This window comes from Sedimenticola hydrogenitrophicus, assembly GCF_029017505.1.
GTDB classification, from domain to species: Bacteria; Pseudomonadota; Gammaproteobacteria; order Chromatiales; family Chromatiaceae; genus Sedimenticola; species Sedimenticola hydrogenitrophicus_A.
In genome coordinates, this window is the sequence record NZ_JAQGEI010000024.1 from 1 (window position 1) to 55,115 (window position 55,115).

At 62.2% G+C, this 55,115-nt stretch carries 62 protein-coding genes and 3 pseudogenes (1 of these 65 running past the window's edge); 57 read left to right on the forward strand and 8 right to left on the reverse strand.

All coding sequences use genetic code 11. From position 1 onward, the window contains the following. Positions 1 to 1,046 (reverse strand): hypothetical protein (locus O9K64_RS14970; protein WP_275098895.1); only part of this gene is annotated, 1,046 nt, incomplete at its 3' end. 410 nt (positions 1,047 to 1,456) lie between these two features. Between O9K64_RS14970 and O9K64_RS14975 the strand changes: the two are divergent. Then, a pseudogene (locus O9K64_RS14975) lies at positions 1,457 to 2,101 on the forward strand (radical SAM protein); the annotation flags it as partial. Positions 2,102 to 2,493: 392 nt separating this feature from the next. Here the strand turns inward: O9K64_RS14975 and O9K64_RS14980 are convergent. Further along, the gene (locus O9K64_RS14980; protein WP_275098896.1) at positions 2,494 to 3,093 is read right to left on the reverse strand and encodes a hypothetical protein; all 600 of its coding nucleotides are present in this window, start codon (positions 3,091 to 3,093) and stop codon (positions 2,494 to 2,496) included. 548 nt (positions 3,094 to 3,641) lie between these two features. Between O9K64_RS14980 and nifB the strand changes: the two genes are divergently transcribed. The 8 genes from nifB (at position 3,642) to draG (ending at position 8,905) form a co-directional block, all read left to right on the forward strand. After that, entirely contained in the window at positions 3,642 to 5,150 is a 1,509-nt protein-coding gene (gene nifB, locus O9K64_RS14985; protein WP_275098897.1) for a nitrogenase cofactor biosynthesis protein NifB, read from the forward strand. Positions 5,151 to 5,178: 28 nt separating this feature from the next. Beyond that, a complete protein-coding gene (locus O9K64_RS14990) occupies positions 5,179 to 5,457 on the forward strand; it encodes a ferredoxin (RefSeq protein WP_275098898.1) in 279 nt (92 codons plus the stop codon). An 18-nt stretch (positions 5,458 to 5,475) separates the two neighbouring features. Further along, positions 5,476 to 5,652 (forward strand): hypothetical protein, encoded by a 177-nt coding sequence (locus O9K64_RS14995; protein ID WP_275098899.1) that lies wholly within the window; start codon positions 5,476 to 5,478, stop codon positions 5,650 to 5,652. Further along, positions 5,649 to 6,071, forward strand: coding sequence for a nitrogenase-associated protein (locus O9K64_RS15000; RefSeq protein WP_275098900.1), 423 nt, complete (start codon positions 5,649 to 5,651; stop codon positions 6,069 to 6,071). Before O9K64_RS14995 ends, O9K64_RS15000 begins: the two co-directional genes overlap by 4 nt. A 373-nt stretch (positions 6,072 to 6,444) precedes the next feature. Further along, positions 6,445 to 6,729, forward strand: a complete 285-nt coding sequence (locus O9K64_RS15005) for a 2Fe-2S iron-sulfur cluster-binding protein (RefSeq protein ID WP_275098901.1) — start codon at positions 6,445 to 6,447, stop codon at positions 6,727 to 6,729. Positions 6,730 to 6,761: 32 nt separating this feature from the next. Next, a complete protein-coding gene (locus tag O9K64_RS15010; protein WP_275098902.1) occupies positions 6,762 to 7,271 on the forward strand; it encodes a hypothetical protein in 510 nt (169 codons plus the stop codon). Next, on the forward strand, positions 7,271 to 7,843 hold the full coding sequence (locus O9K64_RS15015) for a nitrogen fixation protein NifQ (protein WP_275098903.1): 573 nt from the start codon (positions 7,271 to 7,273) through the stop codon (positions 7,841 to 7,843). The genes O9K64_RS15010 and O9K64_RS15015 overlap by 1 nt, the downstream gene beginning before the upstream one ends. 90 nt (positions 7,844 to 7,933) lie before the next feature. Next, complete coding sequence (draG, locus tag O9K64_RS15020; protein ID WP_275098904.1) at positions 7,934 to 8,905, forward strand: ADP-ribosyl-[dinitrogen reductase] hydrolase; 972 nt, start codon at positions 7,934 to 7,936, stop codon at positions 8,903 to 8,905. Between the two features lie 445 nt (positions 8,906 to 9,350). Here the strand turns inward: draG and O9K64_RS15025 are convergent, their stop codons facing one another. The 3 genes from O9K64_RS15025 to O9K64_RS15035 form a co-directional block, all read right to left on the reverse strand. After that, on the reverse strand, positions 9,351 to 9,752 hold the full coding sequence (locus tag O9K64_RS15025) for a bacteriohemerythrin (protein ID WP_275098905.1): 402 nt from the start codon (positions 9,750 to 9,752) through the stop codon (positions 9,351 to 9,353). Between the two features lie 232 nt (positions 9,753 to 9,984). Next, a complete protein-coding gene (locus O9K64_RS15030; protein WP_275098906.1) occupies positions 9,985 to 10,887 on the reverse strand; it encodes an SIR2 family protein in 903 nt (300 codons plus the stop codon). Between the two features lie 349 nt (positions 10,888 to 11,236). Beyond that, positions 11,237 to 12,082 carry an NAD(+)--dinitrogen-reductase ADP-D-ribosyltransferase gene (locus tag O9K64_RS15035; protein ID WP_275098907.1) on the reverse strand — a complete coding sequence of 282 codons (846 nt, stop codon included), beginning with the start codon at positions 12,080 to 12,082 and terminating at the stop codon, positions 11,237 to 11,239. A 186-nt stretch (positions 12,083 to 12,268) separates the two neighbouring features. On the opposite strand from O9K64_RS15035, the gene nifH reads away from it, so the two are divergent. The 38 genes and pseudogenes from nifH (at position 12,269) to O9K64_RS15220 (ending at position 44,248) form a co-directional block, all read left to right on the forward strand. Further along, positions 12,269 to 13,144: a nitrogenase iron protein gene (nifH, locus tag O9K64_RS15040; protein ID WP_275098908.1), complete on the forward strand. Its 876-nt coding sequence runs from the start codon at positions 12,269 to 12,271 to the stop codon at positions 13,142 to 13,144. A 164-nt stretch (positions 13,145 to 13,308) separates the two neighbouring features. Next, entirely contained in the window at positions 13,309 to 14,790 is a 1,482-nt protein-coding gene (gene nifD / locus O9K64_RS15045; RefSeq protein ID WP_275098909.1) for a nitrogenase molybdenum-iron protein alpha chain, read from the forward strand. 141 nt (positions 14,791 to 14,931) lie between these two features. After that, on the forward strand, positions 14,932 to 16,503 hold the full coding sequence (gene nifK, locus O9K64_RS15050) for a nitrogenase molybdenum-iron protein subunit beta (RefSeq protein WP_275098910.1): 1,572 nt from the start codon (positions 14,932 to 14,934) through the stop codon (positions 16,501 to 16,503). Between the two features lie 296 nt (positions 16,504 to 16,799). Continuing rightward, positions 16,800 to 17,012: a putative nitrogen fixation protein NifT gene (gene nifT / locus O9K64_RS15055; RefSeq protein WP_260295662.1), complete on the forward strand. Its 213-nt coding sequence runs from the start codon at positions 16,800 to 16,802 to the stop codon at positions 17,010 to 17,012. A gap of 25 nt (positions 17,013 to 17,037) precedes the next feature. Next, positions 17,038 to 17,232 carry a 4Fe-4S binding protein gene (locus tag O9K64_RS15060; protein ID WP_260295663.1) on the forward strand — a complete coding sequence of 65 codons (195 nt, stop codon included), beginning with the start codon at positions 17,038 to 17,040 and terminating at the stop codon, positions 17,230 to 17,232. Between the two features lie 284 nt (positions 17,233 to 17,516). Next, entirely contained in the window at positions 17,517 to 18,245 is a 729-nt protein-coding gene (locus tag O9K64_RS15065) for a dinitrogenase iron-molybdenum cofactor biosynthesis protein (RefSeq protein ID WP_275098911.1), read from the forward strand. Next, on the forward strand, positions 18,242 to 18,508 hold the full coding sequence (locus tag O9K64_RS15070) for a DUF6129 family protein (RefSeq protein ID WP_275098912.1): 267 nt from the start codon (positions 18,242 to 18,244) through the stop codon (positions 18,506 to 18,508). The genes O9K64_RS15065 and O9K64_RS15070 overlap by 4 nt, the downstream gene beginning before the upstream one ends. A gap of 11 nt (positions 18,509 to 18,519) precedes the next feature. Next, positions 18,520 to 19,260, forward strand: coding sequence for a 4Fe4S-binding leucine-rich repeat protein (locus O9K64_RS15075; protein ID WP_275098913.1), 741 nt, complete (start codon positions 18,520 to 18,522; stop codon positions 19,258 to 19,260). After that, positions 19,214 to 20,323 carry a glycosyl transferase family protein gene (locus O9K64_RS15080; protein WP_275098914.1) on the forward strand — a complete coding sequence of 370 codons (1,110 nt, stop codon included), beginning with the start codon at positions 19,214 to 19,216 and terminating at the stop codon, positions 20,321 to 20,323. Before O9K64_RS15075 ends, O9K64_RS15080 begins: the two co-directional genes overlap by 47 nt. Positions 20,324 to 20,392: 69 nt before the next feature. Further along, positions 20,393 to 21,340 (forward strand): hypothetical protein, encoded by a 948-nt coding sequence (locus tag O9K64_RS15085; RefSeq protein ID WP_275098915.1) that lies wholly within the window; start codon positions 20,393 to 20,395, stop codon positions 21,338 to 21,340. A 943-nt stretch (positions 21,341 to 22,283) separates the two neighbouring features. Continuing rightward, positions 22,284 to 23,774, forward strand: a complete 1,491-nt coding sequence (gene nifE / locus O9K64_RS15090) for a nitrogenase iron-molybdenum cofactor biosynthesis protein NifE (protein ID WP_275098972.1) — start codon at positions 22,284 to 22,286, stop codon at positions 23,772 to 23,774. Positions 23,775 to 23,777: 3 nt separating this feature from the next. Beyond that, positions 23,778 to 25,070, forward strand: a pseudogene (gene nifN, locus O9K64_RS15095) (nitrogenase iron-molybdenum cofactor biosynthesis protein NifN); the annotation flags it as partial. Positions 25,071 to 25,239: 169 nt separating this feature from the next. Next, positions 25,240 to 25,461: pseudogene (locus tag O9K64_RS23670) on the forward strand (NifB/NifX family molybdenum-iron cluster-binding protein); the annotation flags it as partial. Between the two features lie 9 nt (positions 25,462 to 25,470). Beyond that, on the forward strand, positions 25,471 to 25,632 hold the full coding sequence (locus tag O9K64_RS23675) for a hypothetical protein (protein ID WP_335342306.1): 162 nt from the start codon (positions 25,471 to 25,473) through the stop codon (positions 25,630 to 25,632). Between the two features lie 23 nt (positions 25,633 to 25,655). Further along, positions 25,656 to 26,183, forward strand: a complete 528-nt coding sequence (locus tag O9K64_RS15105; protein WP_275098917.1) for a SoxR reducing system RseC family protein — start codon at positions 25,656 to 25,658, stop codon at positions 26,181 to 26,183. Positions 26,184 to 26,199: 16 nt separating this feature from the next. Continuing rightward, positions 26,200 to 26,673 carry a NifX-associated nitrogen fixation protein gene (locus tag O9K64_RS15110; RefSeq protein ID WP_275098918.1) on the forward strand — a complete coding sequence of 158 codons (474 nt, stop codon included), beginning with the start codon at positions 26,200 to 26,202 and terminating at the stop codon, positions 26,671 to 26,673. A 305-nt stretch (positions 26,674 to 26,978) separates the two neighbouring features. Then, positions 26,979 to 27,194 carry a CCE_0567 family metalloprotein gene (locus O9K64_RS15115; RefSeq protein ID WP_275098919.1) on the forward strand — a complete coding sequence of 72 codons (216 nt, stop codon included), beginning with the start codon at positions 26,979 to 26,981 and terminating at the stop codon, positions 27,192 to 27,194. 10 nt (positions 27,195 to 27,204) lie between these two features. Next, entirely contained in the window at positions 27,205 to 27,537 is a 333-nt protein-coding gene (fdxB, locus tag O9K64_RS15120; protein WP_260294439.1) for a ferredoxin III, nif-specific, read from the forward strand. 10 nt (positions 27,538 to 27,547) lie between these two features. Beyond that, positions 27,548 to 27,874: a (2Fe-2S) ferredoxin domain-containing protein gene (locus tag O9K64_RS15125; RefSeq protein ID WP_260294438.1), complete on the forward strand. Its 327-nt coding sequence runs from the start codon at positions 27,548 to 27,550 to the stop codon at positions 27,872 to 27,874. Positions 27,875 to 27,894: 20 nt separating this feature from the next. After that, the gene (locus O9K64_RS15130; RefSeq protein WP_275098920.1) at positions 27,895 to 28,272 is read left to right on the forward strand and encodes a hypothetical protein; all 378 of its coding nucleotides are present in this window, start codon (positions 27,895 to 27,897) and stop codon (positions 28,270 to 28,272) included. Between the two features lie 601 nt (positions 28,273 to 28,873). After that, on the forward strand, positions 28,874 to 29,197 hold the full coding sequence (locus O9K64_RS15135; RefSeq protein WP_260294435.1) for a HesB/IscA family protein: 324 nt from the start codon (positions 28,874 to 28,876) through the stop codon (positions 29,195 to 29,197). Between the two features lie 18 nt (positions 29,198 to 29,215). Beyond that, positions 29,216 to 30,106, forward strand: coding sequence for a Fe-S cluster assembly protein NifU (nifU, locus tag O9K64_RS15140; protein ID WP_275098921.1), 891 nt, complete (start codon positions 29,216 to 29,218; stop codon positions 30,104 to 30,106). 3 nt (positions 30,107 to 30,109) lie between these two features. Next, positions 30,110 to 31,321: a cysteine desulfurase NifS gene (gene nifS / locus O9K64_RS15145; protein WP_275098922.1), complete on the forward strand. Its 1,212-nt coding sequence runs from the start codon at positions 30,110 to 30,112 to the stop codon at positions 31,319 to 31,321. A 648-nt stretch (positions 31,322 to 31,969) separates the two neighbouring features. Further along, complete coding sequence (gene nifV, locus O9K64_RS15150) at positions 31,970 to 33,124, forward strand: homocitrate synthase (protein WP_275098923.1); 1,155 nt, start codon at positions 31,970 to 31,972, stop codon at positions 33,122 to 33,124. Beyond that, positions 33,121 to 33,903 carry a serine O-acetyltransferase gene (gene cysE, locus O9K64_RS15155; RefSeq protein ID WP_335342304.1) on the forward strand — a complete coding sequence of 261 codons (783 nt, stop codon included), beginning with the start codon at positions 33,121 to 33,123 and terminating at the stop codon, positions 33,901 to 33,903. The genes nifV and cysE overlap by 4 nt, the downstream gene beginning before the upstream one ends. Positions 33,904 to 33,905: 2 nt before the next feature. Next, positions 33,906 to 34,433, forward strand: a complete 528-nt coding sequence (locus O9K64_RS15160; protein WP_275098925.1) for a hypothetical protein — start codon at positions 33,906 to 33,908, stop codon at positions 34,431 to 34,433. A gap of 357 nt (positions 34,434 to 34,790) precedes the next feature. Then, positions 34,791 to 35,138, forward strand: coding sequence for a nitrogenase-stabilizing/protective protein NifW (nifW, locus tag O9K64_RS15165; RefSeq protein ID WP_275098926.1), 348 nt, complete (start codon positions 34,791 to 34,793; stop codon positions 35,136 to 35,138). Then, on the forward strand, positions 35,122 to 35,577 hold the full coding sequence (locus tag O9K64_RS15170; protein ID WP_275098927.1) for a nitrogen fixation protein NifZ: 456 nt from the start codon (positions 35,122 to 35,124) through the stop codon (positions 35,575 to 35,577). The genes nifW and O9K64_RS15170 overlap by 17 nt, the downstream gene beginning before the upstream one ends. After that, complete coding sequence (nifM, locus tag O9K64_RS15175; protein ID WP_275098928.1) at positions 35,577 to 36,503, forward strand: nitrogen fixation protein NifM; 927 nt, start codon at positions 35,577 to 35,579, stop codon at positions 36,501 to 36,503. Before O9K64_RS15170 ends, nifM begins: the two co-directional genes overlap by 1 nt. Before the next feature lie 149 nt (positions 36,504 to 36,652). Next, entirely contained in the window at positions 36,653 to 37,972 is a 1,320-nt protein-coding gene (clpX, locus tag O9K64_RS15180) for an ATP-dependent Clp protease ATP-binding subunit ClpX (RefSeq protein ID WP_275098929.1), read from the forward strand. Between the two features lie 135 nt (positions 37,973 to 38,107). Further along, positions 38,108 to 38,956, forward strand: a complete 849-nt coding sequence (locus O9K64_RS15185) for a PA4780 family RIO1-like protein kinase (RefSeq protein WP_275098930.1) — start codon at positions 38,108 to 38,110, stop codon at positions 38,954 to 38,956. 355 nt (positions 38,957 to 39,311) lie between these two features. Then, entirely contained in the window at positions 39,312 to 39,614 is a 303-nt protein-coding gene (locus O9K64_RS15190) for a hypothetical protein (protein WP_275098931.1), read from the forward strand. Further along, complete coding sequence (locus O9K64_RS15195) at positions 39,614 to 40,744, forward strand: ABC transporter permease (protein WP_305793159.1); 1,131 nt, start codon at positions 39,614 to 39,616, stop codon at positions 40,742 to 40,744. Before O9K64_RS15190 ends, O9K64_RS15195 begins: the two co-directional genes overlap by 1 nt. 4 nt (positions 40,745 to 40,748) lie before the next feature. Then, positions 40,749 to 41,426 (forward strand): ABC transporter ATP-binding protein, encoded by a 678-nt coding sequence (locus O9K64_RS15200; protein WP_275098933.1) that lies wholly within the window; start codon positions 40,749 to 40,751, stop codon positions 41,424 to 41,426. A gap of 2 nt (positions 41,427 to 41,428) precedes the next feature. After that, the gene (locus O9K64_RS15205; RefSeq protein ID WP_275098934.1) at positions 41,429 to 42,436 is read left to right on the forward strand and encodes a hypothetical protein; all 1,008 of its coding nucleotides are present in this window, start codon (positions 41,429 to 41,431) and stop codon (positions 42,434 to 42,436) included. Continuing rightward, positions 42,433 to 42,921 carry a TlpA family protein disulfide reductase gene (locus tag O9K64_RS15210; protein WP_275098935.1) on the forward strand — a complete coding sequence of 163 codons (489 nt, stop codon included), beginning with the start codon at positions 42,433 to 42,435 and terminating at the stop codon, positions 42,919 to 42,921. Before O9K64_RS15205 ends, O9K64_RS15210 begins: the two co-directional genes overlap by 4 nt. A gap of 87 nt (positions 42,922 to 43,008) precedes the next feature. Beyond that, positions 43,009 to 43,689, forward strand: a complete 681-nt coding sequence (locus tag O9K64_RS15215) for a nitrous oxide reductase accessory protein NosL (protein ID WP_275098936.1) — start codon at positions 43,009 to 43,011, stop codon at positions 43,687 to 43,689. Between the two features lie 64 nt (positions 43,690 to 43,753). Continuing rightward, entirely contained in the window at positions 43,754 to 44,248 is a 495-nt protein-coding gene (locus O9K64_RS15220) for a nitrous oxide reductase accessory protein NosL (protein WP_275098937.1), read from the forward strand. Between the two features lie 52 nt (positions 44,249 to 44,300). Here the strand turns inward: O9K64_RS15220 and O9K64_RS15225 are convergent, their stop codons facing one another. Continuing rightward, positions 44,301 to 45,086 carry a type IV pili methyl-accepting chemotaxis transducer N-terminal domain-containing protein gene (locus O9K64_RS15225; protein WP_275098938.1) on the reverse strand — a complete coding sequence of 262 codons (786 nt, stop codon included), beginning with the start codon at positions 45,084 to 45,086 and terminating at the stop codon, positions 44,301 to 44,303. Positions 45,087 to 45,449: 363 nt separating this feature from the next. Here O9K64_RS15225 and glyA point away from each other — a divergent pair, with 363 nt between their 5' ends. The 9 genes from glyA (at position 45,450) to O9K64_RS15270 (ending at position 53,538) form a co-directional block, all read left to right on the forward strand. Next, entirely contained in the window at positions 45,450 to 46,703 is a 1,254-nt protein-coding gene (gene glyA, locus O9K64_RS15230; RefSeq protein WP_275098939.1) for a serine hydroxymethyltransferase, read from the forward strand. A gap of 312 nt (positions 46,704 to 47,015) precedes the next feature. Beyond that, the gene (gene nrdR, locus O9K64_RS15235) at positions 47,016 to 47,531 is read left to right on the forward strand and encodes a transcriptional regulator NrdR (RefSeq protein WP_275098940.1); all 516 of its coding nucleotides are present in this window, start codon (positions 47,016 to 47,018) and stop codon (positions 47,529 to 47,531) included. Next, entirely contained in the window at positions 47,521 to 48,657 is a 1,137-nt protein-coding gene (gene ribD, locus O9K64_RS15240) for a bifunctional diaminohydroxyphosphoribosylaminopyrimidine deaminase/5-amino-6-(5-phosphoribosylamino)uracil reductase RibD (RefSeq protein WP_275098941.1), read from the forward strand. The genes nrdR and ribD overlap by 11 nt, the downstream gene beginning before the upstream one ends. Then, the gene (locus tag O9K64_RS15245; protein ID WP_275098942.1) at positions 48,657 to 49,322 is read left to right on the forward strand and encodes a riboflavin synthase; all 666 of its coding nucleotides are present in this window, start codon (positions 48,657 to 48,659) and stop codon (positions 49,320 to 49,322) included. Before ribD ends, O9K64_RS15245 begins: the two co-directional genes overlap by 1 nt. 316 nt (positions 49,323 to 49,638) lie before the next feature. After that, on the forward strand, positions 49,639 to 50,754 hold the full coding sequence (gene ribBA / locus O9K64_RS15250; RefSeq protein WP_275098943.1) for a bifunctional 3,4-dihydroxy-2-butanone-4-phosphate synthase/GTP cyclohydrolase II: 1,116 nt from the start codon (positions 49,639 to 49,641) through the stop codon (positions 50,752 to 50,754). Positions 50,755 to 50,823: 69 nt separating this feature from the next. Beyond that, positions 50,824 to 51,294 (forward strand): 6,7-dimethyl-8-ribityllumazine synthase, encoded by a 471-nt coding sequence (gene ribE / locus O9K64_RS15255; RefSeq protein WP_275098944.1) that lies wholly within the window; start codon positions 50,824 to 50,826, stop codon positions 51,292 to 51,294. A gap of 15 nt (positions 51,295 to 51,309) precedes the next feature. Further along, entirely contained in the window at positions 51,310 to 51,732 is a 423-nt protein-coding gene (gene nusB / locus O9K64_RS15260) for a transcription antitermination factor NusB (RefSeq protein WP_275098945.1), read from the forward strand. A gap of 368 nt (positions 51,733 to 52,100) precedes the next feature. After that, positions 52,101 to 53,072: a thiamine-phosphate kinase gene (thiL, locus tag O9K64_RS15265; protein ID WP_275098946.1), complete on the forward strand. Its 972-nt coding sequence runs from the start codon at positions 52,101 to 52,103 to the stop codon at positions 53,070 to 53,072. Further along, a complete protein-coding gene (locus O9K64_RS15270; protein WP_260294403.1) occupies positions 53,050 to 53,538 on the forward strand; it encodes a phosphatidylglycerophosphatase A in 489 nt (162 codons plus the stop codon). The genes thiL and O9K64_RS15270 overlap by 23 nt, the downstream gene beginning before the upstream one ends. Before the next feature lie 98 nt (positions 53,539 to 53,636). Here the strand turns inward: O9K64_RS15270 and O9K64_RS15275 are convergent, their stop codons facing one another. Then, on the reverse strand, positions 53,637 to 53,759 hold the full coding sequence (locus O9K64_RS15275; RefSeq protein ID WP_275098947.1) for a hypothetical protein: 123 nt from the start codon (positions 53,757 to 53,759) through the stop codon (positions 53,637 to 53,639). Between the two features lie 138 nt (positions 53,760 to 53,897). On the opposite strand from O9K64_RS15275, the gene O9K64_RS15280 reads away from it, so the two are divergent. Next, the gene (locus O9K64_RS15280) at positions 53,898 to 54,566 is read left to right on the forward strand and encodes a retropepsin-like aspartic protease family protein (protein ID WP_275098948.1); all 669 of its coding nucleotides are present in this window, start codon (positions 53,898 to 53,900) and stop codon (positions 54,564 to 54,566) included. On the opposite strand, the gene O9K64_RS15285 is transcribed toward O9K64_RS15280, so the two are convergent. Next, positions 54,567 to 55,115, reverse strand: the 3' portion of a protein-coding gene (locus O9K64_RS15285; RefSeq protein ID WP_275098949.1) for a hypothetical protein. 903 nt of this gene lie beyond the right edge of the window; 549 of the gene's 1,452 nt are visible here — the last part of the coding sequence; the start codon falls outside the window, past its right edge; the stop codon is at positions 54,567 to 54,569. It abuts the gene before it with no gap.

Sequence of the window (55,115 nt, forward strand, 5' to 3'; positions counted from 1 at the left end):
TTATTTATATAATTATCTAGCTTGGCAAAGCCTTTATCTTTTGCTGCCACTTCACATAGTAGCCTTAAAGACATTCTAATGACTGAAATAAATGTTGATGATAGTACATGTTGATTATTGTTGTAGTAATCGTATAAATCAGAGATATCTCTATAAATATTATTCACCTCACAAGATTTCAAATACAAAGGCCCGCCGAATATTTTATTCTTACTATTTGATCTAGGTGAGCGTTTCCTGTTTTTAATTAACTGGCCCCCGTGATTCTCTGATATAACTGCACACTTCTTATTTGCCTTACCTGTTTTATTGTCTTCAATTATCTTTCTTGTAGATCCTTCGAGAACACCCAAGACGTCCCCACGATTTTTACGGGTCGAGATCTCTGTTGCCTCAATCTTTTTAGCCAAATCTAATAGAATAATATTTGCTGTTTTTGCATCATATTTCGACTTTAGCTCACCAGAATCAGTAGAGAAACCTAATTTCTTAATGTTTTCAGCCCTAAATATTTCATTTTTAACAAAACCTTTGTTCATCGCTGGATTACTACCAATCAAGCCAGTGGCTTCTTCTATGATCAAATAATCACTTTTCTTATAGCCCATATGCCTGTGTAAGAATATATCTCGTTCCAGTGGATTCCATGAGCCCGAATCGCCATGCTTTCTCCATATATGCTTTAGTGCCACATCCTGCGTACACACATTACAGGGAATTGAATATGGGAAGTCTGGTATCAAAAAGCGTTTTTCTTCTGTGATTGTTACTAAATTGTGTTTTATTTTTGCGAGTATAATCCTTCTGTTGCCATCATAAACTATTGGTATTCGGTTATGATAAACAACGATTGGTAGTTCGCTATGATCAAAAATATCCCCCATATTCTTCGCGAGCTTGTCTAATGCCCAAATTTTGTTATTTTCTCCTAGCGCACGATCAACAATTTTCTGGTCATTATTATCTTCATAAATAGGATCTCTAGGATTCTCAGACCACAGAACTAGCTCACTTATAGGTATGTATTCTACTTTTTGTTTTTCCATCAACTGCTCCATGAGATCCACAGATATTGCTTTTAAATCTATCTTTAATTGATGTGGTAATTAAAAGGGATAGCGAAAAGAGGTCAAGGCCATTTAAGCGGCGACCCATTTCACTTGCCGCTAATGTATTGGGCTTGACCCTAACTTATTGAAGATTACCAGAGATTCAATCACTGAGGAACCCATTTCAGGTTGTTATGTCGGGTGAGGTGTGCGGCAGGCTGCGTAGCACTCCCGACAACACCCCCATTTGTCGTGTCCATTACCCTACATTACCCGACCTGGCTCATTAAAAAACACCCAATAAACAGCCTATTAGCTTCCTAGCAGCAACTGGGCACAGCCTTTGCATCAAGGGTCTCAAGCAATGTTAACAACCCTCGACAGGGCATTGATCAGGAGACCCAGTGATGGAGTTGACGGTAATAGGTCAAACGGCAGGTGAGGCGGCTGAGGGCGGCTGCAGTTCGTCCGGTTGCGGCGGCAGCAGCGATCAGTTGTCGCATCTGCCCGAGCATATCCGCGCGAAGGTGCACAACCACCCCTGCTATTCTGAGGAGGCGCATCACCACTATGCCCGCATGCATGTGGCGGTGGCGCCGGCCTGTAATATTCAGTGCCACTACTGTAATCGGAAGTACGACTGCGCCAACGAGTCGCGTCCCGGTGTGGTCTCGGAGGTGCTGACGCCGGATCAGGCGGTGAAGAAGGTGATGGCGGTGGCGGCGAATATCCCGCAGATGACGGTACTCGGCATCGCCGGTCCCGGCGATCCGCTGGCCAATCCGGAGCGCACCTTCGAGACCTTCCGCCAGCTGACCGAGAAGGCGCCAGATATCAAGCTCTGCGTCTCCACCAACGGTCTCTCCCTGCCGGATCAGGTGGAGGAGCTGTGCAAGCACAATATCGACCACGTCACCATCACCATCAACTGTGTCGATCCCGACGTGGGCGCCAAGATCTATCCCTGGATCTTCTGGAACAACCGCCGCATCAAGGGACGCAAGGGGGCGGAGATCCTGATCAAACAGCAGCAGAAGGGGCTGAAGATGCTCACCGTTGATCAATGGGGTCAGTGTCATTGATTTCCTCTCATCGGAGAAACATCAATGACTCCGACCCCATTGATCCGCAATCAATATTCCAACCGCAGCAGTTCGTACAGCAAATGAATAGCCCATAGTGAGTTCCCTCTTCATGACTTGACTAAGAAATATAAATCCCTGATCAATGGGGTCAGTGTCATTGATTTCCTCTCATCGGAGAAACATCAATGACTCCGACCCCATTGATCCATTCATTGATCCCATTGAACCAAAAAGTCCAATTGAAACAAAAATAGCGAGAAATATTCCTATGGTTTTTTTCATGCGTATGACCTTAGGTGCCTGATTTTTTGCCCTAACGCCTAAAGCAGCCGAGCGCGCTTTTCGCGCGTCGGTTGCCTTTACTGGTTATGTTCGTATTTGTTCGGGAGCAGAAAAACAACCCCGTTATCTGTGACCCTAAACTCGCCATTATAGAAATCACCTCGATTGGTTGATTGGCCACTTTTTAGCTTGGTAACATCTGCATCCGATATAGGCATTGTCATGTTTTGTTTCTTAAACCCGACATTGTCACTTACTAGCTTGCTCGCATAGTCGACTGCCTTAGATTTAGGGTAATCGACCTGTTTCACGGTAGGAATATTTTCCACGGTACTAATGATGTACGCTTCAGATTCTGTAACCCAAGCTTGGAACGTTGACGGCCTGTCTTGTTGGCCGTCATCTTCAAGCACGGAAATAGAAAGCATTCCTCCTCCATCGGGAATTTTCCTCTCGACCTCCCTGCCTTTATGAATAAAATATTCTCTGCCTTTTGTTTGCTTTGGATCTACGGGTAATACCTTAGCTGTTTGAGCACCACTCATGTCTGGTGATTTATTAGCCATTTTTTCAATCGCAGGTGGTATCACATAGGACATAGCAACTAGCCAAACAGCTACAAATGCTATTGCGGCCCCCGCTCCGAAAACGATTCCCTGTATAAACTTCTTCAACATTCATAGATCCTTTTCTTGTAGAACAGCGTTATTCACCGACATCAGACGTCTATCCCTCCGACGCCTATCCATTAGTTTTAAAGCCCAGAGTATTACTTGAATTCCCAATCGATACAAGAACTTACTTCGATTTAATTTGCGCCTGATGTTATCTGGATAGGCGGACGCGTTCGCATCATTACTGTCGTCTATCCAGTTTGCACACAACCTATATGTGTCCTGGTAAGCGATTGTATTTTGTCCGGTATTTGTATTCAGGTGCATTTGTGATTCAGGAGATATACGCCAGAGTCCGCTGAATTCCGCTCGTGATGAGGTCATCAACAGCCACATCCACCCAATTCATCCCCTTCGATGCGTAGCGTAGCACTCCCGACAACCCCGCCATTTGTCATGTCCATTACCCTACATAGTCCGGTTATCCGTATAAAAAAATAACCAATAAACAGTATGTTAACTTCCTGGCAGCAACTGGGCACACCCTTTGCATCAAGAGTTTCAAGCAATGTTAACAACCCTCGACAGGGCATTGATCAGGAGACCCAGTGATGGAGTTGACGGTAATAGGTCAAACGGCAGGTGAGGCGGCAGAGGGCGGCTGCAGTTCATCCGGTTGCGGCGGCAGCAGTGATCAGTTGTCGCATCTTCCCGAGCACATCCGCGCGAAGGTGCATAACCACCCCTGCTATTCCGAGGAGGCGCATCACCATTTTGCCCGCATGCACGTGGCGGTGGCGCCGGCCTGTAATATCCAGTGCCATTACTGTAACCGGAAATACGACTGTTCCAACGAGTCGCGGCCGGGGGTGGTGTCGGAGGTGCTGACGCCGGATCAGGCGGTGAAGAAGGTGATGGCGGTGGCGGCCAATATCCCGCAGATGACGGTGCTCGGCATCGCCGGTCCCGGCGATCCCCTGGCCAATCCGGAGCGCACCTTCGAGACCTTCCGCCAGCTCACCGAGAAGGCGCCGGACATCAAGCTCTGCGTCTCCACCAACGGCCTCACCCTGCCGGACCAGGTGGAGGAGCTGTGCAAGCACAATATCGATCACGTCACCATCACCATCAACTGTGTCGATCCCGACGTGGGCGCCAAGATCTATCCCTGGATCTTCTGGAACAACCGCCGCATCAAGGGACGCAAGGGGGCGGAGATCCTGATCAAGCAGCAGCAGAAGGGGCTGAAGATGCTCACCGAGCGCGGCATCCTGGTGAAGGTCAACTCGGTGATGATCCCGGGGGTGAATGACGCGCACCTGGAAGAGGTGAGCAAGGTGGTGAAGGCCAACGGCGCCTTTCTGCACAATGTGATGCCGCTGATCGCCGAGGCTGAACACGGCACCTTTTATGGCGTGATGGGCCAGCGCGGCCCGACCCACGGTGAGTTGCAGGCGCTGCAGGATCAGTGCGCCGGCGACATGAACATGATGCGCCACTGCCGCCAGTGCCGCGCCGATGCCGTCGGCATGCTGGGCGAGGACCGGGGCGATGAGTTCACCATGGACAAGGTCGAGAACATGGAGATCGACTATGAATCGGCCATGCAGCGGCGCGCCGAGTATCACGCCTCCATCGAGGCGAATCGCGAGGCGCAGAAGCAACAGAGCGGCCAGGCCTTCGTCGCGCTCTCGTCGCTGCAGTTGAAGAAGAAAGAGACCCGGCCGGTGTTGATGGCGGTGGCCACCAGCGGCGGGGGTGTGATCAACCAGCACTTCGGCCACGCCAAGGAGTTCCTGGTTTACGAAGCGTCGATGACCGATGTGCGCTTCATCGGCTACCGCAAGGTGGATCTCTACTGCAGCGGTGGTGACAGCTGCGGTGACGCGGAGACCACCCTGCAGAAGATCATCCGCGCCCTGGAAGGCTGCGAGGCGGTGCTCTGTTCCAAGATCGGTTACGAACCCTGGGAGCAGCTGGAGACGGCCGGCATCCAGCCCAACGGCGAGCACGCCATGGAGCCGATCGAAGAGGCGGTGGCCGCCGTCTATGCCGAGATGGCCGGGAACGGTCAGCTGGATGAAGCCCGGGAAACGGCTCAGTTGCAGATCGGTGCCTAACAGGAAACCTATGGCTGGAGATATCCGCATGGCTTATGAAATTATCGAGAGTTGCGTCAACTGCTGGGCTTGCGAGCCGCTCTGTCCCAGCCAGGCGATCTTTGATGCACGCCCCCACTTCCGCATCGATGCGAAAAAGTGCACCGAGTGCGAGGGCGATTTTGCCGATCCCCAGTGCGTCAGTATCTGTCCCATCGAGGGAGCCATCCTGAGCCCGTTCGGCGAGGCGGCCAATCCGCCCGGCTCCCTTACCGGAATCCGGCCGGAACGGATGGCCGAGGTGATGGCGGAGATCCAGGCGCGCTAACGACAAAGGAGCTAAACCGTGTCCACGAACCTGACATTGCCTGGCATCGAACGTTTCAGCGCGTGGCGCAAGCCGCGCCCGCAGCGGTCGGTCGGCACACAACCCGATTGGGCGCATCTGCCGGAGCGGCTTTGGCGGCGCAACTCAGCGTTGCTGAACTCCCTGCACGAAAAGCAGTTGCGCAACGACCCATGAACCAGTTGCTGTTTTACGAAAAACCGGGTTGCACCGGCAACCAATACCAGTTGGCGCTGTTGCGTGCCCGGGGCCATCGGCCGGAGGTGCGGGATCTGCTGAGTCACGCCTGGACGGCGGTAACCCTGCAGCCGTTTTTTGGCGACAAGCCGGTGCCCCAGTGGTTTAACCCGTCCGCCCCGGCGGTGAAGTCGGGGGCCATCGATATCACCGCTCTGAGTGCACGGCAGGCGCTGAATTTGATGCTGGCCGAGCCGTTGCTGATTTGTCGGCCGCTGCTGGAGTACGGCTTGCTGCAACAATCGGGGTTTGTCGACGGACCGGTATTGAAGGCACTGGGTATCGTGCTGGATCGCAAACGGGATCTGAACGCCTGCCCGATGGGCGGGGATGCGCTTGCATGTGAACCGCCGGCTTAGCGGGTTGAATAACCCCGGTCGTTGCAAAAATCGACCTGTAGGAGCGCCTCTGGCGCGAAGTTGTTCGCGGCGAAGCCGCTCCTACGGGTGCAATTCTGGACTTCACCAGCGGTGCATTCCAGGAAACGATGCAACATGTCTGTTTCATCCGGCAGTTGAATTCGTAGGGTGGATAAGCGTCAGCGCATCCACCGTGAGTCGGATGGCGGTGGATGCGCAAGCTTATCCACCCTAGATGTACATATGCCATCCTCGGGTCCGTGAACGGTACATCCATGTACCACTCCTCACCCTACAAGTACCGCGAGTTCAGCAGATTGAATTGAATAACGCTTCATCACGGCAACGTATTACACCCTACAGGTGAGCAAAGATGGCGAAAGCAAAGATTACATTTGAGGATATCGGAAAGAGCGTCAGCGTGCCGGCCGGCACGCGGGTGATTGAAGTCTCCGAGCAGATCGGTGCCGGGATCGTGTACGGCTGCCGCGAGGGCGACTGCGGCACCTGCATGATGCATGTGCAGGAGGGGTGGAACAATCTCAGCGAACCCTCGGTACTGGAAGAGAAGGTGCTGAAGGAGAACATGGCGAGCCGGCATGACCGGCTGGCCTGCCAGGCGCAGATTATCGGCGACTGTACCATCAAGCCCGCCTGATTGAACCTGCTTGACCGAAGAGGAGTAGACCGATGCCGCTGATCACCTTTTCCAGTCCCGATTTCAAGGACAAGACGGTCTATGCCGTGTTCGGCCACGCACCCGATACGCTGCTGGCCATCGCCCGGGCCAACCGGATACCGCTGCGATTCGAGTGTGGCGAGGGTAAGGGCTCGCGCAAAAATAAGGTTCGGTATTCGGTCGCAACTGGACCCCGCTGGAGGCGTTACGCTTTTTGGCAAGGGAACAGCCATTGCCTGCAAAGCGTGCCTTGCCAGCGTGACCCAGTTACGCCCTCGGTACTGCGAAATTATTCTTGCGCGAGCCCTAAGTGCGGCAACTGCGCCATCCGGGTTCAGCCTGCCGATGACCAGGTAGCCCGGGCGTATCCCCTGGATAGAAAGGAGCGACGGGTGCTGCAGGCGTTGGGCAAGCTCGATGTGTCGGCGCCGCCGGGACGACATCCGCCCGGTGAATGGCATCTGGCTTGCCGCTTCATCCCCCGGGATGAGGATATTGTCGTGGCGTATGAGGTGGCGTGATGGCGCATGCGGTCAGGGCGATTGATAGCTTGGAGACGGTGTATGCCGGATTGATGGCGGGGCGCCGGGGCGAGCCGGTGGAGAAGCCGCTGGCGCGCATGCTCGCCTCCTGGTCGGTGGGGCTGGGCGTCATGCCCGACTGGCTGGGCCTGGGTGAGATGCCGTTTCGCCGGATGATGGCGCGGCATTTTCCCGCGGCCGATCCAGACCGGGTGGTGCGGCTCGGCCGGCCGCTCGGTTTCAACCGTCACGATGAGCGGGAGGAGCTGAACCAGCTGCTGCTGGCGGGGCGCACGGGCGCCAGTGAATCGGAGGTGTGGATGGCCGGCATTGTGACCGTGGGTTGCCTGGGGAACGATCACCTGTGGCAGGACCTGGGCCTCTGGAGTCGCCCCGACCTGTCGCAACTGATGCTGGACAATTTCGCGCCGCTGGCGCTGCGCAACGACAAGAACATGAAGTGGAAACGCTTCCTCTACAAGCAGCTGTGCGAGGCGGAAGGCATCTATGTCTGTCGCTCGCCCAGTTGCGAGGTGTGTGTCGATTACGCGAAATGTTTTGTGCAATCGTAGGGGCAGGCCCCCGTGCCTGCCCGGATGGGATGGTGGCGGAATCGAACGGGCAACCACGGGGGGTTGCCCATACGTGGGGTGCGGGGGTCGGTGCAAACATCACTATCACTGGAGCAACGCGCCCTCGGCGCCTACCTGGGGCTGGCCGTCGGCGATGCCCTGGGGGCCACGACCGAGTTCCTTACCCCCCAGGAGATCCGGGAAAATCACGGGGTCCACAAGAAGATTGTCGGTGGCGGCTGGTTGCATTTGAAGCCCGGCCAGGTGACCGACGATACAGGCATGAGCCTGGCCCTCGGCGAATCGATCCTGGCGCAGGGCGGGGTGCGCGCGGTGCCGGTGGCACGGGCGTTCAGTGACTGGATGCGCACCAAGCCGGTGGATATCGGTCACACGGTGCGGCGCGGCATTGTCCACTTCCGCGACAGCGGCGTGCCGTGCGTGCCGGAGAATGAATTCGATGCCGGCAATGGCGCCTGCATGCGCTCGCTGCCGGTGGCCATCGCCTACTGGAATGCCCCCCATGAGCGGCTGGTCGAGGCCTCGCGTACCCAGTCCCATGTCACCCACAACAACCCCCAGGCCGATGCCGGGACGGAGGCCGTATTGCGCATGCTGGTAGCCGCCTTCCGGGGCGAACCGCCGGCGACCTTGCATAACATCGCTCTGGAGTTGGTGGCGCAACAGCGCGCCTACCGCTTTGACCGGCGCCCGGTGGAGAATCCCAGCGGCTGGATGGTGGAGACCCTGCAGGCGGTATTTCAGGCCTTCTTCGCCCATGACAGCCTGGAGGCGATCCTGATCGACGTGGTCAACCGGGGCGGGGACGCCGATACCACCGGGGCGATTGCCGGCATGCTGGCCGGTGCCTGCCATGGGGTGGAGGCCATCCCCCGGCGCTGGCTCCGGGCGCTGGACCGGGAGGTGCGGGTGGCCTGTGAAGACCAGGCGCTGGCGCTGCTTGAGTTGGCGCAGACGGCTGAGTGGGGTCGGGGTTGTTCTGTTGAGGGGAAATACAGCCACGCAGGATGTGCTGAGCCCGGCGACACGCATCACCGGTGATTGATGCGGTTCGTTTTACTCACCGCATCCTACGATTTCGGAATTCGTAGGGTGGATAAGCATCGGCGCATCCACCATGAATAGGAGGCGGTGGATGCGCAAGCTTATCCACCCTACAAATACTTCGGCGGTGGTCCGTAGAAGGTGTCGGAGTCGCGCGTCGAACTCCGTGATGAATTCCTCCGGAAGTGGATGCGCGACTCCGACACCTGTTGCCGCTCGGTATGCATTCCCACGCGGAGCGTGGGAACGAGGAACGGACTCGTAGGGGCAGGCCCCCGTGCCTGCCCGGACGGGGTGGGGGTTGTGTCGAGTGGGCAACCACGGGGGGTTGCCCCTACGTAGCGCATGAAGGTCGCGGCATGGCGTGTAGAGGTCTGTTCATCAGGGGGTAGACGGGCACGTTTTTTGTGCCCACGCGGAAGCCACCGACCAGACAACGTCATCAGCCATTGCCGTTCAGTTTGAGGTGCGCCGCCAGGGCGCTGTCCATGGTGCGGGCGTGCAGGTCGAACCAGCCGGGCAGGTGATTTTGTACATAGTCCTGGCCCATGGCGATTGAACCCCGCGCCACCTTTTCGCCGAACCGGTCGAGTTCCCCAAGCACCCGCTGGTGTTCATCGGTATGTTCGCGGATGGCCGAAAAGCGGTACTGCTCCATCAGGGCCGCCTCCGAATTGAAATGGGCATGGGTGTGCTTCACCAGCTGCGCAAACAGGGTGACAAAGTCATCCCGCTCCGAGACGGCGAGTTGATTGACCAACGCGATGAATTCGTGATGGGTCTGGTCCATGGTGGTTACGCCCAGCCGGTAACTGGGGTTGTCGGCATCGATCATCGGTTGCATAACTTGAACTCCGGTCATGCGGAATTGTTGGAAGGGATCGGCGTCGAATGGCACTTACTTAAGGCGAATTGCAGGATTTCCGTCATTCCGGCGCAGGCCGGAATCCAGGAATACCGCCACCATTAGGCAGTCTGGATCCCGGCCTTCGCCGGGATGACGGTGGTTCTTGGCTTAAGTAAGTGCCATTCGGGTCGGAGTCAAATTGGTTTAGGATTGTTTGCTTCCACCCGCATCATTGATCCAATTTGACTCCGACCCCATCGATTCCGATCCCGGTCTCATGTTTCGGCACGATGGCGGCCGCTGCCATCAGGTCGCTGACGTCGGCCTCGATGATCTCGATGTTCAGGCGTTGGCAGAAACGCCGCTCCTTGGCATTCGGCTTGGCAATCAGCGCCCAGCCGGCAGGGGTGGCAGCGTCATAGATCATGTCGGAGAGTACCATGCGTTCGGTGTCCCGGGTCATGCGCAGGCCGATGAACAGGTACTGTTTTTCCTTGCGGTAGCGCTTGACGAAATCGGGGATGGCGAAGCCGCCCATCAGCTCGGAGATGTAGTCGACGTAGTCGGCGTCCGAGGCGATATAGGTGGCGTCCGGCAGCGGGCTGCCCATCGGTTTGAACAGGATGGGCAGGGAGGTGTCCACCGCCTCCTGTTCGATCTCCCGCTCGGAATAGCGCATGCCGTCGTAGTGGTGAATGCGGAAGCGGTAGTCGGTGCCGGCAATCCGCGAGATGCCGCGGATCAGGGTGTGGGGCCGGTCGGCATAGCCCAGCTGCAGCTGGTTGTCGCGGTTGATGTCGATCACATAGGGTGTCCCGATCGCCGCGAGCCACGCATGCAGGGGCGAGCGGCTCCAGCGGGTTGCACCGTAGGTGCTGTCGAGAAAGCGGTTGACCGCACTGCGGCCGCGTTTCAGTTCGATATCCATGGCCGCCCGGGGAAACTCGTACATCAGCCGTGGGGACATGGGGTTGCCGTTGTTCATGGCGAGGATCAGGCTGTCACTGTCGGCGGGGATCGGTTCACCGGTCTCGATATTGATCACGCCGTCGAGTGCGCCGGCCCCCAGGTAGGGCACGATGTCGCCGCTACCGATGCCGTCGATCAGGTCCTGCATGCTTGTCTCTGCCATTTTCCGTGCTCCTTAATAATGGGGATTCACAAGGCAGCAGCAAGAGCCGGGCCAGATTGGCCGATCCGTATCGGAACAACGACTTAGCGATATCCGGGGTGGGCATTGTGAATACGATTGTCGGCTTTGCTACACAACGTCGTGGTCTTCCAATCTAATATTGCCGGGTAAATCTGTTTCAGTTTCGTAGGGTGGATAAGCCGGTAGGCGCATCCACCATTGCTTTGTCCAGTAATGGAATTATGCCGCGGAGATCATGGATGGCCGGGAGCGGTCGCGGTGGATGCGCTGTCGCTTATCCACCCTACGAACTATTGGGTAGTTTTGTGCGGCGGGCTACTACACAGGACTAAAATGGCTTCAGCGCGACTTCATACACCCCACCGATCACCAGGTACTCATCCTCGCCACTCAGCCGGCCCGGCAGTAGCCCCGGGAGATAGACCAGTTTGCTCAGCGGGATCTTGGCTTCAAGAATATAGTCACCGAACTCGTCGGCCCGTTCGCGGTTGCCGGTAAAGGAGTTGATGTTGTTCAGCACCAGGATATAGATATGCCGGGCCGGTTGATGCAGCACCTCATGTTCATCGATGCGGTTGATGCCACGGTACAGGGTGAGATGGGTCTGCGCGGGGAACTGGCGGCGCACCTCGTACTGGCAGTAGGTGTAGAGCAGGTCGAGCTGGGACTCCAGGGCATTGGTGTTGTACAGCCCCTGGGTGCGGGCCGCCAGATAGTGCTGGTAAGTCTTGGAGTTGATATCGCCCACCGGTCCCTGGTGGTTGCGCGGCAGCAGGCCGAAGCGCGATTCCACCCAGCCTTTCAACACGGCCGCCTCCTTGCCGTCGGCATCGAACAGCCAGCCGCGCAGGATGCGCAGGTAGTCCGCCCGGCGCCGGTTCTGTTTGCCGGGTTGGTCGGGCAGTCCGGCCTCGTCCGGATTATCCAGCAGAAAACCGGAACGCATATAGTCCTGAAAATTCTCCGCCCGCTCGGCGGCATCCGCTATCTGCTGCAGATTGCTGAACAGCGCGGCATGCAACTCCTGCACGCCGTCCAGGTGGAGCGGCGCCGGGTGGTGCTGGAAGGTCAGGCTGCCGAGGATCACCGGCGGCAGATTGCAGTGGTTGATGGAGAGCCGGGCGCTGGCCGGCAGCGAGGCGCTGTCAGGCGCGGTTTGTCTGTATTCATCCATACAATTGACCGGGGTTTGTAGCAAACCCGACTGTTGAATCCTGCCCTTGCTTAATAAAAATACCGTTTTATTACAGTCAGTTAAAATCAGTTCCTGCTTTTGGCACAGCCCTTGCTCAATACCCGTTGTCCAGGTGATTCAGCGTTTTCAATCACCACTGATTCAACAACGAGTAAGGAGATCGACATGGCACTGCGTCAATGTGCAATTTACGGTAAAGGTGGTATCGGCAAGTCTACCACGACCCAGAACCTGGTGGCCGGTCTGGCCGAACTGGGTAAGAAGGTCATGATCGTCGGTTGCGATCCCAAGGCGGACTCCACCCGTCTGATTCTGCACGCCAAGGCGCAGAACACCATCATGGAGATGGCGGCAGAGGCCGGTACGGTCGAGGATCTGGAGCTGGAAGATGTGCTCAAGGTCGGCTATGGCGATATCAAGTGCGTCGAGTCCGGTGGCCCGGAGCCCGGTGTCGGTTGCGCCGGCCGTGGTGTGATCACCGCCATCAACTTCCTGGAAGAGGAAGGCGCCTATGAAGAAGACCTCGACTTCGTCTTCTACGACGTGCTGGGTGACGTGGTGTGTGGCGGCTTCGCCATGCCCATCCGTGAAAACAAGGCGCAGGAGATCTACATCGTCTGCTCCGGCGAGATGATGGCCATGTACGCGGCCAACAACATCTCCAAGGGTATCGTGAAATACGCCAGCTCCGGTGGCGTGCGTCTGGCCGGTCTGATCTGCAACAGCCGCAACACCGCCCGCGAGGACGAGCTGATCATGGAGCTGGCCCGCCAGCTGGGCACCCACATGATCCACTTCGTGCCGCGTGACAACGTGGTGCAGCGCGCCGAGATCCGTCGCATGACCGTCATCGAGTACGACCCCGAGGCCAAGCAGGCCCAGGAGTACCGTGACCTGGCGCAGAAGATCATCGACAACAAGAACTTTGTCATCCCCACACCCATCACCATGGATGCCCTGGAAGACCTGCTGATGGACTTCGGCCTGATGGACGAGGAAGACGAGAGCGTCATCGGTCAGAAAGCCAGCGCCGAGGCGTAAGCGAAGGGGATGTCAGCTGTAGGTTGGGGTGAGCTTGCGAACCCCAACAATTGCAAGGCCGAACCATCCCGGTTTGTTGGGGTTCGTTCCTCACCCCAACCTACGGATTATTTCATGACCCCGCGTATCCATGGATTAGTGGTGCCGGGAGAAGGAGAAGATTTATGTCAACCATGACACGCGAAGAGACCGCCGCCCTGATCCAGGAGGTGCTTGAAGTCTACCCAGAGAGTGCACGTGAAGAGCGTGCCAAACATCTCACGGTGAATGACCAGGAGGTGGAGCAGTCGAAAAAGTGCATCACCTCCAACCGTAAATCCCTGCCGGGTGTAATGACCATCCGCGGTTGCGCCTACGCCGGCTCCAAGGGCGTGGTCTGGGGTCCGATCAAGGACATGATCCACATCTCCCACGGACCGGTCGGTTGCGGCCAGTACTCCCGTGCCGGGCGGCGTAACTATTATGTCGGCACCACCGGCATCAATACCTTCGGCACCATGAACTTCACCTCTGATTTCCAGGAGAAGGATATCGTCTTCGGCGGCGACAAGAAGCTGTCCAAGATCATGACCGAGATCGAGCAGCTGTTCCCGCTCAACAAGGGCATCACCATCCAGTCCGAGTGTCCCATCGGCCTGATCGGCGACGACATCGAGGCGGTGGCCAAGCAGGCCGCCAAGACGCTGGAAAAACCGGTCGTGCCGGTGCGTTGCGAGGGTTTTCGCGGTGTCTCCCAGTCCCTGGGTCACCACATCGCCAATGATGCGGTACGCGACTGGGTGCTGGGCAACCGCGACGAGGACACCAGCTTCGTGAGCACCCCCTATGACGTGACCATTCTCGGCGATTACAACATCGGTGGTGACGCCTGGGCCTCCCGTACCCTGCTGGAGGATATGGGCCTGCGGGTGATCGCCCAGTGGTCCGGCGACGGTACCCTGGCGGAGATGGAGAACACCCCCAAGGCCAAGCTCAACCTGCTGCACTGCTATCGCTCGATGAACTACATCTCGCGGCACATGGAAGAGAAGTACGGCGTGCCCTGGATGGAGTACAACTTCTTCGGTCCGACCAAGATCGCCGAATCACTGCGCCAGATCGCCGCGTTCTTCGATGAGACCATCCAGGCCAATGCCGAGAAGGTGATCGAGAAGTACCAGGCCGAGTACCAGGCGGTGATCAACAAGTACCGTCCGCGCCTGGAAGGCAAGCGGGTGATGCTCTACGTGGGCGGTCTGCGTCCGCGCCATATCATCGGCGCCTACGAGGACCTGGGCATGGAAGTGGTCGGCACCGGCTACGAGTTCGGCCACAACGACGACTACGATCGCACCATCAAGGAGATGGGCAACGCCACCCTGATCTACGACGACGTGACCGGCTACGAGTTCGAGGAGTTCGTCAAGCGGGTCAAGCCCGACCTGATCGGTTCCGGTATCAAGGAGAAGTACATCTTCCAGAAGATGGGCATCCCCTTCCGCCAGATGCACTCCTGGGATTACTCGGGTCCCTATCACGGCTATGACGGCTTCGCCATCTTCGCCCGCGATATGGACATGACCCTGAACAATCCCTGCTGGAGCAAGGTCCAGGCGCCCTGGCTGAAAAGCGAGGAGGCCGCGGAAGCCGCCGTGGCCGGCGCCTGATTCCATGGAGGTAGGTTGGGTTGACGGAGGAAACCCAACGTTGGGCTTCGCAAGCTCAGCCCAACCTACATTCGAGGCATAACAAGTTTATTTTTATCTGACCCGTCGTCCACGGATTAGTGGCGCGGGAGGAGAAAGATCATGAGTCAGCTAGTCGAAGACATCAAACCGAGTTATCCCCTGTTCCGGCAGGACGAGTACAAGGATACCCTGAAGAACAAACAGGAGTTGTTCGAGGAGAAGGTTCCCCAGGAGAAGATCGAAGAGGTGTTCCAGTGGTCCACCACGGTGGAGTACAAGGAGCTCAACTTCAATCGCGAGGCGCTGACCGTCAACCCGGCCAAGGCGTGTCAGCCGCTGGGTGCCGTGCTCTGTGCCCTGGGCTTTGAAAAGACCCTGCCCTATGTGCATGGTTCGCAGGGTTGCGTGGCCTATTTCCGCACTTACTTCAACCGCCACTTCAAGGAGCCGGTGGCCTGTGTCTCCGACTCCATGACCGAGGACGCGGCGGTGTTCGGCGGGCAGAAAAACATGTTAGCCGGCCTGGAGAACGCCAAGGCGCTGTACAAGCCGGAGATGATCGCCGTCTCCACCACCTGCATGGCCGAGGTGATCGGTGACGACCTGAACGCCTTTATCGGCAACGCCAAGAAAGAGGGCAGTGTCGAGCAGGAGTTCCCCACCCCGTTCGCCCATACCCCCAGTTTTGTCGGTTCCCATACCACCGGCTGGGACAACATGTTCGAGGGCATCCAGCGCTATTTCACCCTCAACTACATGGAAGACAAGGTGGTCGGCAGCAACGGCAAGATCAACATCGTGCCGGGCTTTGAGACCTACCTGGGCAACTACCGGGTGATGAAGCGCATGATGGTGGAGATGGACGTCGAGTGCAGCCTGCTGAGCGATCCCAGCGACGTGCTGGATACCCCGGCGGACGGCGAGTATCGCATGTACGACGGCGGTACCACCATCGATGAGATTAAGGACGCGCCGAACGCCATCGACACCCTCTACCTGCAGCCCTGGCAGTCGGTGAAGAGCCGCAAGTTCACCAAGAACACCTGGAAGCAGCCGGCCTCCGATATCGCCATTCCCATGGGACTGGAGGCGACCGACGAGTTCCTGATGAAGGTGTCGGAACTGACCGGCAAGCCGATCTCCGCTTCGCTGACCCGCGAGCGCGGCATCCTGGTGGACATGATGACCGACAGCCACGCCTGGCTGCACGGCAAGTCGTTCGGTGTCTACGGCGATGCGGATTTCGTCCTGGGCATGGTGCGCTTCCTGCTGGAGGTGGGCGCGGAGCCGACCCAGATCCTTTGCAGCCACGCCAACAAGCGCTGGAAGAAGGCGGTGGAACAGCTGCTGGCCAACTCACCCTACGGCCAGAACAGCGAGGTGCACATCGGCAAGGATCTGTGGCACTTCCGTTCCCTGATGTTCACCAACAAACCGGACTTCATGATCGGCAACTCCTACGGCAAGTTCATCCAGCGCGACACCCTGCACAAGGGCAAGGAGCACGAGGTGCCACTGATCCGTATCGGCTTCCCGATCTTCGACCGGCACCATATGCATCGGGACACCACCCTGGGTTACGAGGGTGCCATGTACATGCTCAAGACCCTGGTCAACGCGGTACTGGAACGGCTCGATGAAGAGACCCGGGGCATGGGTACCACGGACTACAACTACGACCTGATCCGTTAATCAGGTTAAGGGATCGGAGTCGAATGGCACTGACTTAAGGCGAATTGCAGGAGTTTCGTCATTCCGGCGCAGGCCGGAGGAGTGGTGCAGGGATGCACCGTTTACGGACCTAAGGATGGAATCCAGGAATGCCGCCACCATTAAGCAGTCTGGATCCCGGCCTGCGCCGGGATGACGGTGGTTCTTGGCTTGAGTAAGCGCCATTCGGGTCGCAGTCAATATTTCTGACTCCGACCCCCGATCTACGGACAAGTAATGCGGCATTCAATTTTGCCGGCTGAAGTGAGGTAAGAACGATGCCCAGTGTAATGATTCGTGTGAAAGAGAATGGCGCGCTCCTGTTCTATATCGCCAAGAAGGACCAGGAGGATGAGATCGCCGAGGTGGAGACGGATACCGAGGAGAGCTGGGGAGGCGAGGTGTTGCTGACCGACGGTTCCCGCTACTACGTCGATCCGATCACGCCCCGGCCTTCATTCCCGACCACATTGCGTTTCAAGCGTGTCTGAACCCCCTTTTTGAAGGAGACTTATCATGGCTCTAGCAATTGTAAGAGATATCTGCACCGCCTGCGGTGACTGTGAACCGGTGTGTCCCACCAAATCCATCAAGCCCTTCAAGGGCGTCTATATGATCGAGGCCGAGACCTGCACCGAGTGCGAGGATGAGTTCGACGTTCCCCAGTGTCTTGATGTCTGCATGGAAGACGACTGCATCATCTCTGCCTGAAACGTAACTACTCACCCGGTTCGTAGGTGATTGGACTGCCTTGTTGGCCGATCTTGGTGGCGCCTCGAATCCGGCCCATTTTTCAGATTCAAGCCTGCCCTTGTTTGAGCGAAGCGAGTCTGGGCAGGCGCTGAAAAATGGGCCGGATTCGAGGGGGCAAGCCATCGTGTGAGGCCGGCAAGGCAGGCCAATCACCCCGTGAGTAGTTACATTGAAACTGACATAGGGCGCCCCGTGGGCGCCCTCCGGACAACCCAGATCGGGACCCAGATCAGGAGACAGCAATGAACAGCCCAACCCTCGATAAAGAGATCGCCCTGCGCATCGGACTGGCGGCGCGCGAACTGCCGGAAACCGATATCCCCCGCCTGCTGCGCGTGCTGGATGATGCGGTGGGTCTGCCACCCGGCAAAAAACAGCTCGCCGACCTGACGGTGAAGCAGCTGAAGTCGGCTGACGATGGCGAGTTTGCCGATCTCGATACCGGGTCGCTCAAGGCGGCGCTGGCTTGCCTCAAGGGTGAGGTGCATGAGTTCACCGAACCCTTGCCCGAGGTGGTGGCCTATGCCGAGGCGGATATGCCGAACAGCATCCGGGTCGCCTGTGCCTCCAACCGCGGCGCCCAGCTGGACGGGCATTTCGGTTCATGCCGGCGTTTCCTGATCTACCAGGTGTCGGCATCGGAACAGCGACTGATCGATATCCGCGAGGTCGGGAATGCGGCCGCCGGTGAGGACAAAAACGCTCATCGGGTCGCACAGATCACCGATTGCCAGATCCTGTTTGTCGCTTCCATTGGCGGGACGCCCGCCGCCAAGGTGATCAGGGCCGGTGTGCATCCGGTCAAGAAACCCCAGGCCGGGCCGGCGGACGTCGAGATCGGTGCCCTGCGGGCGGCGATCGGCAAGAGTGCGCCGCCCTGGTTGGCGAAAATCATGGGCCAGGCGCCGGAACAGCGCATTCGCTTCACTCCTGTGGAGATCGAGGGAGCGGACATCGAGGCGACGGCATGATCACCCAGGAGCAGCTGAACCAGATCGGCTGGCTGGCGGGGGAGACGCCGCTGTCGGAGAGTTCGGTGAATCGGCTGCGCCTGCGCTTTCCGGAGATCCATTTCACTTACTGCATGGATGATGATGTGATGGCCGCCCGCCCGGTACTGGAAGCGTCGGGGTTCAATCTCTACCTGATCGACAGCAGCCGGCACTGCCTCGGCTTCACCCAGGACATGGAGCTGGCCACCGGCGTGGTGGTGGCCGAAATCGAAGCCGAATGAACGCCGTTGTCATGCCTGACGAAGACGACGCCACACCCCGGGCCGACTGCCGCACCTGCCCGCATCGCGAGGACCGGTTGCAGAAGGGCCGTTGTCATCCGGGGGATGCCTGTGTCGGCGCCCTGAGCGGCCGGCAGATCGCGCGCTTTTTCAAGATCAACCCGGACCTGGCGGAACAGTACGCCGGCGACCCCTTCTGGGAACGGCGCGCCATCGCCGCCCGCTACCTGTCGGTACAGCGGCTGCTGCGCATGCTGGACGATCCCGACGAAGTGGTCAGGCGGGTACTCGCCTATCGCCTGCCGGTGGATGCACTGGCCGCCCTGATTGATGACCCGGATCGAGAGGTGCGGGTCACCGTGGCCGACCGGCTGCCGCCGGAGCAGCTGGAGCAGCTGGTGACGGATAACGATTACCTGGTGCGCCAGTACGTGGCGAAACGCCTCAAGCCGGGGCGTTTGTTTCGCATGCTGCGGGACCCGGAGCGCGAGGTGCGCAAGACGGTCGCCAGCCGTCTGCCCGAGGAGAGTCTCGGGCTGATGCTGGATGACGCGGAGGCCGAGATACGCCTGATCGTGGCCGAGCGGATCGACGCCGATGCCCTCGGCGCGCTGTTGCGGGACCGGGACTGGCGGGTACGGCTGGCAGCCTGCCAGCGTGCCCCCGTCGCCCTGCTGGCGCCCCTGCTCGAAGACGATGATGAGGATGTCAGGGCGGTGGCACGGGAGCGGCTTGGCAAGCGCCAGGCCTGAATCAGACCAGCAAGATAGGAGAGTCATGCATCCATTCGCACGCTTCATCCAGATCCTCGGCAAGGGCCGCAACGGCATGCGCGCCCTGAGCCGTGACGAGGCCTACGAGGCGATGCAGATGATCGCCCGCTACGACGTGGAGCCGGAACAGCTTGGCGCCTTCCTGATGCTCATGCGGGTGAAGGAGGAGAGCGCCGAAGAGGTGGCCGGCTTCACCCAGGCGCTGCGCGAGAGCTTCCATGTGGCCGAGTCGGCATTTCACCCGGCGATAGATTGGGCCGCCTACGCCGGCAAGAAGCGGCACCTGCCCTGGTTTCTCCTGGCGGCACTGATCCTGGCGGCGCGTGGCTATCCGTTGCTGATGCATGGGATCAATCGCAGCGACGGGCGGCTCTATGTGCCGGATGCGCTGGATGCCCTGGGGATGGAGCCCGCCCTCTCGCTGCACGAGGCGCAGGCGCAGCTCCAGTTGCGCGGCTTCGCCTATCTGCCCATCAGCAAGCTCTCCCCGCTCACCGCCGAGCTGATCGAGACGCGCAAGCTGTTCGGTCTGCGGCCGCCGCTGCACACGGTGGCGAGGATGCTCAACCCGCTCTCGGCACCGCTGTCGGTGATGGGCGTGTTCCATCCCAATTTCGCCGCCATCCATCAACAGGCCGCGGTACTGCTGGGGCAACCCGGCGCCCTGATCTGCAAGGGTGACGGCGGCGAGCTGGAACGCATACCCGACCGGGCGGTCGAGCTGTACGGGGTCGGCGCTGGCGCGGCCTGGTCGGCCACCTGGGACTGCCTGATCCGTCCAGGAGGTGAGGTAAAGCCCGGGCGACTCAACCTGTACCATTTTATCCAGGTTTGGGAGGGCGAGGCCGAGGATAGTTATGGCGAGCGCGCGGTCGTCGGTACCCTGGCACTGATCATTCGTGCACTCGGCCTGGAGGTTGCGCCGGGGCCGGCGCACCAGCTCGCCGAGGTGTGGTGGCGGGAGCGGCGGCAGCACCCGTTGGTGCATCTGGAAAGGCCGGCCACGACCTGCGCCTGCGGGCGCGCGGAGACCGTCCGATAAACGATCAAAGGCGGCTGGCCCTCGCCGGGGCCGGTCGCCCCGAACAGAACCGAACAGAAGGAATCGACAGTGAAGACCCTGATTGACCGGCCCGATCGGCTGGCGGAAATCTGCGCCGCGGCGGATGCCGAACAAGGCATCGCGGCGTTAGAACAGACATTGCAGCAGCTTGTCCCGGAGGCCGGGTTAAGCTGTGTGCTGACCCGCGGCAACTGGCATCGGCCGGGGGGCGTGGTCGATGCCGAGCTTAATCCGCTCAGCAGCAATATACGGCGCTGGGCCGAACAGGAGTCGGCGGGTGATGTGGATGCGTTGATCGCCGGTTATGCCGATGCCGGCTACCTGGCCACCCAGCTGTCCGGCAAGACCCATTACTTCACCGTTGCCTGCGGCGACGCGCCGGCGGATTTCATCCAGCTGGAGATCGAGGAGCTGCAGGAGGTGATCGACCGTCCCCTGGTGGCGCCGGACTGGTACCCCGACAGCCTGGAGGATTTCCTCGACCCGCTCGATTGTCCGCGCCTCGATCCGGTCCCGGTGGGACAGCCATGCTATCGCTTCCGGCGCGTCACCCCCATCGCCCGCCTGCTGGATGAAGCCGGCAGCGGCCAGCGCGCGTTCTCCGCGCTGCGCCGGTTTCTCCATGACTGGGGTCAGAGCAGCGCGGCGGAGGGGGAGCACTTCTGCCGCCACTGGATCCTGGCGTTGCGCGAATACATGGATCGGGACGGCGAGGTCAGACTGACCGCCACCCCCGTCACCACCTTCGGCGGCAGCCTGCCCGATCTGCCCCCGGGCGACGCCCTGACCGGCGCCGAGCTGGCCAAGGCCATCCACGGTTACGATCGGGTGGTGGGCTATCCCTTCGCCTGGTATTTCCACATGCTCAGCCGCAAGGCGGAGAATTACCAGCTGGCCAAGGCCGTATTGCGCGATCTGATGGGTGCCTACGCCTACCTGCCGGCCCGGGACCTGAAAGTGCTGCGGGAGTGGGAGGCGCGGTCTTACGCCGTGTAGCCCCTGACCACACCACCGAATCCGGATGTCCCCATCCGATGGGGTTCGCAGGCCCAGCCCAACCTTAGGCTGTTTAATTACCCAAGCCGGTTAATAAGGAACCACGGATGGACACAGATTTACACAGATAGGAGATCAGAATTCTAAATCTGTGGTAACTACTCACGGGGCGATTGGCCTGCATTGTTGGCCTCACACGATGGCTTGTCTCCTCGAATCCAGCCCCATTTTCAGCGCCTGCCCAAACTCGCTTCGCTCAAACAAGGGCAGGCTTGAATCTGAAAATTGGGCCGAATTCGAGGCGCCATCAAGATCGGCCAACAAGGCAGGCCAATCACCTACAGACCGGGTGAGTAGTCACAATCCGTGTTTATCTGTGTGAATCCGTGGTTCTCCAGGGTCTCGCCCAGAATAGTAGGGTGGATAAGTGACAGCGCATCCACCAGTTTGGTGGTGGATGCGCCTACCGGCTTATCCACCCTACGAAACTGAACTGCAGGTGTCGGAGTCAAACCGGGCGATACACCGAATTCAAACACCCAGCTTTAATCCGGTTTGACTCCGACCCGAATGGCACTTACTTAAGGCGAATTGCAGGATTTTCGTCATTCCGGCGCAGGCCGGAGGAGTGGTGCAGGGATGCACCGTTTACGGACCTGAGGATGGAATCCAGGAATACCTCACCGTTAAGCAGTCTGGATCCCGGCCTGCGCCGGGATGACGGTGGTTCTTGGCTTAAGTAAGTGCCATTCGACTCCGACCCCTCGTGATGGCGGAAGCAGAATTGGTCGCAGACCCTCCAATCATTCCCCGATTGTCATGTTTGCGACAATCGATCCGGCGCTAAAAAACCTTATAAAACAACCGGTCTGACAGGGCAATCCGATATGGCATGTCGCTTGCACTAACCCTGGGTAAGGCAACAACAGAGTCCTATCAGACCATGAAGCAGAAAGATATCGCGGCGCTGCTGGATGAACCGGCCTGCGCCCACAACAAGAAATCCAAGTCGGGCTGTGCCAAACCCAAGCCCGGCGCCACCGCCGGCGGTTGCGCCTTCGACGGGGCGCAGATCGCGCTGCTGCCGATCGCCGACGTGGCGCACATCGTCCACGGCTCCATTGCCTGCGCCGGCAGCTCCTGGGACAACCGCGGCACCCGCTCCAGCGGTTCGCGGCTGTTCCGCATCGGCATGACCACCGATCTGACCGAGCAGGATGTGATCATGGGGCGCGGCGAGAAGCGCCTGTTCCACTCCATCAAGCAGGCCATCGAGAGCTACCAGCCGGCGGCGGTGTTTGTCTACAACACCTGTGTCCCCGCGCTGATCGGCGATGATGTGAGCGCGGTCTGCAAGGCGGCGGCCGAACGCTGGGGTACCCCGGTGATCCCGGTGGACGCGGCCGGTTTCTACGGCACCAAGAACCTCGGCAACCGCATTGCCGGCGAGACCATGGTGAAATATGTCTGCGGCACCCGCGAACCGGATCCGCTGCCGGCGGCCGCCCAGCGCCCGGGCATCCGGGTGCATGATGTCAGCCTGGTGGGTGAATACAACATTGCCGGTGAGCTGTGGCACGTGCTGCCGCTGCTGGACGAGCTGGGGCTGCGGGTGCTCTGCACCCTGTCCGGTGACGCCCGCTACAGCGAGGTGCAGACCATGCACCGTTCCGAGGCCAATATGATGGTCTGCTCCAAGGCGATGATCAATGTCGCGCGCAAGCTGCAGGAGGCCTACGGCACCCCCTGGTTCGAGGGCAGCTTCTACGGGGTGCAGGATGTCTCCCAGGCGCTGCGCGATTTTGCCCGGTTGATCCGGGACCCCGATCTGTATGCCCGTACCGAGCTGCTGATCGAGCGGGAAGAGGCGCGCATCAGCCGGCGCCTCGCCCCCTGGCGGGAGAAACTGAAGGGCAAGAAGGTGCTGCTCTATACCGGCGGGGTCAAGTCCTGGTCGGTGGTCGCGGCGCTGCAGGATCTGGGTATGCAGGTGGTGGCCACCGGCACCAAGAAATCCACTGAAGAGGACAAGGCGCGCATCCGCGAACTGATGGGGGGCGAGGCGCTGATGCTGGAGGATGGCAATCCCCGGGCGCTGATCGATATCGTGCGTGACCAGCAGGTGGATGTGCTGATCGCCGGCGGGCGCAACATGTATACCGCGCTGAAGGCGCGTATTCCCTTCCTCGACATCAACCAGGAGCGCGACTTCGGCTATGCCGGCTATGAGGGCATGCTGGAGCTGGCGCGTCAGCTGGTGCTCACCATCGACAGTCCGGTGTGGCCGGCGGTGCGCCAGGCTGCTCCCTGGCATGCCGTAGAGAGTAGTTCAAAGGGGTCAGACTCGATTGATCATCGTCCACAAGTTCGGGACCAACAGCTCAATAGATCAATCGAGTCTGACCCCATTGATACTGCGGCGGCGGAGGCGTGAACCATGGTTGAGATCATCAAACGCAACAAGGCGCTCTCGGTCAGTCCCCTGAAGGCGAGCCAGACCATCGGGGCGGCGCTCGCCTTCCTCGGCTTCCGCCGCGCCATTCCCATGCTGCACGGGTCCCAGGGTTGCAGCGCCTTCGGCAAGATATTCTTCGTGCGCCATTTCCGTGAACCGATCCCGCTGCAGACCACCGCCATGGACCAGGTGACCACGGTAATGGGTTCCGAGGAGAGCGTGGTGGAGGGTCTCAGGACCCTCGCCGAGAAGAACCGGCCGTCCCTGATCGGGGTGCCGACCACCGGCCTCTCCGAGACCCAGGGCAGCGACGTGCCGATGGCGGTCAAGCTGTTCCGCAAACGCCATCCCGAGTTCGCGGCCATTCCGGTGGTTCCGGTCTCCACACCCGACTACAGCGGCTGTCTGGAGACGGGTTTCAGCAAGGCGGTGGAGGCGATCATCCAGGCGGCCGTACCCACCGCCGAGGCGGCCGGCACCCAGCCGGGGCGCCGCCGCCGGCAGCTCAACGTGCTGGTGGGCTGCTTCCTGACTCCCGGTGACCTGGAGGAGCTGAAGGAGATCATCGAGGCGTTCGGACTGCGCCCGGTACTGGTGCCGGACCTCTCCGACTCCCTGGACGGTCACCTGGGCGAGGAGGATTTCTCGCCCCTGACCATCGGCGGCACCGATGTCTCCGAACTGCGGACCCTGGGCGATGCCGTGGCCACCCTGGTGATCGGCCGCTCCATGCACAAGGCGGCCGACCTGCTGCGGCAGCACACGGGGGTGCCCGATTACCGGTTCGATCACCTGATGGGGCTGGCGGCGGTGGACGCCCTGGTCGATACCCTGCAGCGGATCTCCACCGAGCCGGTGCCGGCGAAACTGGAGCGGCAGCGCGCCCAGTTGCAGGATGCCATGCTCGACGGCCACTTCATGCTCGGCCTGGCGCGCATCGCCGTGGCCGCCGATCCCGATCTGCTCACCGCCTTCAGCCAGCTGCTGGCCGGGGTCGGTGCCGAAACCGTCGCGGCGGTGGCGCCGGTCAATGCGCCGGTACTGCAACAGGCCGCGGCGGCGGCAGTGAAGATCGGCGATCTGGAGGACCTGGAGCAGCTGGCGCGCACGGCAGAGGCCGAGGTGCTGATTTGCAATTCCCACGGGGTGGAGAGCGCCGCGCGACTCGGTATCCCGTTGTTGCGCGCCGGCTTCCCCCAGTACGACGCCCTGGGCGGCTACCAGAAGACCTGGATCGGTTATCGCGGCAGCCGCCAGACCCTGTTCGACCTGGCCAACATCCTGTTGTCCCTGGAGAAGGGGGAGATCCATCCCTACCGCTCCATCTATTCACAAAAACCGGAGGTGACCCATGACGCTACAGCGGCGACTGCAGCTGGTGGGCAACAACAGCGAGGCGCAGTGGATGGGCAGCGCCCTGAAGGTGGCCTTTGCCACCCGCGACATGAAGCATGTCGACCAGCACTTTGGCGCGGCCCAGTCGTTTGCCATCTATGCGGTGGACCGGGAGCGGGCCTGTTTTGTCGAGGCGTGCGAGTTCGGCGACCTGGACATGGACGGCAACGAGGACAAGCTGGCGGAGAAGATAACGGCGCTGGACGGCTGTATCGCCGTCTACAGCCAGGCGGTCGGCGCCTCGGCCATCACCCAGCTCAAGGCCCAGGGGATCCAGCCGGTGAAGGTCTCCCCTGGCGCCGCGATCAGTGACCTGGTCGCGGCGCTGCAGGAGGAACTGCGCCAGGGCCCCGGCAGCTGGCTGGCCAAGGCCATCGCCAGCACCCTGCCGGCCGATCCCGGCCGCTTTGATGCGATGGAAACCGAGGGCTGGGAAGAGTAAGGGCGGCGGAACGGAGCAAGCAGATGATCGAACAGACCGGCATCGTGGTGGCGACAAGCGATACAACCCTCTGGGTGGAGACCCGCCAGGTGAGCGGCTGCTCGGCCTGTGCCAGCGGCAGTTGCAGCTCGGCGGTGGTGTCGAAGCTGTTCGGTGAGCGGCGTCAGCGTATTCAGCTGCCCAACACCCTGTCGGCCAACACGGGCGATACGGTGGTGATCGGCATCCCCGAGACGGTGTTGGTAAGCGCCTCGCTATGGGCCTATCTGCTGCCGCTGCTGGTGATGATCGGTGCCGCCCTGGCGGGCCGGCTGCTGGATGCCGGCGAGGGCGTGCAGGGTCTGATGGGTCTGGGTGGTCTGGTCGCCGGCCTCCTGCTGGTGCGCCGGTTGACCGGTGGCGGCACTGGTGGGGGCACTGGCGGGGGCGCGGGCGATGCCCGTCTCAATCCCCGCCTGTTGCGCCTCTCCGTCCCGGCTTCCGGTCGGGCGGTGAGCTTCCCGGTCGGGATGAATGGAATAACGGTTGACACAACCCATGATGAATCTTGAATCACAGGAGCAGAAGATGAGTGAAGCGGTATTGTCTATCAGCAGCGACGATCCGGTCCTGGGGACCGATTTCGCCAAGGAGATGGTGCGTCAGATGCGTGCCATCGACACCTACGGCAGCTACGACAACTGGCCCCTGGAGAAAATCCTGGAGCCCTTCGTCCTGACCAAGGAGAAGAAACGGGAGATCCCGGTGGTGGGGGACCCGGACGAGATCGTGATGGCGCGGGTGCGGGCGTTTTACAACGCCATCTCCGTGCTGATCGAAAAGGAGTGCGGGCTGATGGCGGTGCCCATGCTCAACCTGACCCATGAGGGTTTCGGCCGGGCGCTGATCACCGTCGGCAAGCTGGTGGTGATGGACCGGACGCTGCGCGATGTCCACCGCTTCGGTTTTCCCAGCCTGTCGAAGATGAAGGACGAGGGCGACAAGTTGTTGTCGGTGGCGCTGGAAATCATCGGCCTGCACCCGAAGGTGGCAGGGCTGTAGCCAACCACCCTCTCGGAGGCGGCCGGGTTCCTCGTTCCCACGCTCTGCGTGGGAATGCATACCCAGCGGCAATGGTGGATGCGCCCCTCGGGCTTGTCCACCCTACGTTAGAGGCTGAGTGTAGGGTGGGTTAGGCGCGCCCTGCACAGAGGTCGCCGATTGCCGCGCACCGTGCGCGCGCCGTAACCCACCGTTTGACGGCTGCGGATGCGTTGGGTTACGCAGCGCCCGGACATTGTCGTGGTCTGGACGCGCAGTGCCCGTGCGCCGCTAACCCAACCTACGGGATGGAACGGAGAAACGAGATGAATCCGGAAGAGTTGAAAGGCATGCAGAAGGCAGTGCGAAAGGCCAAGCGCATTGCCACGGAGAAGGCGGGTGAACTGCACGATCTGGTAGAGGATCGGCTGCCCGCCGCCTATGAGGATATTCCCGCCCTGGCGCAGGCCACCTACGATGCCTGCAAGGCCTGGGCCGAGGTGGAAGCCGCCTTCAGGGCGGCCGAAGTAGAGATAAATTGAGGAACTCACAATGCAAGTGATAACCGGTGTTACCCGGGGTGGTGAACCCTATACCCCCGCCTTCGTGATGGCGATTGAACAGACCAAATGTATCGGCTGCGGCCGCTGTTTCAAGGTCTGTCCGCGTGAGGTGTTCGATCTGGTCGAGCGTGAAGAGCTGGAGGCGCTGGAAGCCGACGATTATGACGACGACTATGGCGATGATGACGACGACGGCTTCTCCGATGATACGGCCATGGTGATGAGTCTGAAGAACGATCAGGATTGCATCGGTTGCGGCTCCTGTGCGCGTATCTGCCCGAAGAAGTGTTTTACCCACCAGCCGCAGACCCTGTCGGCGTGAGGAGAAGAGCATGGCAAAACCCGAAAAGCACGTGTTTATCTGCATGCAGAACCGGCCCCTGGGCCATCCCCGGCCCTCCTGCGGGCAGAAAAACTGCGGTGAAGTGGCGGACGAATTCTACTGGCACCTGCAGGAGCGCCAACTGTTCGACAAGGTGCGGGTGACCACGGCGGGTTGCCTGGGTCCCTGCAGCGAGGGCCCCTCGGTACTGGTCTACCCGGAAGGGGTGATGTATGGCGGCGTCGGCAAGGAGGATGTGGCGGCGATATTCGACGAGCACCTGGAGAACGACCGGCCGGTCGAGCGCCTGCTGATGTCCAGCGAGTTCTGGGGATAGTCAGGGCAGATCCGGTCGGCATGATGAACGATACCATCGCAAGCCGTTACGCCAAGCTCAGCGCCCTGGCCGAAATGATCCATGAGCGGCTCGGTGACGAACTCTGGAGAATGGGGTTTGCGGAGCACGAGGTAACACTGATGCCGCCGTCGGCAGCCAGCTACCGGCTGGAGAAAGATGTCTTCTCCGGTGCCCACGCCCTGGTGGGACGCTGGCAGGACGACCAGGGGATGAGCCGGGGCAGCCTGGTGTTTCATGCCGACGGCAGTTTCTTTGTGGAACAGGATATCGTCAAACCGCACCCGCGCAAAAAGGCCTGGTTCGTCGAGGCACTGACCGCCTGGGGGCGGGAGGCGACCCTCCAGGTGGAGTCGAAGTTGCTGCCGATGCCGGAGTGAGTTCGCGCCATGGGTGCTCCCGTAGGAGCGGCTCCGCCGCGATTCGGCCCCGGGGCGGACCTCCTAGAGCCGTAGGGTGGATAAGCCGGTAGGCGCATCCACCATGCTGCGGTGGATGCGCTGTCGCTTATCCACCCTACATCTGCTGCCGATGCCGGAGTGAGTCGCGTAGCCCGTAGGTTGGGGTGAGCCTGCGAACCCCAACGTGGTTTTCTGCGTGTGCGCCATGATGTTGGGGTTCGTTCCTCACCCCAACCTACGGGCTGTTTGATGGGTTACGTCGTTCCTCCTCCACCCATCCTACATTCCTACGCGATTTGTAGGGTGGGTTAGCGGCGCACGGGCACTTCACTTCCAGTCCATGATGATGCCTGGGCGCCGCGTAACCCACCGATCCCTGACTCGCCAAACGGCAATCCATCCTTATCCCACACCCTCCAATCTGTTGTGCGTTGTCGTAATCGCGACAAGTTTTTCATTCGCTAGGCACGGCAAAAAAACCAGCCAATTCAACGACTAACAATTCTCGCAAGCGCATGGCACAGCCCTTGCACCCTGTCTGGTGAAGCGTAACCAAACACATTTGTCACGGGAGTTAGCCATGTTGACACTCACTGAAAGTGCCCAGAAGGCTGTGGGCCGTTTTATCAAAGGTTCGGATGCCCCGGTCGCGGGGCTGCGGATCTCCGTCACCGGGGGCGGCTGTTCGGGCATGCAGTACGGCCTGGCCCTGGAAGCGTCCGCCCTGTCCGAGGATACCGTTGTCGAAGTGGGCGGGTTGAAGATCTTTGTCGATCCCCACAGTGCGCCCCTGTTGCAGGGCGTGACGGTCGATTTTGTCGACAGCATGGAGGGGAGCGGGTTCAAGTTCGTGAATCCCAATGCCAGTGCCAGCTGCGGCTGCGGCAACTCATTTTCAGCGTGATGCACCGGGAGAACCGTCATGTGGGACTATTCGGAAACAGTTCAGGAACATTTTTTCAATCCACGCAATGCCGGTGCGGTCGAACTGGCTAATGGGGTGGGCGAGGTCGGCTCACTCTCCTGCGGCGATGCGCTGCGCCTGACCCTCAAGGTCGACCCGGAGACGGAGACTATCCTGCAGGCGGGATTCCAGACCTTCGGTTGCGGTTCGGCCATCGCCTCCAGTTCGGCGCTGACCGAGATCATCAAGGGGATGACCCTCAGCGACGCGCTGAAGGTGAGCAACCAGGATATCGCCGACTATCTCGACGGCCTGCCGCCGGAGAAGATGCACTGCTCGGTGATGGGGCGCGAGGCGCTGCAGGCGGCGGTGGCCAACTATCGGGGCGAGGAGTGGAAGGATGACCACGAAGAGGGCGCGCTGATCTGCAAATGCTTCGCCATCGACGCGGTGATGATCGAGGAGACGATACGCGCCAACGGCCTGCGCAGCGTGGAAGCGGTGACCAACTACACCAAGGCGGGCGGCGGTTGCTCCTCCTGCCACGAGGGTATCGAAGAGATACTGGGCCGGGTACTGGCCGAGCAGGGCGAGCAGTTGGAGATCAACGCGGTGGCAGCGGAGGCCCGCCAGCCCCGCACCGGCCTGACCAACCTGCAGCGCATCAAGCGTATCGAGGCGCTGCTGGACGAGATCCGTCCCAACCTGCAACGTGACCACGGTGATGTGGAGTTGGTGGAGGTCGACGGGCGCCATATCTACGTCAAGATGACCGGCGCCTGCGCCGGCTGCCAGATGGCCGCCACCACCCTGGGGGGCATCCAGCAGCATCTGGCGGAGGGCATGAGTGAATTCATCCTGGTGCTGCCGGCGGAAGAGCTGGCCCGCCGCGCAACCGTGGGGGGCTGAGGCATGGACAAGGGCATCTATCTGGATAACAACGCCACCACCATGGTGGCCCCCGAGGTGGTGGAGGCGATGCTGCCTTTCTTCACCGAACAGTTCGGCAATCCCTCCTCGCTGCACCAGTTCGGCAACCAGGTGGGGCGGGCGTTGAAGGCGGCGCGCAAACAGGTGCAGGCGCTGCTCGGCGCGGAGCATGACTCGGAGATCATCTTCACCTCCTGCGGTACCGAATCCGACTCCACCGCGATCCTCTCCGCGCTCAAGGCGCAGCCGGAACGCCGCGAGATCATCACCAGCGTGGTGGAGCACCCGGCGATACTCACGCTCTGCCAGTACCTGGAGAAGGACGGCTATACCGTGCACTACCTGAAGGTGGACAAGCGCGGGCGGCTGGATCTGCAGGAGTACGCCCGGCTGCTGTCGGACCAGGTGGCCGTGGTCTCCATCATGTGGGCCAACAATGAGAGCGGGACCCTGTTCCCGGTGGAAGAGATGGCCGAGATGGCCCGCGCCGCCGGGGTGATGTTTCACACCGACGCGGTGCAGGCGGTGGGCAAGCTGCCTATCAATCTGCAGGAGAGCTGTATCGACATGCTGTCGCTGTCGGGCCACAAGCTGCATGCCCCCAAAGGGATCGGGGTGCTCTACCTGCGCCGTGGTGTGCGTTTCCGCCCGCTGCTGCGCGGCGGCCACCAGGAGCGTGGGCGGCGTGCCGGCACCGAAAACGCCGCCTCCATCGTCGCCCTGGGCAAGGCCTGCGAGATGGCCGGCGAGGCGCTGGCCTACGAGGAGCGTGTCGTGCGCTCGCTGCGCGACCGCCTGGAGCAGGGGATTCTCGAACAGGTCTCCCACTGCTTCGTCACCGGCGATCCGGAAAACCGCTTGCCGAATACCTGCAATATCGCCTTCGAATTTATCGAGGGCGAGGCCATCCTGCTGCTGCTCAACAAGATGGGCATCGCCGCCTCCAGCGGTTCCGCCTGCACCTCGGGCTCGCTGGAGCCGTCGCATGTGATGCGCGCCATGGATATCCCCTTTACCGCGGCCCACGGCTCGGTGCGCTTCTCCTTCTCCCGCTATAACACCATGGAGGAGGTCGAGCGGGTGATCGCGGCGGTGCCACTGATTGTCGAGCGGCTGCGAAAACTCTCCCCCTACTGGAATGGCGATGCGCCGGCCGACGAACCCGGGCAGGAATTTGCACCAACATACGCCTGATAACAAAGACCGTGCACCCGAATGTGACCGGGTGACCCGGCGGTTGACCCGAACCCCATCTTTTGCCGCAACTCCGTTGCGGCATTTTTTGGTTCCAGGGATGGAGTTGTGCCGCGGAGGCCGTGGATGGCCGTAGAGGCAACCCCCCGTGGTTGACCTATCGGCCGGTGGCCGACGGGTCCGGGCAGGCACAGGGGCCTGCCCCTACGGGGGCGGTACAGAATCCGGCGCAAGGGTCAATGAACGGAAGGTCAGGATGGTCGTAGGGGCAACCCCCCGTGGTTGCCCGGTCGGCCGGTGGCCGATGGTTCGGGCAGGCACAGGGGCCTGCCCCTACGGGGGGTCGCACAGAATCCGGCGCAAGGGTCAATGAACGGAAGGCCGGTGAGTGTCGTAGGGGCAACCCCCCGTGGTTGCCCGCCCCCGTGGTTGCCCGGTCGGCCGGTGGCCGACGGGTCCGGGCAGACACAGGGGCCTGCCCCTACGGGGGCCAGAAAATTATGAGAACCCGGGCGGCCCTGTCCGGTTTGCGACAATCGCCCCAAACCCTACATAAATTGCTGTTTCAGACAAAACTATCTTGTTGAAAAAGTGGGGGTATTTCGGCTGGCACACTGTTTGCACTAGCTCCTGGTAAAGGAGAGATCCATGCATACACAGACAGCGAACATCACGATCAACGACACCACCCTGCGGGATGGCGAGCAGTCTGCCGGCGTTGCCTTCACCCTGGAGGAGAAACTGGCCATCGCCTGTGCATTGGATGAACTGGGCGTGCCCGAACTTGAGGTGGGCATCCCGGCCATGGGTCAAGAGGAGCGCGATTCCATCCGCGCGGTCGCCGAGGTGGTGCTGCATGCGCAGCTGATGGTCTGGTGCCGGATGCACAGCCAGGACATTGCCCAGTGCCGTGACCTGGGGGTGCGGCGGGTCGATCTCTCCATCCCGGTCTCCGATCAACAGATCTACCACAAGCTCGGGCGCAGTCGGGAATGGCTGCTGGAGCAGATCGTCCGTTGCACCGGCGAGGCGCAGGAGCTGGGCCTGGAGGTGTGCGTCGGTGGCGAGGACGCCTCGCGTGCCGATCCCGAGTTCCTCTGGCAGGTGGTGGAGGTGGCCGAGCAGGCCGGCGCGGCCCGGTTCCGCTTTGCCGATACCCTGGGCATCATGGAGCCGTTCCAGGTGTGCGAAACCATTGCCGATCTGCGGCGCATCTGCGACCTGGAGATCGAGATGCATGCCCATGATGATCTCGGTCTGGCCACGGCCAATACCCTGGCGGCGATCCGCGGCGGGGCCAGCCATGTCAACACCACGGTGCACGGCCTGGGCGAGCGCGCCGGCAATGCCCCCCTGGAAGAGGTGGTCATGGGGCTGCGGCGCTTTTTCGAGCAGGGACGGGAGATCGACATGGCGCACTTTTCCGCCGTCTCGCAACTGGTGGAGCTGGCCTCCGGGCGCAGTGTCGGCTGGCACAAGAGTCTGGTCGGGGCCGGTGTCTTCACCCACGAGGCGGGTATCCATGTGGATGGCCTGATCAAGGACCGGCGCAACTACCAGGGGATCGATCCAGCCGAACTGGGGCGCGAGCACCAGATTGTGCTGGGCAAGCACTCCGGCAGCCACGCGGTGATCCAGGCCTACGCCGATATGAGCATCCACCTGACCCGCCAGCAGGCGGAGTCCCTGCTGCTGCTGGTCAGGCGCTACACCGTCCTGCACAAGCGGCCACCGGCGGATCAGGAACTGCGCCAGTTCTATTTCGACGTCAATCAGGCCCACAAGGAGCGGCGGCCACAATGAACAGCAGCGAACTGATCAACCCGGCGATGCTCCGGACCACCGGACACTCGGTCTGGCGCAGCATCGGCGAGGATATCTCCTGCGTCTTTGAACGCGACCCGGCGGCCCGCACCCGCCTGGAGATCATCACCACCTATCCGGGGGTGCACGCCATCATGCTCTACCGCGTCGCCCATCGCCTGTGGCGGCGCGGCTGGCGCTACCTGCCGCGGCTGATCAGCTACGTGGGGCGCATCTGGACCGGTGTCGATATTCATCCGGGTGCCACCATCGGCCGGCGATTCTTTATCGATCACGGGGCCGGCGTGGTGATCGGCGAGACCGCCGAGGTGGGGGACGATGTGACTCTCTATCACGGGGTCACCCTGGGGGGCGTCTCCTGGAGCCGGGGCAAGCGTCACCCCACCCTGGGCGACCAGGTGGTGGTCGGTGCGGGGGCCAAGATTCTCGGGCCCATCCACATTGGCCGCCAGGCGCGCGTCGGCGCCAATTCGGTGGTGATCGCCTCGGTGCCGGAGGGGCGGACGGTAGTCGGTATTCCCGGCAAGGTGGTCGGCCCAAAGCGGGTGACCCCCGCCCGGGGCATCGATCTGGACCACCATATCATTCCCGATCCGGTGGCCGATGCCGTCAACTGCCTGTTGGAGCGCATCGGCCGCCTGGAACAGCAGGTGGGGCTACATGACGACCTGCTGGCGGGCGACCGGCCGGCACAGGGGTGTGACGAGTGTGATGCGAACCAGGTCTGCGAAACGGCGGGCGGGAGCGAATGGAGATGATTATGGACATGCAGGATTTTGAAGCCGGCGAGCTCTACTTCAACGAGCCGCTTACGGATGAGGTGAGCCGGTGTCTGGACTGTGCCGCCGAACAGTATGCCGAGGGCGAGGCCGAGTGGTCGCTGATGCGGGCCTATTTTCTCGAGCCGGAACATCCAATGGTGCTGGTGGCGCTGTACCGCTTTTTCTATTACCAGCACCGGTTGGAAGAGGCCCTGATGGTGGCCGAGCGGGTACTTGCGGTGTTCGCGGAACGGCTCGAATTGCCCGACGACTGGCGCGAGATCACCGAGCTGCGCATCGGCAGCGGGGTGATGATCTCCATGGCCCTGATCCGTTTTTACATGCTGGCGCTGAAGGGGGCCGGTTATCTGGAGTTCCGGCTGGGCCGCTACGACTCGGCCATCGAACGTCTGGAGAAGGTGGCCGAACTGGATAGCCGGGACCGCCTGGGCGCCAAAAGCCTGCTCAGCATCGCGCGCGATGCGCTGGGCAGACGGGTGCCCCGGACCTACCTGGGTGCGACCTGACGGTATGTTGAACCTGAAAGACGCTAAGTGAGGCAGCAATTCTGATTTTGCCCTTCAGCTCGTAGGATGCGGTGAGTAAAACGAACCGCATCAGGAAGCTTGCGCCGTTTCCAGTGATGTTGGTGCGGTTCGCAAGCTCACCGGCACCCTACATCCTAAAGGGTACCAGCTCCCGGAAAGGGAGTGACCCGTCCGGTGTTTGGAACTGAACACCGACACGGGAGCTTGGTAGGGTGGGCACGCTTTTTGTGCCCACGCGGATGCTGCAGACGGGATGACGGCGTGGGCACAGAAGACGTGCCCACCCTACGCGCCGGCTATGCCGGCGGTGGTTAGATTTCAATCGGGAGATAGAAGATGAGTGACAGCGAATTTGATCTGGACCTGGAAGAGCTCAGCAGTGCGGAGGAGTTTCTGGAGTACTTCGGTGTGGCTTACGACCCGGCGGTGGTACAGGTCAACCGGCTGCATATCCTGCAGCGCTTCCACGACTACCTCGATGGCGCGGATGCGATGCCCGCGAGCGACGACGCACGACGCACCCTGTATGCCGGGCTGCTCGACAGCGCCTATAACGATTTTGTCGCCTCGGACGCGCGCACGGAGAAGGTGTTCAAGGTCTTTCGTATGCACCAGCCGTTCAGCGTGGAGGTGCCATTGACTGATCTTTTCAAAAAGGAACCCGCATATGCGTCCAAGATTTGAATATGGCGAGGCGGTGCGAGTGATCCGCAACGTGCGCAACGACGGCACCTATCCCGGCGAGCCGACCGGCCGCCTGTTGGTGCGTCGTGGCAGCGTCGGTTATGTGCGTGATGTCGGTACCTTCCTGCAGGATCAGATTGTCTACTCGGTGGATTTCATCGACAGCCAATGCATGGTGGGTTGCCGGGAGCCGGAGTTGCAGTTGGCCAGCGATCCCTGGGTGCCGACCCGTTTCGAATTCAGGGACAAGGTCACGCCGCGCATGCCGCTGGCCATTCAGGGTGAGGTGATTGCCCGGCCCGGCGATTCCGGCGAAGTGGAAAAGGTCCTGCGCGAGCAGGAGAACGGCCCGGCCTATCATGTCCGTTTCAGTGGCCGTACCCTGCAGGTTCCGGAGTGTGCGCTCGACTTGCTGCAGGGCGAACCCGAGGAGGCCTGATGAGCGGTTCCGACAGGCAACCCGATAGCGGCCCCGCGTTCAGCTACCATCTGCTGCGCAACGCCTTGCACGGTTTCGGCAGGAACCTGGCGCAACTGGCGCCGGAGGAGTATCGCCGGGTGCATGACCAGGCGCTCAAGAGCTTTGACCTGGAGTCGCGGGTACTGGCAGCGGACGAGGCCCGGGGAGTGGTTGTTTCCGGGGCGTTGCTGGATGCCTCGCTGGCGCAGTTGTTGTCGCGCTATGCCAGCCGGGAGGAGTATCTCCAGGACCTGGAGGTCAATAGCCTGGACGAGGCCGGATTGCGTCGCGCCCTGCATCGGGAGCTGCTGTTCGACGCGGTTCTGCAACGGGTCGCCGCCGCCAGCCCCGGGGTCAGCGACCTCGATGTCGGCCTGTTCTACGAGATGCATCGGGAACGCTTCGAGGCCCCGGAACAGCGGGTGGCGCGGCATATCCTGATCACGGTGAATGCCGAATTCCCGGAAAATACCCGCGCCGCGGCCTGCGCCCGGATGGAGCAGCTGGTCGAGAAGTTGTCCGGGCGGGTGAACCGGTTCCCCGATTTCGCCAGGCGTTACTCCGAGTGCCCGACCGCCATGCAGGGGGGCGCGCTGGGTGATGTCAGGCCGGGGCAGCTGTATGCCGAGCTGGACGCCATGCTGTTCAGTATGCAGGCGCGGGAGATCAGCCCGATTATCGAGACGGAGATGGGTTTTCATATCCTGCTGTGTGAAAAGATCAAGCCGGGCAAGCGTGTGTCGCTGGCCCGGGCGCAGGCGCGGATTCGCCAGCTGCTCCAGGAGCGCCACCGGCTCAACCGTCAGAAGGCGTGGCTGGCCGCCTTGCCGGAGCGGGACCCTGCACACCTGAGCGAAACTCCGGCGCCGAGGCCGCTACCCGGGGACCGGCATATCCGGTCATGAGCCGTATTCAACCATGCCCATATTGAATGGCACTGACTCGAATGTAGGCTCAAATGTAGGGTGGGTTAGGCGCGTTGTTTGCGCCGTAACCCACCCTACATTGGATACGAATCCGCTTAAGTCAGTGCCATTCATGCCCGTATTCAAACATGGCAGCGTCACTGCTGCCCGGAGAGGTGAAGCCCGTGAGTCAGCTAAAAGCGCACTGTTCATTCTGTGGTCAGGAGCAGAGTCCGGACCTTCCGCTGATCGCCGGTGAAGAGGGGCACATCTGCGAGGAGTGTGTCCGCCTGGCCTCCCAGGTGGTCGGCAGCTGGGGACGCAAGCGGGCGGCCGCCAAGCCGTTGCAGAACCTGCTCAAGCCGGTCGAACTCAAGGCGCAACTGGACCGCTATATCATCGGTCAGGATCTGGCCAAGGAGACCCTGGCGGTCGCGGTCTATAACCATTTCAAACGGCTGAGCATGGAGCAGGCGGGCCCGAAGATGCCGGTCTGCAACCCGGATGTGGAGATCGAAAAATCCAACATCCTGCTGCTCGGCCCCTCCGGCACCGGCAAGACCCTGCTGGCCAGTACCCTGGCGCGTATCGTCGGCGTGCCCATCGTGATTGCCGATGCCACCACCCTGACCCAGGCCGGTTATGTGGGGGATGACGTGGAGAGTATCCTGGCACGCCTGGTGGACAGCGCCGAGGGTAACCTGGAGCTGGCGGAGTGGGGGATCGTCTACATCGACGAGATCGACAAGCTGGCCCGTGCCGGCGAGTCATCCCACGGCACCCGCGACGTCTCCGGCGAGGGAGTGCAGCAGGCGTTGCTGAAACTGGTGGAAGGCGCCCGGGTCAAGCTGAGTGCCAACGGGGCGAAGGGGCAGGGGGGCGATCTGCTGCTGGATACCCGCCATATCCTGTTCATCGCCGGCGGCGCCTTTGCCGGGATGGAGGGCCTGCTGGAGAAACGCCTGGGCAGCGGTGGCGGGGGGATCGGTTTCCATGCCGAACCCGCGGCCGCCGGCCCGGGGTATGACCCGTCCTGCCTGTTCGAGCAGGTACAGCCGGACGATCTGCGCCATTTCGGCCTGATTCCCGAGTTCATCGGCCGCTTTCCCGTCATCACGGCACTGCATGACCTGGATGAGTCGGCGCTGCTGCGGATTCTCACCGAACCGCGCAACGCCCTGATCCGCCAGTACCAGCGGCTGTTCGAGTACGAGGGGGTCGCGCTGGAGTTTACCGCGGAGGCGTTGCGCCTGATCGCCCGCCAGGCGATCGAACGCGGCACCGGGGCGCGCGGACTGCGGGCTGTCCTGGAGGGGCTGTTGCGCAGGATCATGTATGAAATACCGTCGATCCCCGGCGTCACCGGGTGCCGGGTGGATGAACAGGTGGTACTGGGAACCGGGGAGCCCACCCTTGTCGCGGATCCGGATATCCCCAGGGAGCTGGTCGGGGAGGCCGCGGGGCGCTGATCCCGGGTGGCTTCTTCCCAAGGATGGCGGGGCGTGGCGATCCGCGCTCCGTTTGCCGCCCGTACCGCCGACCGCCGTTCTGTCCAGACCGCCGGCTCTATTCCATCCGCTGCGCAATCGGCGTATAAGGGCGCCATGAAAATTCCTAAAAGAATCCAGCCCTTGGTCGACGACGGCCTGGTGGATGAGGTGATCCGCCCGCTGATGAGCGGCAAGGAGGCCGCCGTCTATGTGGTGCGATGCGGTGGCGAAACCCGTTGTGCCAAGGTATACAAGGAGGCGGACAAACGCAGCTTCAAGCAGGCGGCGCAATACCAGGAGGGCCGCAAGGTGCGCAATAGCCGCCGCGCCCGGGCGATGGAGAAGGGCTCCCGGTTCGGCCGCGATGAACAGGAGCGGATCTGGCAGAGTGCCGAGGTGGATGCGCTCTATTGCCTGGCGCGTGCCGGGGTACGTGTCCCGCAACCCTTTGGCTGCTTCGACGGCGTCCTGCTGATGGAGCTGATAACCGATCATGAGGGGCAGGTGGCGCCGCGCCTGAACGATCTGTCGATGTCCGCGGCGGAGGCGCGGGAGGGCCATGCGATCATCATGCGCTACGTGGTGCGCATGCTCTGTGCCGGACTGGTACACGGTGATCTGTCGGAATTCAATGTCCTGGTGGATGCGTCCGGTCCGGTGATTATCGACCTGCCGCAGGCGGTGAATGCGGCGGCCAACAACAACGCCCAGGGGATGCTGGAACGGGATGTGAACAGCATCACCGGCTACTACGCCCGGTACGCCCCCGACTTGCTGGAGAGCCAGTACGCCAAAGAGATCTGGGCACTGTACGAAAATGGCCGGTTACACCCGGAGGTGCCGCTCACCGGCCGCTTCGAGGCGTCCGAGCAGATCGCCGATGTGGTTGCCGTACTGGATGAAATCAACGCGGCACGGGTCGAGGAGCAATCCCGCCGGGAACGCCTGCGCGAGGCGGGTTGATTACGACTCCCGGATCGCGGATGCGTAGCCGGTCGGGCGAGCTTGTAGCACCGTAACCCAACAAAATCCGAGTTCGTAGGGTGGGTTAGCGGCGCATAGGCACCCCACTTCCAGACCACGACAATAGCCGGGCGCCGCGTAACCCACCGTTTTCCCAACCCGCCGCGACCGCCACAAAAACAGGTCATATGACCTGATTGAAGCGCCCCCCTGTGGCATATCACACGATCAAAAACTCTATATTTATCAAATTGATGGTTATCAGAAACGATTGACGGTTATCAATGTCCAGCGGTTTCGCCAGTCGGTAGATTAACCCTCAACCTGTGTTGATGCGGCCACCGAACCTCCCTCTATGCGTAAGTCAGATCCTCTCCTGTCGCTCTTCGCCCTGTTGGCGGGGCTGTTCCTGTGGACGCTGGCCGGCAGCACGCGCTCCCCGCAGGTGGCGGCGGAGCGGCTCGACCCTGTCCGGCGGCTGGTGAGCGAGCTGGGCCTGAGCGATCCGGCGCTGTTTACCGAGGCCCGCTACACCCGGCACCTCTCCCAGGCCGACCTGCACTCGGCCTTCCAGGATCACCCGATGGCGCTGGAGCACTTCCCCAGCGGCTCGCTGCTGGCGCCGCCACGCCCGGGGGCTCACGGGAGGGGCGAGTGATGGGATGGCTGCGGCGCCAGCGCTACCTGCTGGATTTCATCCTCGCCTCGCTGCTGCGGCGCAAGGGCAAGAACCTGGGCCTGCTGCTGGTCTACAGCCTGATCGTCTTCATGCTCGCCTCGGTGATGCTGTTCACCCATGCCCTGAAGCGGGAGATGGGGCTGGTGCTGCAGGCGTCGCCGGAGATCATCCTGCAGCGCATCGAGGCCGGCCGCCATGCCCTGATCCCGGAGGATTATTTGCAAAAGATCGGGCGCCTGCGCGGGGTGACGGCACGCAAGGGGCGGCTGTGGGGCTATTTCTACGATCCGGCGGTGCGGGCCAACTACACCCTGATGGTGGCGCCGGAGAGGCGGCTGGCGGATAGCGAGGTGATCATCGGCAGCGCCATCGCCCGCACCCGGGGCATCGGCCCGGGGGACTACCTCACCTTCCGCGCCCACGACGGGGAGGCCTACAGTTTCCGGGTCAGGGAGCTGCTGGCGAGCGATACGGAGCTGTTCAGCGCCGACCTGGTGCTGATGTCGGAACGCGCCTTCCGGATCAGCCAGGGCGTCACCGAGGGCTGGTACACCGATATCGTGCTGTCGGTGAGCAACCCCCTGGAGCTGGAGAAGATCGCCGAGAAGCTCACCCTGCGCCTGCCGGACACCCGGCCGATCCTGCGCGAGGAGATCCTGCGCACCTACGACGCCATCTTCTCCTGGCGCCAGGGGATCCTGTTCGTGCTGCTGCTGGGAGCGATCCTGGCATTTGTCATCTTCGCCTGGGACAAGGCCTCGGGCCTGAGCGCGGAGGAGCGACGCGAGATCGGCATCCTCAAGGCGGTCGGCTGGGAGACCGGCGATGTGCTGCGGATGAAGTTCTGGGAGGGTGCCATCCTCTCCCTGATGGCGTTCCTGCTCGGCTACCTGCTGGCCTACCTGCATGTGTTCCACGCCTCGGCCAGCCTGTTCGAACCGGTGCTGAAGGGCTGGGCGGTGCTCTACCCCGCCTTTCGCCTCACCCCGGTGATCGATGGACTGCAGGTCGCCACGCTGTTTTTCTTCAGCGTGTTTCCCTACGTGGTGGCCACCATCATTCCGATCTGGCAGGTGTCGGTGACCGATCCCGATGCGGTGATGAGGTAGGCCCATGCGCATTGTCCTGGAGGATGTACACAAGGTGTTCAACCAGGGGCGCCCCAACGCCCACGAGGCGATCCGCGGCGTCTCCCTGAGCATCGAGCCGAACCGGGTCACCTGTCTCAAGGGGGCCAGCGGATCGGGCAAGAGCACCCTGCTCTCCATGATCGGCTGCCTGTCGCGGCCCACCGCGGGGCGTATTCACCTGGGCGAGCGCCTGCTCTCCGGCCTGCCGGAGCGCTTTCTCACCGATATCCGCCGTCACACCTTCGGCTTCATCTTCCAGCAGTTCAACCTGATCAGCGGCCTGAGCGTGCTGGAGAACATCATGCTGCCGGCCTATCCCCTGGCGCCCGACCACCGCCAACTCACCGCCACGGCGAGCGCGCTGCTGGACCGCTTCGGCCTGGCGCACAAGGCGCGCAACCCGGTGCAGTGGCTGTCCGGCGGCGAGGCGCAACGGGTCGCCATCTGCCGCGCCCTGATCAATGATCCGCGGATTCTGATCGCCGACGAGCCGACCGCCAATCTCGACACCCGGCTCTCCCGCGACTTCATGGAACAGATCCGCCGGCTGCGCGAGTCCGGCCGGACGGTGCTGATCACCAGCCACGACCCGGTGGTGTTCGACTCACCGGTGGTGGAGCGGGTGATCGAGCTGTGCGACGGCCGGGTGGTGGGAGGCTGACCATGCTGCTCAACCCGGCCATCATGGCGCTGATCCTGGTCTCCGGCGTGGTGCTGTCGATGCTGCTGCTCGCCGCCGGTTTCGCCATTCAACTGCTGCGCCACTGGGATATCAGCAGCGGCAGCGAACGGCAACTGCGGCTGGAGCGGCGTACCTACCTGATCTCCACCCTGTTGGCCTGGGCGTTCGCCGCCGAGCTGGTGTCGCTGCTGCTGTTCGTCTACAACGCCGAGGCGATGTCGGGCCAGTTTGTCGGCGCCATGTGCGCCACCGGGGTGTTGAACGTCAATGCCTGGGGCTGGCCGACGCTGCTGCTGAAGATCGCCATTTTCTTCAGCGGCGCCAGCTGGCTGATCCTGAATGCGCTGGACAACCGCGGCTATGACTACCCGCTGGTCCGCCTCAAGTACCGCCTGCTGTTGCTGATCGTGCCCCTGGTGGCAGTGGAGAGCGGGCTGCAGCTGCGCTATTTCCTGGAACTGCGCCCGGATGTCATCACCTCCTGTTGCGGCTCGCTGTTCTCCGCCAATGCACGGGGCGTGGCCGGGGAGGTGGCCGCGCTCTCCCCTGCGCTGGCGGTGTGGGGCCTGGCGATGTCCGGGGTGCTGGTGCTCGCCGCCGGCCTGCGCTTCCAGCGCACCCGCCGCGGTGGTCCGCTGTTCGGCCTGCTGGCGCTGCTGGCGTTCGGCATCGCCCTGGCGGCCATCGTGTCGGTGATCTCCCCCTACATCTACGCCCACCCCGAGCATCACTGCCCGTTCTGCATCCTCAAGTCCGGGCACGGCTTTGCCGGCTATCTGCTCTATATCCCGCTGTTCGCCGCCACCGCCTGGGCCCTGGGGGTGGCGGTGGTGGCGCCCTGGCGGCACATCCCCAGCCTGGACGCGGCGGTGGCGGACGGCGCGAGCCGGCTGGTGCGCCGCTCGCTGGGCATGTTCCTGCTGTTCTATCTGGCGGCCGGCTGGTTCGTCTACAGCTCGCCCCTGGTGATGCAGGGGGTGTGGTGGTGACGCGCTGGTTGCCGTGGCTGCTGTGGCCGCTGTTGCTGACCGCCTGTGATGCCACGGACCGCCCACTGGCTATCGGACAGGAGGTGCCCGCTGTCGATCTGGTGCGGTTCGCGGGAGGGACCGTGCAGTTTCCGGTTGCCTATCGGGGGCGCGTGCTGCTGATCCATTTTTGGGCCGACTGGTGTGCGCTCTGCCGGGAGGAGCTGCAGGAATCCGAACCGCTCTACCGGCGCTACCGCGACCGGGGGCTGGAGGTCCTAGCCATCAATCTGCAGCAGCCTCGTGAAACGGTCCGCTCCTACTTGGCAGGTCTGGATATCAGTTACCCGGTATTGCTCGATAGCGGTGGCGAAATGTCCAGGCGCTACGGCGTCTCGGCGCTGCCGGTTATCTATCTCCTCGACCGGCGTGGCCGATTGCATGCGCGGATGCTGGGTGGCGCGTCCCCGGATCAGCTGGAACGACTCGTCAGGAGTCTGCTGTAAACGTATCAAGGGCCGGTCCGACCTGCGGTTTGGGTCCGGCGTTGTCAGATAACACCGCAGAGTTAGCGATTGATAGGGAGAGACGTAATGTGTGAAGAGAAGATGCTGGATCGACGTGGCGTGTTGAAACTGCTGGCGGTGGCCGGTCTCGGCAGCCTGGCGGGGCCGGTGGTTGCCGGTCCCGGTGTCGGCGCCATGGTGCCGGGCAAAGGTTGGGTGAAAGCGTCCGGCGAGGCGTGTCAGGGGGACGGCACGCCGCTGCAGTTTATCCCGAAGAGGGCGCCGGATGCCGATCCGCTGGAGAACGAACTGGAGAAGTATCCCGCCTGCCCCTACTGCGGGATGAACCGCACCCAATGGCAGCACAGTCGCCACCTGGTCCAATACGACGACGACCTGGTGGACGGCACCTGCTCCATCCACTGCCTGGCCATCAGCCTGTCGCTCAATCTGGATCGCGGTCCCAAGGCGATCTATGCCGCTGATTTTGGTGCGGCCGATAAAGTCAAACCGTTGGTCAATGTGGATACGGCGACTTATCTGCTCGGCTCAAAACTCAAGGGCACCATGACTGCGAGTAGCAAGATGGCATTCGCTTCGGCGGAGGCGGCGCGCGCGGCCCAGGCGGAGCAGGGCGGGGAGTTGACCTCGTTCGACGAAGGGCTGAAGGCGGCCTACCTTGGCATGGCGCAGGATACGCTGATGATTCGCAAGCGCCGGGCAGAGAAAGTCAGGAAGATGATGCAGATGAAAAAGAGTGGCGGCTGAAGCGTAAGCCCGCGGCGGCCGGTTGTGACCGGCTGCCGCGCTAACCGGTATGTGGGGAAGTGACATGAAGTGGACGTCGAGAATTCTGGTAAGCGTGCTCCTGCTGCTGGGTGTGCCGCCCGTGTTGTCGGGGCCGGTGGAGATAGCGCCGCCCCGGGCGGACGACACCTGCCCGGTGTGCGGCATGTTCGTCGCCAAGTATCCGGCCTGGGTGGCCAGCGTGCGCTATCGCGACGGCCACCTGCACCATTTCGATGGCGCCAAGGACCTGTTCAAGTATCTGCTGGACCTGGCACGCTGGGCACCGGGACACCGCAGCGAGGAGATCGACACCATCGGTGTGACCGAGTACTACACCCTGGGTCGCATCGATGCCGGGTCGGCCTGGTTCGTGATCGGCTCGGACGTGCTCGGTCCCATGGGGCACGAGCTGATCCCGCTGGAGACCCGGGAGGACGCCGAGGAGTTCCTGCGTGATCACCGCGGGGTTAGGATCCTGCGCCGGAACGAGGTGACGGCGGAGCTGCTGGAGAGGCTTGACCACGGGGTGTTCGAGTAGGGCTGGCGCGGCAGGGGAAGGCGGGCGCGGTCGAATCCGGCCGCGGTGCCGGCTACCGGGGCAGGGCGGCGTAGAGCCCGGTCACCTCGTTCATCTGCAGCAGGATCTTGTCCAGCATGCGCACCGCCAGCCCCGGCACGAACTCGTTCTCGCCCATGCGGTTGCTCAGGTTGTAGAGGTCCCAGTTCTGTCTCACCTGGGCGAGGATCCGGCCGATCTCCGGGGTGTTCTCGTTGGCGTTGCTCAGCTCCTGCAGGGCGTTGTCGAACTGCTCGGTGGCGGTCCGGTAGTCCTGGCGGTAGAGCTCATGGTCGAACTTCCAGCTCATCAGCATGTAGAGGTTGCCCATGCGCTGGCTGAGCATGCGCTGGCGGCCGGCGATATTGACCAGGTGGCCCTGCTGGGTGCCGGACTGGTCGGCCAGGATCAGCACCACCTGGTGGGCGGCCGCCAGCAGCTGTTCGGCATTGGCCCTCAGCTCCTCGGCCTTCTCCCGCTGTACCGGTCCGCTGGCGATGGTCTTGACCGGTTTCCAGAGCTTCTCCACCAGGGCGAGTCCACGCTGGGTCTCCGGGTCCTGGCTGAACTCCTTGAGCATGTTGAGCTGCTGTTCGAACAGGATGATCGACCCCTTGAGGTGACCCTTGGCCACCCGGTAGCGGACATCCTGTCCCATCTGCAGGTAGGACTTGACGATGCGCTGGCTGAGCATACGCTGGCGCCCGGCGATATTGATCGCCTCGGCCAGGTTGATCTCCGTGGCGGCCTGGGCCAGCGGCAGCTGGCACAGCAGGATCAGCAGTCCGTATACCACGGTCCGTACGCCTTTCATGATCATCTATCTGACTCCCCGGATTGGTTCCGAATTAAATTTATATCGCCTTCCCGTACGGCAGCGCAAGTCGTGACGGGCTTACGCCAGCGTACGGTTGCCGGTTCTGCGCGGTCGGTCACCCTGGCGACGCCCCGTCAGTTGCCGTACCGCTGGGTCAGATGGGCAATGGTGGCCGTGATGCGCATCAAAAGCTGCTGCTTATTCCTGGACGGCCATCACCTTAGCGTCCGCAAATGCCCATCCCTGAGCCGTTTGTCGTTATAAAAGGGATTTCCGCCGCCGGGCGCGGATTCTATCAAGCGGATGGCGACGCTCTGGCCGCTTGGTGTTAAAATGTCCCATTTTTTCCCGGCGGAGATGGCTGACATGTTCAGTAAAGATATGCAGATCGGTGGTTATGATGATGAGCTTTGGGCGGCGATCCAGGCGGAGGAGATCCGGCAGGAGGAGCATATAGAGCTGATCGCCTCGGAGAACTACACCAGCCCTCGAGTGATGCAGGCCCAGGGCAGCGTGCTGACCAATAAGTATGCCGAAGGCTATCCCGGCAAGCGCTACTACGGTGGCTGCGAGCATGTCGATATCGCCGAGCAGCTGGCCATCGACCGCGCCAAGGCGCTGTTCGGCGCCGACTACGCCAACGTCCAGCCGCACTCCGGTTCCCAGGCCAACGCCGCCGTCTACATGGCCCTGTGCGAGCCGGGCGACACGGTACTCGGCATGAGCCTGGCCCACGGCGGCCACCTGACCCACGGCGCCAAGCCCAATTTCTCCGGCAAGCTCTACAACGCCGTCCAGTACGGACTCGATGCGGCCACCGGCGAGATCGACTACGCCGAGGTGGAGCGCCTGGCCCGCGAGCACAAGCCGAAGATGATCGTGGCCGGCTTCTCCGCCTACTCGCGGGTGGTCGACTGGCAGCGCTTCCGCGCCATCGCCGACGAGGTGGGCGCCTACCTGTTTGTCGACATGGCCCACGTCGCCGGGCTGATCGCCGCAGGCCTCTACCCGAGCCCGGTGCAGATCGCCGATGTCACCACCACCACCACCCACAAGACCCTGCGCGGTCCGCGCGGCGGCCTGATCCTGGCCAAGGCCAACCCGGAGATCGAGAAGAAGCTCAACTCGCTGGTCTTCCCCGGCACCCAGGGCGGCCCGCTGATGCACGTGATCGCCGCCAAGGCGGTGGCCTTCAAGGAGGCGATGGAACCCGAGTTCAAGGCCTATCAGCAGCAGGTGATCGACAACGCCCAGGCGATGGCCAGCGTATTCATCGAACGCGGCTACGACGTGGTCTCCGGCGGCACCAACGACCACCTGTTCCTGGTCAGCTTCATCCAGGCGGGCATCACCGGCAAGGACGTGGATGCCTGGCTGGGGGAGGCCAATATCACGGTCAACAAGAACACCGTGCCCAATGATCCCCAGTCGCCCTTCGTCACCAGCGGCATCCGCGTCGGCACCCCGGCCCTGACCACCCGCGGCGTCGGCGAGGCCGAGGCCAGGACCCTGGCCGGCTGGATGTGCGATGTGATCGATGCCCGCGGCGACCAGGCGGCCATCGACCGGGTCAAGGCCCAGGTGCTGGATCTGTGCAAGCGGCATCCGGTCTATCGGTAAGCGTGCGCCCGGACCAAGGGCGAATGCTCCGCTGTCATTGCAAGGCGGAGCCGATGTGGATGTAGGGTGGGTTAGGCGCGCCCTGCGCAGGGGGTGGCCGTTTGCATGGTACCGTACGCGCACCGTAACCCACCGTTTGGCAGGTTGAGGTGGATTGAAAAAACGGTGGGTTACGCGGCGCCCGGGTATTGTCGTAGTCTCAAAGCGGGGTGCCTGTGCGCCGCTAACCCACCCTACGCAACCGGGCAAATCTGCAATCAATGGCCCAGGGCCAAGTTTTTCATGCGCTTTCTGGAAAGATCAGGTTAAATCATGCGATGCCCTTTCTGCGGTGCCCAGGATACCAAGGTGGTGGATTCCCGACTGTTCGGGGATGGGGACCAGGTGCGTCGACGGCGTGAATGCGCCATCTGCAAGGAGCGCTTCACCACCTACGAAACGGCGGAACTGACCTTGCCGATGCTGATCAAGCAGGACGGTAGCCGGGTGCCGTTCGACGGCCGCAAGCTCGCCTCCGGCATGTCCCGCGCCCTGGAGAAACGCCCGGTCAGCGCCGAGCAGGTGGAGGAGGCGATCAGCCACATCCGCCGCAAGCTGCTGGCCCATGGCGAGCGCGAGGTGCCATCGCGGCAGATTGGCGAGTGGGTGATGGAGGAGCTGCGGGCCCTGGACCAGGTGGCCTATGTGCGCTTCGCCTCGGTGTATCGCAGTTTCGAGGACGTAAACGCCTTCCGCGAGGAGATCGAACGGCTGGAGAAACAGCTGCCGCCGGACGTGCGCCGCGATCAGCTGGACCTGCTCAACGGCAACAAAGACGATGACGGCTAAAGATCATAGCTACATGGCCCGGGCCATCCGCCTGGCCGAACAGGGACTCTACACCACCCATCCCAACCCCCGGGTCGGCTGTGTGCTGGTGCGGGACGGCGTGATCGTCGGCGAAGGCTTTCACCGCCGCGCCGGAGAACCCCATGCCGAACGCAACGCCCTGGCCAAGGCCGGCGAGCGGGCGCGCGGCGCCACCGCCTACGTGACCCTGGAGCCGTGCTGCCATCACGGCCGCACCGCGCCCTGCAGCGACGGCCTGATCGAGGCCGGGGTGGCGCGGGTGGTGGTGGCCATGACCGACCCCAATCCACGGGTGGCCGGCCAAGGCATCGCCCAGCTGCAGGCGGCCGGCATCCGGGTCGACCAGGGGGTGATGACGGCCCAGGCGCAGGCCCTCAACCCCGGTTTTATCGCCCGCATGAGTCGGGGCCGGCCCTTTGTGCGCTGCAAGCTGGCCATGAGCCTGGACGGGCGTACCGCCATGGCCAGCGGCGAGAGCAAGTGGATTACCGGCGAGGCGGCGCGGCTGGACGTGCAGCGGCTGCGCGCGCGCAGCGACGCCATCATCACCGGGATCGGCACGGTGCGGGCCGATGACCCCTCGATGAACGTGCGCCTGAGTGCCGCCGAACTGCCGGGGGTGGCCTCGGACGACTACCTGCTGCAGCCGCTGCGGGTGGTGCTGGATCCCGACCTGCAGATGTCCCCCGCTGCGCGGATGCTGAATCTGCCGGGGCCGACCCTGGTGGTCAGTACCACCGATGATGAGAGCAGAAGGCGGGCGTTGGAGGCGGCCGGGGCCGAGGTGATCCAGCTGCCGCGTCGCGGACTGGGCATCGACCTGGAGCGGCTGATGGAGACTCTGGCCCAGCGCGGCATCAACGAGGTGCTGATCGAATCCGGCCCCACCCTGGCAGGCGCGGCGGTGGCGGCCGGGGTGGTGGATCAGCTGACCATCTACGCGGCACCGATCCTGATGGGCAGCGATGCCCGGGGGCTGCTCAATCTGCCGGCCCTGACCGAGATGAAACACCGCATCGCCCTGGAGATCGAGGACCTGCGCATGGTTGGGTCCGATCTGCGCATCCGGGTGAAACCCACACGAACCATCAAGGCGGGCAACTGATGTTTACAGGCATTATCCAGGCCGTCGGCACCCTGGCCGGCCGTGAACCCCGTGGTGGTGACCTGCGCCTGGCCATTCGCGCTGACCGGTTGCCGCTGGCCGATGTGCAACTCGGCGACAGCATCGCCACCAACGGGATCTGTCTGACGGTGATCGAACTGACCGGCGACGGTTACCTGGCCGACGTCTCGCGCGAGACCCTGGCGCTGAGCACCCTGTCCGAGCTGGCGGTGGGCAGCCGGGTCAACCTGGAGAAGGCGCTGACCCTGAGCACCCCGCTGGGCGGCCACCTGGTGAGCGGCCACGTGGACGGGGTGGGGACCATCCTGGAGCGCCGCGAAGAGGCCCGCTCGATCCGTTTTTGGGTGGAGGCGCCGCCGGCGCTGGCCCGCTATATCGCCCACAAGGGCTCGATCTGCGTCGACGGCGCCAGCCTCACGGTGAACGCGGTGGACGGCCACCGCTTCGATCTGAATATCGTCCCCCACACCCGGCAGGAGACCATCACCGCCGACTACCGCCCGGGCAGCCGGGTCAATCTGGAGGTGGACCTGGTGGCGCGCTACCTGGAGCGGCTGCTGCTGGGCGAGCGGGCGGCGCAGCCGGCCACGCCCGAATCCGGTGTGACGATGGCGTTGCTGGCGGAGCGGGGTTTTTTGCGCTAGCCGGGGCGCCGTGGCTTTGGGATTGGATTTGGGGGTTTGGTTCGTATGTTGGAAGTGAGCCCGGGAACCCCAACGGGGTTTCATGCGTGTGCGCCATGATGTTGGGGTTCGTTCCTCACCCCAACCTACGGGCTGGCGCCTCGCAAATGGGGAGCAGACCCTATATGAGGCGTGGTACAAGGATGTACCGTTTACGGGGGTGAGGACGGCATAAGCTCAGCGCATCCGCCGATCAGATTTTTAATGTCTTGGGAGATTCCCCCGGCTTTGTTACACTTTTCCGCTGTTTTCGGTGCTTTGAGGCACGGTAGTAATTATGGCTTTTAATACGACAGAAGAGATTATCGAGGATCTGCGCCAGGGCAAGATGGTGATCATCATGGATGATGAGGACCGCGAGAACGAGGGTGACCTGCTGATGGCCGCCGAGGCGGTGACGCCCGAGGCGATCAACTTTATGGCCCGTTACGGGCGCGGGCTGATCTGCCTGACCCTGACCAAGGAGCGCTGCCAGCAGTTGCGGTTGCCGCTGATGGTGGGGGTCAATGAGTCCCAGCACGCCACCAACTTCACCGTCTCCATCGAGGCGGCCGAGGGGGTTACCACCGGCATCTCCGCGGCGGATCGCGCCACCACGGTGCTGGCGGCGGTGAAGGAGCAGGCGATGCCCCAGGACCTGGTGCAGCCTGGCCACATCTTCCCGCTGATGGCCCAGCCCGGCGGCGTGCTGGTGCGCGCCGGACACACCGAGGCCGGCTGCGACCTGGCCCGGCTGGCCGGTTTCAGCCCGGCGGCGGCGATTGTCGAGATCCTCAACGAGGACGGCAGCATGGCGCGCCGGCCCGACCTGGAGAAGTTTGCCGAGCAGCACGACCTGAAGATCGGCACCATCGCCGACCTGATCCACTACCGGGTCAGTAATGAAAAGACCATCGAACGGGTCAGCGAGTGCACCCTGCCAACCGAGTATGGCGATTTCCGCCTGGTGGCCTATCAGGATTGTGTCGACCCCGAACTGCATCTGGCCCTGGTGATGGGCGAGGTGGCCCCGAGCCAGCCGGTGCTGGTGCGGGTACACATGCAGAACACCCTGTGCGACCTGTTCTCGACCAGTCATCCCGGTTGCAGCTGGCCGCTGAATAACGCGATGAAACAGATCGCCAAGGCGGGTTCGGGTATCATCGTGGTGCTGCGCAACCACGACACCACCCGGGACATGATCCAGCGCATGCGCGAGTTCCAGTACCACGACAAGGAGCCGCAGAACATCCCGGCCGGGGACTCCAAGCGCCATCTGCGCACCTACGGTATCGGCGCGCAGATCCTGTGCGACCTGGGGGTGCAGAAGATGCGCGTGCTGAGCGCGCCCAAGAGCCTGCATGCCATCTCCGGCTTCGACCTGGAGATTGTCGAGTATGTGGCCTGTGAATAGGCCAGACCCGGTCGCCCTGTTACATAATCCAATCGGGAAGCTTCCCGCACTAAAAGGTCGTATGAAGAGATGGCTATAAAAACCATAGAGGGTTCGCTGACGGTACAAAACGCGCGTTTCTGCCTGGTGGTGGCACGCTTCAACAGTTTTGTCGTCGAGAGTCTGCTGGACGGGGCGATCGACGCCCTGAAGCGTCACGGTGCCAGTGACGCCGATATCACCGTGGTGCGGGTACCCGGCGCCTTCGAGATGCCGCTGGTGCTGGAACGGCTGGCGGCCAAAGGCGGTTATGACGCCATCGTCGCGCTGGGCGCGGTGATCCGCGGCGGCACCCCGCACTTCGACTTTGTCGCCGGCGAGTGCGTCAAGGGCATGGCCCAGGTGACTCTCAAACACCAGCTGCCGATCGCCTTCGGCGTACTCACGGTGGATACCATCGAGCAGGCGATCGAGCGCGCCGGCACCAAGGCCGGCAACAAGGGAGCGGAAGCAGCCATGTCCGCCATCGAGATGGTCAACGTCCTGCGCCAGCTCGACTGAATGAGCATCGACTGAATGAGCAAAAAACGAAGCCAGGCCAGACACAACGCGGTACAGGCCATCTACCAGTGGCAGGTCGCGGGGCAGGATATCAAGGATATCCGCAATCAGTTTGTGGCCGATCGCAAGCCGGGAAGTTTTGAACTGGACTACTTCGAGGCCCTGCTGCACGGCGTACCGGCCCACCTGGATGAGCTGGATGAATTGCTCGGGCCCTATCTCGACCGTTCCATCGAGAGCGTCGATCCGGTGGAGCGGGCGATCCTGCGTCTCGGCGCCTTCGAGCTGCGTTACCAGTTGGAGGTCCCCTACAAGGTGATCATCAACGAGTCGATCGAGCTCTCCAAGGTGTTCGGCGCCGAGCAGGGTCACAAGTATGTCAACGGCGTGCTGGACAAGCTGGCGCGTCAGCTGCGTTCGGGCGAGCTGAAGAAGTAGCCTGGCGGGCATGGCCCGCCCTATACACTAAGTGTGGCTTTCAATAGCCGTTTAGTTATCCCGGGCCGGTTAGTAAGGAACCACGGATGGACACAGATTCACACCGATAGGAGCTCAGAATTCTGAATCCGTGTTTATCTGTGTGAATCCGTGGTTCTCCAGGGTCCCGCCCATCAGGCCCGGTATCAATTGAGCTTGGTAGGGTGGGCACGCTTTTTGTGCCCACGCGGATGCCGCGCACGCGATGGCAGCGTGGGCACAGAAGACGTGCCCAACCTACGCGCTGATTATATTTGCGTTTATTCGCGTTCATTCGCGGCTAATATCTTCCTGCCTGTGGCCAAGCAGACGGGTAATCAGGAAACATTGTGCCGAGCTCCGAATTCCAACTGATCGAGCACTACTTCTCCCGCCTCGGCGCGCTCCGTTCCGATGTGCCGCTGGGCGTGGGGGATGACTGCGCTCTGCTGCAGGTCCCGCCGGGACAACAGCTGGCAGTCAGCATCGACACCCTGGTGGAGGGGACCCATTTCCTGCCCGGTGTGGACGCCGAATCCCTGGGACACAAGGCGCTGGCGGTCAATCTCAGCGACCTGGCGGCGATGGGGGCAGCGCCGGCCTGGGTCACCCTGGCGCTGACCCTGCCGCGGGTGGACGAGGCGTGGATCGAGGCGTTCTGCCGCGGCTTTGCCCGGCTGGCGGCCCGTCATCAGGTACAGCTGGTGGGGGGCGACACCACCCGCGGCCCCCTGAGTATCACGGTTCAGGTGCATGGCTTCGTCGAGCCGGGCCGGGCGCTCAGGCGCGATGCGGCGCGGCCGGGTGACCTGATCTACGTGACCGGCACCCTGGGCGATGCCGGGCTGGCGCTGCTCGCCCTGCAGGGCGGTTACGACGCCGGGGAACATCTGGCGGCGCTGCAGCGGCGGCTGGACCGGCCCGAACCCCGGCTTGCCGAGGCCCGGGCGCTGCGCGACCTCGCCAGCGCTGCCATCGACATCTCCGACGGCCTGCTCGCCGACCTGGGGCATATCTGCGAACGCAGCAACGTGGGCGCGACGCTCCAACAAGCGGCCATCCCCCTCTCCGCAGCGCTAGCGGCCTATGTGCGGGCGACCGCGGACTGGTCGATTCCGCTCGCCGCCGGGGACGATTACGAACTCTGCCTCATAGTCCCCGCCGACCGGCAGGCGGCGGTCGAGGCGGTCGGACAGACCCTGGATATCCCGCTCAGCCTGATCGGCCGCATCGAGGCCGGCGGCGCTATCCACTGCCTCGATGCGGCGGGCAACCCCATCGCTGTCGCCCGGGGAGGGTATGACCATTTCCGCAACCCCTGAGCCCCGGCCCGACTGGCGCAATCCGGTCCATCTGCTGGCCTTCGGCCTCGGCTCCGGCGCGGCGCCCAAGGCACCCGGCACCTTCGGCACCCTGGCGGCGGTGCCGCTCTACCTGCTGCTGCAGCCGCTGGCTCCGCTGCCGTACCTGCTGCTGGTGTTGCTGCTGTTCCTGCTCGGCATCTGGCTCTGTGGTCGTACCTCGCGGGATCTGGGGGTGCATGACCACGGCGGTATTGTCTGGGACGAGTGGGTCGGCTTGCTGATTACACTGTGGATGGCCCCACCGGGCTGGTATTGGCTGCTGGCCGGCTTCTGCCTGTTCCGCTTTTTCGATATTCTCAAGCCCTGGCCGATCGGTCTGCTGGACCGGCAGGTCTCCGGCGGGCTGGGGATCATGCTGGATGACGTGCTGGCCGGGATCTACGGTTTCGTACTCATCCAGCTTGCGGTTTATCTGCTAGGCTAAGGGCGCTGACCATACGCGGGCACGGCCCACTCCATAGGGCTACCCTTTACCCACAAATGCCGATGAACACGCGTGTAGGATGGGTGGAGGCGCGGCACCTATGTTGGCGGCTGTTCGCGGCGGTCGGGCGCGCCGTAACCCATCTTCGGATGCGGATGCAGGTGCACGATGGGTTGCGCGCCGGAGAGGGAGCCGGCGGAGAGTTCATGGAGGCGCTCCACCCATCCTACGCCTGGATGCAGTCCGACCCACTTATGGGTAAAGGGCGGCCCTGGGGCACCCGGTGGGCGCCGACTTGATAAACATTCAACGGGCGGAAGCAGATCGGCCCCGCGCCATTGCGATAGAGAGAGCATCCGATGATCCGATACAGAGTGATCCGACAACTCCCCCTGGCCGGTCTCCTGCTGGGCTGTCTGCTCGCATCGACCGCTCTCCTGGCGGTGGAGAAGGTCCGGGTGATGGCGCTGTTTGCCGATAAGGCGATGCTGCAGATCGACGGCAAACAGCGACTGCTGAAGGCCGGGCAGCGCAGCCCGGAAGGGGTGCTGCTGGTCTCGGCGGATGCCAACGGGGCGGTGATCGAGATGGATGGCAGGCGCGAGCGCTACGGCCTCGGTTCCCAAGTCGGCGGTCACTTCGCCCAGCGACAGATGGCCGAGGTGAAGATCTGGGCCGACACCAAGGGCGCCTACAACACTATGGGCAGTATCAACGGCCGCATGGTCGATATGCTGGTGGACACCGGTGCCACCAGCGTCGCTATGAGTGAAGTGGAAGCGAAACGCCTGGGCATCCCCTACCGGATCAAGGGGGAGAAGACCGGGGTGCGTACCGCCTCCGGTTTTGCCCGCGCCTATGCCGTGACCTTGGATCAGGTGCAGGTCGGGGAGCTGACGTTGCACCAGGTCGACGCGGTGGTGGTGGAGGGCAACAGCCCGCACCGGGTGCTGCTGGGGATGAGCTTTCTTGGGCGGGTGAATATGCAGCACAAGGGCAGCCTGATGGTGCTGCAGAGCAAGTTCTGATTACGGCTCCACCGCCTCGAACAGCGAGGGTATCAGGAACGGATCATCGAAATGGCGCCGGCCGATGAAGGCGATGGCATGGCGGCCGACCTGGCGCATGCCCCCGGGCGAGCGTATGCCCATGGGCCAGAGGATGAACCGTTCCGGCCGTTCGCTGCCCGCCACCAGGCCGTAGTCGGCGAACAGGCTGCGATGGCCGCTCTCCGCCGGCAGGGAGCGCAGCCGGTCATAGGGCTGTTGTGCCATGCCCAGGGCGTTCGGCCCGCCCTCCAGATGGTAGAGCCGTTCGATATAGTGGGTGACCGGGGCGATGCGCAGCACCAGGGGGCCGGGGGGTGCCTTCTGAGGCATCAGCGCCGGTTCGGTGTAGGCTCGCCGCTCGTCGCGTGGTTGCAGATGTTCGGTCGGAAAGGCCATGTAGTAGCAGCCGCAGTGATGGATGCTGTCATACAGCAAGGGTGTGCCGTCCGGCCCCAGGGTGACGCGCCAGTGCAGGCCGTCGAAGCGCCCGCCATAGATGTCGCGACTCGGGCGCGACGGGAACCAGAC

Coding starts and splice junctions, on each gene's coding strand:
- O9K64_RS15135 (WP_260294435.1), top strand. CDS start 28,874: ATGTTGACACTCACTGAAAGTGCCCAGAAGGCTGTGGGCCGTTTTATC.
- O9K64_RS15030 (WP_275098906.1), bottom strand. CDS start 10,887: ATGGCAGAGACAAGCATGCAGGACCTGATCGACGGCATCGGTAGCGGC.
- nifS (WP_275098922.1), top strand. CDS start 30,110: ATGGACAAGGGCATCTATCTGGATAACAACGCCACCACCATGGTGGCC.
- O9K64_RS15080 (WP_275098914.1), top strand. CDS start 19,214: ATGTCAGGGCGGTGGCACGGGAGCGGCTTGGCAAGCGCCAGGCCTGAA.
- O9K64_RS15105 (WP_275098917.1), top strand. CDS start 25,656: ATGATCGAACAGACCGGCATCGTGGTGGCGACAAGCGATACAACCCTC.
- nifH (WP_275098908.1), top strand. CDS start 12,269: ATGGCACTGCGTCAATGTGCAATTTACGGTAAAGGTGGTATCGGCAAG.
- O9K64_RS15220 (WP_275098937.1), top strand. CDS start 43,754: ATGAAGTGGACGTCGAGAATTCTGGTAAGCGTGCTCCTGCTGCTGGGT.
- nifV (WP_275098923.1), top strand. CDS start 31,970: ATGCATACACAGACAGCGAACATCACGATCAACGACACCACCCTGCGG.
- nifW (WP_275098926.1), top strand. CDS start 34,791: ATGAGTGACAGCGAATTTGATCTGGACCTGGAAGAGCTCAGCAGTGCG.
- O9K64_RS15245 (WP_275098942.1), top strand. CDS start 48,657: ATGTTTACAGGCATTATCCAGGCCGTCGGCACCCTGGCCGGCCGTGAA.
- O9K64_RS15005 (WP_275098901.1), top strand. CDS start 6,445: ATGGCGAAAGCAAAGATTACATTTGAGGATATCGGAAAGAGCGTCAGC.
- O9K64_RS15035 (WP_275098907.1), bottom strand. CDS start 12,082: ATGGATGAATACAGACAAACCGCGCCTGACAGCGCCTCGCTGCCGGCC.
- O9K64_RS15025 (WP_275098905.1), bottom strand. CDS start 9,752: ATGCAACCGATGATCGATGCCGACAACCCCAGTTACCGGCTGGGCGTA.
- nifE (WP_275098972.1), top strand. CDS start 22,284: ATGAAGCAGAAAGATATCGCGGCGCTGCTGGATGAACCGGCCTGCGCC.
- O9K64_RS15115 (WP_275098919.1), top strand. CDS start 26,979: ATGAATCCGGAAGAGTTGAAAGGCATGCAGAAGGCAGTGCGAAAGGCC.
- ribE (WP_275098944.1), top strand. CDS start 50,824: ATGGCTATAAAAACCATAGAGGGTTCGCTGACGGTACAAAACGCGCGT.
- O9K64_RS15160 (WP_275098925.1), top strand. CDS start 33,906: ATGGACATGCAGGATTTTGAAGCCGGCGAGCTCTACTTCAACGAGCCG.
- O9K64_RS15195 (WP_305793159.1), top strand. CDS start 39,614: ATGGGATGGCTGCGGCGCCAGCGCTACCTGCTGGATTTCATCCTCGCC.
- O9K64_RS15110 (WP_275098918.1), top strand. CDS start 26,200: ATGAGTGAAGCGGTATTGTCTATCAGCAGCGACGATCCGGTCCTGGGG.
- nusB (WP_275098945.1), top strand. CDS start 51,310: ATGAGCAAAAAACGAAGCCAGGCCAGACACAACGCGGTACAGGCCATC.
- nifU (WP_275098921.1), top strand. CDS start 29,216: ATGTGGGACTATTCGGAAACAGTTCAGGAACATTTTTTCAATCCACGC.
- O9K64_RS15190 (WP_275098931.1), top strand. CDS start 39,312: ATGCGTAAGTCAGATCCTCTCCTGTCGCTCTTCGCCCTGTTGGCGGGG.
- O9K64_RS15070 (WP_275098912.1), top strand. CDS start 18,242: ATGATCACCCAGGAGCAGCTGAACCAGATCGGCTGGCTGGCGGGGGAG.
- nifM (WP_275098928.1), top strand. CDS start 35,577: ATGAGCGGTTCCGACAGGCAACCCGATAGCGGCCCCGCGTTCAGCTAC.
- O9K64_RS15225 (WP_275098938.1), bottom strand. CDS start 45,086: ATGATCATGAAAGGCGTACGGACCGTGGTATACGGACTGCTGATCCTG.
- O9K64_RS15270 (WP_260294403.1), top strand. CDS start 53,050: ATGACCATTTCCGCAACCCCTGAGCCCCGGCCCGACTGGCGCAATCCG.
- ribBA (WP_275098943.1), top strand. CDS start 49,639: ATGGCTTTTAATACGACAGAAGAGATTATCGAGGATCTGCGCCAGGGC.
- O9K64_RS14980 (WP_275098896.1), bottom strand. CDS start 3,093: ATGTTGAAGAAGTTTATACAGGGAATCGTTTTCGGAGCGGGGGCCGCA.
- nifT (WP_260295662.1), top strand. CDS start 16,800: ATGCCCAGTGTAATGATTCGTGTGAAAGAGAATGGCGCGCTCCTGTTC.
- O9K64_RS15185 (WP_275098930.1), top strand. CDS start 38,108: ATGAAAATTCCTAAAAGAATCCAGCCCTTGGTCGACGACGGCCTGGTG.
- O9K64_RS15125 (WP_260294438.1), top strand. CDS start 27,548: ATGGCAAAACCCGAAAAGCACGTGTTTATCTGCATGCAGAACCGGCCC.
- O9K64_RS15060 (WP_260295663.1), top strand. CDS start 17,038: ATGGCTCTAGCAATTGTAAGAGATATCTGCACCGCCTGCGGTGACTGT.
- O9K64_RS15280 (WP_275098948.1), top strand. CDS start 53,898: ATGATCCGATACAGAGTGATCCGACAACTCCCCCTGGCCGGTCTCCTG.
- O9K64_RS15205 (WP_275098934.1), top strand. CDS start 41,429: ATGCTGCTCAACCCGGCCATCATGGCGCTGATCCTGGTCTCCGGCGTG.
- O9K64_RS15065 (WP_275098911.1), top strand. CDS start 17,517: ATGAACAGCCCAACCCTCGATAAAGAGATCGCCCTGCGCATCGGACTG.
- ribD (WP_275098941.1), top strand. CDS start 47,521: ATGACGGCTAAAGATCATAGCTACATGGCCCGGGCCATCCGCCTGGCC.
- clpX (WP_275098929.1), top strand. CDS start 36,653: ATGGCAGCGTCACTGCTGCCCGGAGAGGTGAAGCCCGTGAGTCAGCTA.
- O9K64_RS15170 (WP_275098927.1), top strand. CDS start 35,122: ATGCGTCCAAGATTTGAATATGGCGAGGCGGTGCGAGTGATCCGCAAC.
- glyA (WP_275098939.1), top strand. CDS start 45,450: ATGTTCAGTAAAGATATGCAGATCGGTGGTTATGATGATGAGCTTTGG.
- O9K64_RS15000 (WP_275098900.1), top strand. CDS start 5,649: ATGAACCAGTTGCTGTTTTACGAAAAACCGGGTTGCACCGGCAACCAA.
- nifK (WP_275098910.1), top strand. CDS start 14,932: ATGAGTCAGCTAGTCGAAGACATCAAACCGAGTTATCCCCTGTTCCGG.
- O9K64_RS15130 (WP_275098920.1), top strand. CDS start 27,895: ATGATGAACGATACCATCGCAAGCCGTTACGCCAAGCTCAGCGCCCTG.
- O9K64_RS14990 (WP_275098898.1), top strand. CDS start 5,179: ATGGCTTATGAAATTATCGAGAGTTGCGTCAACTGCTGGGCTTGCGAG.
- O9K64_RS15075 (WP_275098913.1), top strand. CDS start 18,520: ATGCCTGACGAAGACGACGCCACACCCCGGGCCGACTGCCGCACCTGC.
- O9K64_RS15010 (WP_275098902.1), top strand. CDS start 6,762: ATGCCGCTGATCACCTTTTCCAGTCCCGATTTCAAGGACAAGACGGTC.
- nifB (WP_275098897.1), top strand. CDS start 3,642: ATGGAGTTGACGGTAATAGGTCAAACGGCAGGTGAGGCGGCAGAGGGC.
- cysE (WP_335342304.1), top strand. CDS start 33,121: ATGAACAGCAGCGAACTGATCAACCCGGCGATGCTCCGGACCACCGGA.
- nrdR (WP_275098940.1), top strand. CDS start 47,016: ATGCGATGCCCTTTCTGCGGTGCCCAGGATACCAAGGTGGTGGATTCC.
- O9K64_RS15200 (WP_275098933.1), top strand. CDS start 40,749: ATGCGCATTGTCCTGGAGGATGTACACAAGGTGTTCAACCAGGGGCGC.
- nifD (WP_275098909.1), top strand. CDS start 13,309: ATGTCAACCATGACACGCGAAGAGACCGCCGCCCTGATCCAGGAGGTG.
- O9K64_RS15015 (WP_275098903.1), top strand. CDS start 7,271: ATGGCGCATGCGGTCAGGGCGATTGATAGCTTGGAGACGGTGTATGCC.
- O9K64_RS15215 (WP_275098936.1), top strand. CDS start 43,009: ATGTGTGAAGAGAAGATGCTGGATCGACGTGGCGTGTTGAAACTGCTG.
- fdxB (WP_260294439.1), top strand. CDS start 27,205: ATGCAAGTGATAACCGGTGTTACCCGGGGTGGTGAACCCTATACCCCC.